This is a genomic window from Aeromonas sp. R2-4 (genome assembly GCF_040908365.1).
GTDB lineage: Bacteria > Pseudomonadota > Gammaproteobacteria > Enterobacterales > Aeromonadaceae > Aeromonas > Aeromonas veronii.
In genome coordinates, this window is the sequence record NZ_JBFODO010000041.1 from 1 (window position 1) to 56,658 (window position 56,658).

48 protein-coding genes, 1 tRNA gene and 1 riboswitch are annotated in these 56,658 nt (G+C 59.1%); of the genes, 28 read left to right on the forward strand and 21 right to left on the reverse strand.

All coding sequences use genetic code 11. From position 1 onward, the window contains the following. Positions 1-133: 133 nt before the first annotated feature. The 12 genes from AB5Z05_RS15920 to hemB all read left to right on the forward strand — a co-directional run bounded on the left by AB5Z05_RS15920 (position 134) and on the right by hemB (position 10,021). Positions 134-209 (forward strand) — tRNA-Thr (locus tag AB5Z05_RS15920). A 252-nt stretch (positions 210-461) separates the two neighbouring features. Further along, on the forward strand, positions 462-1,706 hold the full coding sequence (codB, locus tag AB5Z05_RS15925) for a cytosine permease (RefSeq protein ID WP_005355867.1): 1,245 nt from the start codon (positions 462-464) through the stop codon (positions 1,704-1,706). Then, the gene (locus tag AB5Z05_RS15930) at positions 1,700-2,965 is read left to right on the forward strand and encodes a cytosine deaminase (RefSeq protein ID WP_005355869.1); all 1,266 of its coding nucleotides are present in this window, start codon (positions 1,700-1,702) and stop codon (positions 2,963-2,965) included. The genes codB and AB5Z05_RS15930 overlap by 7 nt, the downstream gene beginning before the upstream one ends. A gap of 95 nt (positions 2,966-3,060) precedes the next feature. Next, positions 3,061-3,438 (forward strand): fluoride efflux transporter CrcB, encoded by a 378-nt coding sequence (crcB, locus tag AB5Z05_RS15935; RefSeq protein ID WP_005339378.1) that lies wholly within the window; start codon positions 3,061-3,063, stop codon positions 3,436-3,438. A gap of 65 nt (positions 3,439-3,503) precedes the next feature. After that, positions 3,504-4,256 (forward strand): bifunctional demethylmenaquinone methyltransferase/2-methoxy-6-polyprenyl-1,4-benzoquinol methylase UbiE, encoded by a 753-nt coding sequence (gene ubiE / locus AB5Z05_RS15940; RefSeq protein ID WP_005342396.1) that lies wholly within the window; start codon positions 3,504-3,506, stop codon positions 4,254-4,256. 8 nt (positions 4,257-4,264) lie between these two features. Beyond that, positions 4,265-4,873, forward strand: coding sequence for an SCP2 domain-containing protein (locus AB5Z05_RS15945; RefSeq protein WP_368152174.1), 609 nt, complete (start codon positions 4,265-4,267; stop codon positions 4,871-4,873). After that, entirely contained in the window at positions 4,873-6,513 is a 1,641-nt protein-coding gene (gene ubiB / locus AB5Z05_RS15950; protein WP_005339383.1) for a ubiquinone biosynthesis regulatory protein kinase UbiB, read from the forward strand. Before AB5Z05_RS15945 ends, ubiB begins: the two co-directional genes overlap by 1 nt. Before the next feature lie 42 nt (positions 6,514-6,555). Then, positions 6,556-6,807: a Sec-independent protein translocase subunit TatA gene (gene tatA / locus AB5Z05_RS15955; protein WP_069528561.1), complete on the forward strand. Its 252-nt coding sequence runs from the start codon at positions 6,556-6,558 to the stop codon at positions 6,805-6,807. Positions 6,808-6,810: 3 nt separating this feature from the next. Continuing rightward, on the forward strand, positions 6,811-7,275 hold the full coding sequence (gene tatB / locus AB5Z05_RS15960) for a Sec-independent protein translocase protein TatB (RefSeq protein ID WP_019446666.1): 465 nt from the start codon (positions 6,811-6,813) through the stop codon (positions 7,273-7,275). Then, positions 7,272-8,027, forward strand: coding sequence for a twin-arginine translocase subunit TatC (gene tatC, locus AB5Z05_RS15965; protein WP_005342401.1), 756 nt, complete (start codon positions 7,272-7,274; stop codon positions 8,025-8,027). The genes tatB and tatC overlap by 4 nt, the downstream gene beginning before the upstream one ends. Before the next feature lie 188 nt (positions 8,028-8,215). Then, positions 8,216-9,001 carry a TatD family hydrolase gene (locus AB5Z05_RS15970; RefSeq protein WP_368152176.1) on the forward strand — a complete coding sequence of 262 codons (786 nt, stop codon included), beginning with the start codon at positions 8,216-8,218 and terminating at the stop codon, positions 8,999-9,001. A gap of 3 nt (positions 9,002-9,004) precedes the next feature. After that, positions 9,005-10,021 carry a porphobilinogen synthase gene (gene hemB, locus AB5Z05_RS15975; protein WP_005357271.1) on the forward strand — a complete coding sequence of 339 codons (1,017 nt, stop codon included), beginning with the start codon at positions 9,005-9,007 and terminating at the stop codon, positions 10,019-10,021. A gap of 83 nt (positions 10,022-10,104) precedes the next feature. Here hemB and AB5Z05_RS15980 read toward each other — a convergent pair whose 3' ends face one another. Continuing rightward, positions 10,105-12,294, reverse strand: coding sequence for an immunoglobulin-like domain-containing protein (locus AB5Z05_RS15980; RefSeq protein WP_368152178.1), 2,190 nt, complete (start codon positions 12,292-12,294; stop codon positions 10,105-10,107). Between the two features lie 54 nt (positions 12,295-12,348). Further along, a riboswitch (cyclic di-GMP riboswitch) is annotated at positions 12,349-12,434 on the reverse strand. A gap of 424 nt (positions 12,435-12,858) precedes the next feature. On the opposite strand from AB5Z05_RS15980, the gene prlC reads away from it, so the two are divergent. From prlC to AB5Z05_RS15995, 3 genes are all read left to right on the forward strand, one after another. Further along, the gene (gene prlC, locus AB5Z05_RS15985; RefSeq protein WP_368152180.1) at positions 12,859-14,901 is read left to right on the forward strand and encodes an oligopeptidase A; all 2,043 of its coding nucleotides are present in this window, start codon (positions 12,859-12,861) and stop codon (positions 14,899-14,901) included. A 207-nt stretch (positions 14,902-15,108) separates the two neighbouring features. Continuing rightward, the gene (locus AB5Z05_RS15990; protein ID WP_368152182.1) at positions 15,109-17,658 is read left to right on the forward strand and encodes a putative bifunctional diguanylate cyclase/phosphodiesterase; all 2,550 of its coding nucleotides are present in this window, start codon (positions 15,109-15,111) and stop codon (positions 17,656-17,658) included. A gap of 63 nt (positions 17,659-17,721) precedes the next feature. Then, positions 17,722-18,474: a class I SAM-dependent methyltransferase gene (locus AB5Z05_RS15995; RefSeq protein ID WP_368152205.1), complete on the forward strand. Its 753-nt coding sequence runs from the start codon at positions 17,722-17,724 to the stop codon at positions 18,472-18,474. A 70-nt stretch (positions 18,475-18,544) separates the two neighbouring features. Here AB5Z05_RS15995 and AB5Z05_RS16000 read toward each other — a convergent pair whose 3' ends face one another. The 3 genes from AB5Z05_RS16000 to rhlB are packed head-to-tail and all read right to left on the reverse strand — an operon-like array spanning position 18,545 to position 21,621. After that, positions 18,545-18,799 (reverse strand): Rho-binding antiterminator, encoded by a 255-nt coding sequence (locus AB5Z05_RS16000; RefSeq protein ID WP_108613501.1) that lies wholly within the window; start codon positions 18,797-18,799, stop codon positions 18,545-18,547. 30 nt (positions 18,800-18,829) lie between these two features. Beyond that, complete coding sequence (gene gppA / locus AB5Z05_RS16005) at positions 18,830-20,320, reverse strand: guanosine-5'-triphosphate,3'-diphosphate diphosphatase (protein ID WP_005355894.1); 1,491 nt, start codon at positions 20,318-20,320, stop codon at positions 18,830-18,832. Between the two features lie 11 nt (positions 20,321-20,331). After that, the gene (rhlB, locus tag AB5Z05_RS16010; RefSeq protein WP_005339414.1) at positions 20,332-21,621 is read right to left on the reverse strand and encodes an ATP-dependent RNA helicase RhlB; all 1,290 of its coding nucleotides are present in this window, start codon (positions 21,619-21,621) and stop codon (positions 20,332-20,334) included. A gap of 113 nt (positions 21,622-21,734) precedes the next feature. Between rhlB and trxA the strand changes: the two genes are divergently transcribed. From trxA to AB5Z05_RS16040, 6 genes are all read left to right on the forward strand, one after another. Beyond that, positions 21,735-22,061, forward strand: a complete 327-nt coding sequence (trxA, locus tag AB5Z05_RS16015; RefSeq protein WP_005339416.1) for a thioredoxin TrxA — start codon at positions 21,735-21,737, stop codon at positions 22,059-22,061. Between the two features lie 204 nt (positions 22,062-22,265). Then, a complete protein-coding gene (gene rho / locus AB5Z05_RS16020; RefSeq protein ID WP_005339417.1) occupies positions 22,266-23,531 on the forward strand; it encodes a transcription termination factor Rho in 1,266 nt (421 codons plus the stop codon). A 108-nt stretch (positions 23,532-23,639) separates the two neighbouring features. Beyond that, a complete protein-coding gene (locus AB5Z05_RS16025) occupies positions 23,640-24,632 on the forward strand; it encodes a hypothetical protein (RefSeq protein WP_368152184.1) in 993 nt (330 codons plus the stop codon). Between the two features lie 33 nt (positions 24,633-24,665). Next, positions 24,666-26,135, forward strand: a complete 1,470-nt coding sequence (ubiD, locus tag AB5Z05_RS16030) for a 4-hydroxy-3-polyprenylbenzoate decarboxylase (protein WP_368152185.1) — start codon at positions 24,666-24,668, stop codon at positions 26,133-26,135. A 146-nt stretch (positions 26,136-26,281) separates the two neighbouring features. Next, positions 26,282-26,980 (forward strand): NAD(P)H-flavin reductase, encoded by a 699-nt coding sequence (fre, locus tag AB5Z05_RS16035; RefSeq protein WP_005339423.1) that lies wholly within the window; start codon positions 26,282-26,284, stop codon positions 26,978-26,980. Positions 26,981-27,199: 219 nt separating this feature from the next. Next, on the forward strand, positions 27,200-28,213 hold the full coding sequence (locus AB5Z05_RS16040; protein ID WP_368152186.1) for a GGDEF domain-containing protein: 1,014 nt from the start codon (positions 27,200-27,202) through the stop codon (positions 28,211-28,213). Between the two features lie 54 nt (positions 28,214-28,267). On the opposite strand, the gene AB5Z05_RS16045 is transcribed toward AB5Z05_RS16040, so the two are convergent. Beyond that, entirely contained in the window at positions 28,268-28,525 is a 258-nt protein-coding gene (locus AB5Z05_RS16045) for an accessory factor UbiK family protein (RefSeq protein ID WP_368152187.1), read from the reverse strand. 300 nt (positions 28,526-28,825) lie between these two features. Between AB5Z05_RS16045 and AB5Z05_RS16050 the strand changes: the two genes are divergently transcribed. Beyond that, the gene (locus tag AB5Z05_RS16050; RefSeq protein ID WP_368152188.1) at positions 28,826-31,270 is read left to right on the forward strand and encodes a VolA/Pla-1 family phospholipase; all 2,445 of its coding nucleotides are present in this window, start codon (positions 28,826-28,828) and stop codon (positions 31,268-31,270) included. Positions 31,271-31,336: 66 nt separating this feature from the next. On the opposite strand, the gene glpG is transcribed toward AB5Z05_RS16050, so the two are convergent. The 7 genes from glpG to AB5Z05_RS16085 form a co-directional block, all read right to left on the reverse strand. Further along, entirely contained in the window at positions 31,337-32,170 is an 834-nt protein-coding gene (glpG, locus tag AB5Z05_RS16055) for a rhomboid family intramembrane serine protease GlpG (RefSeq protein WP_158111266.1), read from the reverse strand. Further along, entirely contained in the window at positions 32,167-32,490 is a 324-nt protein-coding gene (glpE, locus tag AB5Z05_RS16060) for a thiosulfate sulfurtransferase GlpE (protein ID WP_368152190.1), read from the reverse strand. The genes glpG and glpE overlap by 4 nt, the downstream gene beginning before the upstream one ends. Positions 32,491-32,612: 122 nt before the next feature. Next, positions 32,613-33,314 (reverse strand): ABC transporter ATP-binding protein, encoded by a 702-nt coding sequence (locus AB5Z05_RS16065; protein ID WP_368152191.1) that lies wholly within the window; start codon positions 33,312-33,314, stop codon positions 32,613-32,615. Between the two features lie 10 nt (positions 33,315-33,324). Beyond that, on the reverse strand, positions 33,325-34,098 hold the full coding sequence (gene livG / locus AB5Z05_RS16070; protein WP_368152192.1) for a high-affinity branched-chain amino acid ABC transporter ATP-binding protein LivG: 774 nt from the start codon (positions 34,096-34,098) through the stop codon (positions 33,325-33,327). Next, positions 34,095-35,363, reverse strand: a complete 1,269-nt coding sequence (locus tag AB5Z05_RS16075) for a high-affinity branched-chain amino acid ABC transporter permease LivM (protein ID WP_368152194.1) — start codon at positions 35,361-35,363, stop codon at positions 34,095-34,097. The genes livG and AB5Z05_RS16075 overlap by 4 nt, the downstream gene beginning before the upstream one ends. After that, positions 35,363-36,289, reverse strand: coding sequence for a high-affinity branched-chain amino acid ABC transporter permease LivH (gene livH / locus AB5Z05_RS16080; RefSeq protein ID WP_005339439.1), 927 nt, complete (start codon positions 36,287-36,289; stop codon positions 35,363-35,365). The genes AB5Z05_RS16075 and livH overlap by 1 nt, the downstream gene beginning before the upstream one ends. A gap of 66 nt (positions 36,290-36,355) precedes the next feature. After that, on the reverse strand, positions 36,356-37,477 hold the full coding sequence (locus AB5Z05_RS16085) for a branched-chain amino acid ABC transporter substrate-binding protein (protein ID WP_181294885.1): 1,122 nt from the start codon (positions 37,475-37,477) through the stop codon (positions 36,356-36,358). Positions 37,478-37,911: 434 nt separating this feature from the next. On the opposite strand from AB5Z05_RS16085, the gene AB5Z05_RS16090 reads away from it, so the two are divergent. Next, positions 37,912-38,916 (forward strand): substrate-binding domain-containing protein, encoded by a 1,005-nt coding sequence (locus AB5Z05_RS16090; RefSeq protein WP_005355925.1) that lies wholly within the window; start codon positions 37,912-37,914, stop codon positions 38,914-38,916. Between the two features lie 64 nt (positions 38,917-38,980). Here AB5Z05_RS16090 and AB5Z05_RS16095 read toward each other — a convergent pair whose 3' ends face one another. Beyond that, on the reverse strand, positions 38,981-40,306 hold the full coding sequence (locus AB5Z05_RS16095; RefSeq protein WP_368152196.1) for a 6-phospho-alpha-glucosidase: 1,326 nt from the start codon (positions 40,304-40,306) through the stop codon (positions 38,981-38,983). Beyond that, on the reverse strand, positions 40,303-41,892 hold the full coding sequence (locus tag AB5Z05_RS16100; RefSeq protein ID WP_368152206.1) for an alpha-glucoside-specific PTS transporter subunit IIBC: 1,590 nt from the start codon (positions 41,890-41,892) through the stop codon (positions 40,303-40,305). Before AB5Z05_RS16100 ends, AB5Z05_RS16095 begins: the two co-directional genes overlap by 4 nt. Positions 41,893-42,174: 282 nt before the next feature. Here AB5Z05_RS16100 and AB5Z05_RS16105 point away from each other — a divergent pair, with 282 nt between their 5' ends. Both AB5Z05_RS16105 and AB5Z05_RS16110 read left to right on the forward strand, forming a co-directional pair. Further along, positions 42,175-42,879: a GntR family transcriptional regulator gene (locus AB5Z05_RS16105; protein WP_005357335.1), complete on the forward strand. Its 705-nt coding sequence runs from the start codon at positions 42,175-42,177 to the stop codon at positions 42,877-42,879. A 219-nt stretch (positions 42,880-43,098) separates the two neighbouring features. Further along, complete coding sequence (locus AB5Z05_RS16110) at positions 43,099-45,363, forward strand: methyl-accepting chemotaxis protein (protein ID WP_216954710.1); 2,265 nt, start codon at positions 43,099-43,101, stop codon at positions 45,361-45,363. A gap of 74 nt (positions 45,364-45,437) precedes the next feature. On the opposite strand, the gene AB5Z05_RS16115 is transcribed toward AB5Z05_RS16110, so the two are convergent. After that, positions 45,438-45,932 (reverse strand): DM13 domain-containing protein, encoded by a 495-nt coding sequence (locus AB5Z05_RS16115; RefSeq protein ID WP_040069868.1) that lies wholly within the window; start codon positions 45,930-45,932, stop codon positions 45,438-45,440. Between the two features lie 126 nt (positions 45,933-46,058). Next, positions 46,059-46,436 carry a CesT family type III secretion system chaperone gene (locus AB5Z05_RS16120; RefSeq protein ID WP_021229260.1) on the reverse strand — a complete coding sequence of 126 codons (378 nt, stop codon included), beginning with the start codon at positions 46,434-46,436 and terminating at the stop codon, positions 46,059-46,061. 198 nt (positions 46,437-46,634) lie between these two features. On the opposite strand from AB5Z05_RS16120, the gene AB5Z05_RS16125 reads away from it, so the two are divergent. After that, entirely contained in the window at positions 46,635-48,173 is a 1,539-nt protein-coding gene (locus AB5Z05_RS16125; RefSeq protein WP_368152198.1) for an ADP-ribosyltransferase, read from the forward strand. A 117-nt stretch (positions 48,174-48,290) separates the two neighbouring features. On the opposite strand, the gene AB5Z05_RS16130 is transcribed toward AB5Z05_RS16125, so the two are convergent. The 5 genes from AB5Z05_RS16130 to glyQ form a co-directional block, all read right to left on the reverse strand. After that, on the reverse strand, positions 48,291-49,055 hold the full coding sequence (locus AB5Z05_RS16130; protein WP_368152200.1) for an EAL domain-containing protein: 765 nt from the start codon (positions 49,053-49,055) through the stop codon (positions 48,291-48,293). Positions 49,056-49,250: 195 nt separating this feature from the next. Further along, positions 49,251-50,102, reverse strand: a complete 852-nt coding sequence (locus tag AB5Z05_RS16135) for an AbaSI family restriction endonuclease (protein ID WP_323937051.1) — start codon at positions 50,100-50,102, stop codon at positions 49,251-49,253. Between the two features lie 863 nt (positions 50,103-50,965). Then, positions 50,966-51,865 carry a hypothetical protein gene (locus AB5Z05_RS16140; protein ID WP_368152202.1) on the reverse strand — a complete coding sequence of 300 codons (900 nt, stop codon included), beginning with the start codon at positions 51,863-51,865 and terminating at the stop codon, positions 50,966-50,968. An 83-nt stretch (positions 51,866-51,948) separates the two neighbouring features. After that, positions 51,949-54,018 carry a glycine--tRNA ligase subunit beta gene (gene glyS / locus AB5Z05_RS16145; protein ID WP_368152203.1) on the reverse strand — a complete coding sequence of 690 codons (2,070 nt, stop codon included), beginning with the start codon at positions 54,016-54,018 and terminating at the stop codon, positions 51,949-51,951. Positions 54,019-54,027: 9 nt separating this feature from the next. Further along, positions 54,028-54,951, reverse strand: a complete 924-nt coding sequence (gene glyQ, locus AB5Z05_RS16150) for a glycine--tRNA ligase subunit alpha (protein ID WP_005339464.1) — start codon at positions 54,949-54,951, stop codon at positions 54,028-54,030. 222 nt (positions 54,952-55,173) lie between these two features. Between glyQ and AB5Z05_RS16155 the strand changes: the two genes are divergently transcribed. Together AB5Z05_RS16155 and AB5Z05_RS16160 are read left to right on the forward strand one after the other, a co-directional pair. Beyond that, on the forward strand, positions 55,174-55,746 hold the full coding sequence (locus AB5Z05_RS16155) for a DNA-3-methyladenine glycosylase I (protein WP_368152204.1): 573 nt from the start codon (positions 55,174-55,176) through the stop codon (positions 55,744-55,746). Positions 55,747-55,875: 129 nt separating this feature from the next. After that, entirely contained in the window at positions 55,876-56,532 is a 657-nt protein-coding gene (locus AB5Z05_RS16160) for an OmpA family lipoprotein (protein WP_005339468.1), read from the forward strand. The last annotated feature ends 126 nt before the right edge of the window (positions 56,533-56,658 follow it).

The following is a 56,658-nucleotide window of genomic DNA, read 5'->3' on the forward strand; positions in this document are numbered from 1 at the left end:
CTGATCCCATGCCGAACTCAGAAGTGAAACGCGGTAGCGCCGATGGTAGTGTGGCATTCGCCATGCGAGAGTAGGACACTGCCAGGCACCCAATTTCAAGATTACGCCCAGCGTGGTCTTTACCGGTTAGTGTGCTGATATGGCTCAGTCGGTAGAGCGCATCCTTGGTAAGGATGAGGTCCCCAGTTCGATTCTGGGTATCAGCACCATTAAATAGAAAGCCTCCCTGAAAAGGGAGGCTTTTTTGCATCTGTCATTTTTTGATATCCCCTTACATTCCCCATTCCCGCAACCCCCCTCTGCTTGCAGTCGACACTGTTTATCTGCTGGTTTGAGTCCTAATGTGTTACTCATTTGACTGCTATTGATGGTTTTATCCAGAGATTTAACCATGATTGATTGACGTAAAACGTTTTACATGTAAAATCCGGCGCGTTTTGCCTATTACGTGGAGAGAGAGCATGGCGCAGGATAACGAATACTGTTTGGGGGCGGTACCCGCCAAAGGGCGCAAAGGTGTGCTGTCGCTGATGCTGGTGATGCTCGGCCTGACCTTCTTCTCTGCCAGCATGTGGACCGGTGGTGCGCTTGGTACCGGGCTGGTATTCGATGACTTCATCAAGGCGGTACTTATTGGCAACTTGTTGCTGGGTATCTACACCGCTTGTCTCGGTTATATCGGTGCCTCAACCGGCCTCTCTACCCATCTGCTGGCTCGTTACTCCTTTGGGGTGAAAGGTTCCTGGCTACCATCCCTGCTGCTCGGCGGTACTCAGGTCGGCTGGTTTGGCGTTGGCGTGGCGATGTTTGCCCTGCCGGTGCAGAAGGCGACCGGCATAGATGTGAACTGGCTGATCGCCATTTCGGGCATGTTGATGACGGTGACCGTCTACTTCGGCATCTCCGCCCTGATGGTGCTGAGCTTTGTGGCCGTACCGGCCATTGCACTGCTTGGCGGCTACTCGGTCTGGCTGGCGGTGACCTCGACCGGTGGCATGGCTGCACTGCAGCAGGTGCAACCAAGCAATCCCATCGAGTTCACCACGGCGCTGACCATGGTGGTCGGTTCCTTTATCAGTGCAGGAACCCTGACCGCCGACTTTGTCCGCTTTGGTCGCAAACCCTGGGGCGCCGTCATGATTACCATGGTGGCGTTTTTTTTGGGCAACACGCTAATGTTCGTCTTCGGTGCAGCTGGTGCGGCGGTAACGGGGCAGGCCGATATCTCGGAAGTGATGCTGATGCAGGGGCTGTTGATCCCCGCCATTCTGGTGCTGGGCCTCAATATCTGGACCACCAACGACAACGCTCTCTACGCCTCCGGCCTCGGTTTTGCCAATATTACCGGTCTCAAGAGCAAGCCCCTCAGCGTGATCAACGGCCTCATCGGTACGGCTTGCGCCCTCTGGCTTTACAACAACTTTGTCGGCTGGCTGGCCTTTTTGAGTACGGCAATTCCGCCGATCGGTGGCATTATCATCATGGATTTCCTGCTCAATCGTGAGCGTTACCGTCAATTTGCCGATCAGCAGTTCGAGACGGTGCGCTGGCAGGCGCTGGTCGCCACGGCAGTCGGGGTGGCTGTCGGCAAGTGGCTGCCGGGCATAGTGCCACTCAATGCGGTATTGGGCGCCGCCTTCACCTATTTCATTCTGGTTCGCCTCACCCAGCGGCCGGTTCTGGTACAGGAAGCTAACAAATGCTGATTCAACATATTCGTTTGGCCGATCGGGAAGGGTTGTGGCAGATCCGTTGTCAGGATGGGGTCATCACCGCCATCGAACCCCATGACGAGCATGCCGTCGCCGGTCGGGTGCTGGACGGGGAGGGCGGTCTGGCGATTGCCCCCTTTATCGAACCCCACATTCACCTCGATACCACCCAGACGGCGGGCGAGCCGAGCTGGAACCTCTCCGGCACCCTGTTCGAGGGGATCGAGCGCTGGGCCGAGCGCAAGGCGTTGCTGACCCATGAGGATGTGAAACAGCGCGCCATCCAGACGCTGAAGTGGCAGATCGCCAACGGCATCCAGTTTGTCCGTACTCACGTCGATGTCTCCGATCCCAATCTGGTGGCGCTCAAGGCGATGCTGGAGGTGCGGGAAGAGATGAAGGAGTGGGTGGAGCTGCAGATCGTTGCCTTCCCGCAGGAGGGGATTCTCTCCTACCCCAACGGCAAGGCACTGCTGGAGGAGGCGCTCAAGCTGGGGGCCGACGTGATTGGCGCGATCCCCCACTTCGAGTTTACCCGGGAATATGGGGTCGAAAGTCTGCACTACATCTTCGATCTTGCCGAGAAGTATCAGGTTCTGGTCGATGTGCACTGCGACGAGATCGATGACGAGCAGTCCCGTTTCATCGAGACGCTGGCAACTCTCGCCTACGAGCGGGGTATCGGCCATCGGGTGACGGCCAGTCACACCACCGCCATGCACTCCTACAACGGCGCTTATGCTTCCCGCCTGTTTCGGCTGCTGAAGATGGCAGATATCAACTTCGTGGCCAATCCGCTGGTGAACATTCACCTGCAGGGGCGGTTCGATACCTATCCCAAACGCCGCGGCATTACCCGGGTGAAGGAGATGCTGGAGGCGAACATCAACGTCTGCTTCGGTCACGATGACGTGTTCGATCCCTGGTACCCCATGGGCACCGCCAACATGTTGCAGGTGCTGCACATGGGGCTGCATGTCTGCCAGATCATGGGTTACGAGCAGATCAACGACGGTCTGAAGCTGATCAGCAGCCACAGCGCCCGCACCCTGAATGTGCAGGATCGCTATGGTATCGAGGTGGGCAAACCGGCCAACCTGTTGATCCTGCCTGCCGACAACGGCTTCGATGCGGTGCGCCGTCAGGTGCCGGTGCGTTACTCGATCCGCCACGGCAAGGTGATTGCCCAGACCCGCCCGGCCCAGACCGAGATCGTGCTGGGTCAGCCAGAGCCCATCGATTTTCGCCGCTGAGATTTCAATCAGGCTGGATGACGATTAGTTCCGCCTCTGGGCACAAGGGCCGCCATTGCGACATAATGGCGGCCTGACCCTGAGGGAGTGACACCATGCAAACCTGGTTCTATGTTGCTGCAGGGGGCGCCATCGGCGCCTGCCTTCGTTTTGGGATTGCCGAACTGATGGCCTTGCTGCTGGGGCGCCACTTTCCTTACGGGACTCTGGTGGTCAACGTGGTGGGCTCTTTCATCATGGGGGTGGCATTCGCCCTCATCAGTCATGGTCATGTGGTAGAACACCCGATGAAGCCGCTGCTGATGGTGGGGATCCTCGGTGCCCTGACCACGTTTTCTTCCTTTGCCCTCGATACGGTAGTGCTGGCTCAACATGGAGCCTATCTGAAAGCGCTGCTCAATATCGGTCTCAATCTCTTCCTCTGTCTGGCCATGGTGGTACTGGGCATGCAGTTGGTTGCGAGCCGGGTTTAAGGTGTCCGGACGCCAGTGGCTCTGGTAAACTGGCGGCCATTCTTTGCTCTATGGGTGTTTAAGGGATGTCAGAACAAGCAACGACAACGCATTTTGGCTTTAAAACCGTGGCCGCGACCGAGAAGGAAACTCTGGTAGCAGGTGTCTTCCATTCGGTGGCAGCCAAGTATGATCTGATGAACGATCTGATGTCGTTCGGCATCCACCGCCTGTGGAAGCGCTTCACCATCGACTGTTCCGGTGTGCGCAAGGGCCAGAAGGTGCTGGATCTGGCCGGTGGTACCGGTGACTTGACCGCCAAGTTCTCGCGCATCGTCGGCGAGACTGGTCAGGTGGTGCTGGCGGATATCAACGACTCCATGCTGAAAGTGGGCCGCGACAAGCTGCGCAATCTGGGGGTCGCCAACAACGTCTCCTACGTGCAGGCCAATGCCGAGGCGCTCCCCTTCCCGGATAACCACTTCGACGTCATCACCATCGGCTTCGGCCTGCGCAACGTCACCGACAAGGACAAGGCGCTCGCCTCCATGTTCCGGGTGCTCAAGCCGGGTGGCCGTCTGCTGGTGCTGGAGTTCTCCAAGCCGGTCAGTGAAGTGATCGCCAAGCTCTATGACCTCTACTCCTTCAAACTGCTGCCGAAAATGGGCGAAATCGTCGCGAACGACAGTGAAAGCTACAAATATCTGGCAGAGTCCATCCGCATGCACCCGGATCAGCAGACCCTGGCTGGCATGATGGAAAATGTCGGTTTCGAGCAGGTGGAGTACTTCAATCTGACCCAGGGTGTGGTCGCCCTGCACCGCGGTTACAAGTTTTAAGGTTGCCTATGCCGATGGATGCCATGGTCACCGCGGTGATCGAAACCAGCCTCAACCAGTTGCTGGCGCTGGACAAACAGAGCCCGGAGCGGCTGCGCAAACTGGTGGGCAAGGTGCTCAAGCTGGAGCTGCGTGAACTCAAGCCGCTCTGGTTTGTCTTCTCCGAGCGTCGGCTGGATGTGCTGGCCCAGCATGAAGGGGATGCCGATGCGGTGCTCAGCCTGTCGCTGACCGCCCTTGGTCTGCTGAAAGACCCGTCCGCCCTGACCCGTTATATCCGCGAGGAGAAGCTGGATCTGAGCGGTGATCCCCAGCTGGTGCAGGCATTCAGCGTGCTGCTGGGTGAGCTGGATATCGACTGGGAGGAGGAGCTGTCGCGCTATACCGGCGACGTGCTGGCCCACACCCTTTTCAGTGGTGCCCGTCAAGCGCGTCGCCTGGTCGGTCGCGAGCTGTGCCGCACCCGCAGCCAGCTGGCAGAATATCTGACCGAAGAGGCCCGCCTCGCCCCCGGCCCGCTGGAAGTGGCGAGTTTCAACGATGACGTCGAGGTGCTGGCCCAGCAGCTCAAGGCCATCGAACTGCGGCTGGCCCGCTTCGAACAGCAGGTGACCTGATGACCCCGAAGGAGTTCAAACGCCTCTATCGCATCATCACCATCCTGCTGGAGCAGGGCATCGACGAACTGGTGCCCGCCCGCTATCAACCCTGGCCGGGTCGTCTGGCCCGTCGCTCCCTTTTCTGGCTCAAGAACAAGCAACCGGATCTCAGCCGCGGTGCCCGCATCCGCCTCGCCTTCGAGGCTCTTGGCCCCATCTTCATCAAGTTTGGCCAGATGCTCTCGACCCGCCGCGACCTGTTGCCGCCGGATATCGCCGAAGAGCTGGCCCTGCTGCAGGACAGGGTGCCCCCCTTCTGTGGTCAGGCGGCGCGCCAGCAGATCGAGCTGAGCCTGGGTTGTCCCATCGAGACCCTGTTTGACGACTTCGACGAGACGCCGCTGGCGTCGGCCTCCATCGCGCAGGTGCACACCGCCCGCCTGAAGGAGAGTGGCCGCGAGATCGTCATCAAGGTGATCCGTCCCGACATCGAGCCGGTCATCGAGGCTGACTTGCGGCTGATGCAGGCGCTGGCCCGTCTGGTGGCCCGCTTCGTGCCCCAGAGTGCGCGACTGCGCCCCATCGAGGTGGTGGAGGAGTATCGCAAGACCATCCTCGACGAGCTGAATTTGATGCGCGAAGCGGCCAACGCCATCCAGCTGCGCCGCAACTTCACCGGCTCCGAGGCGCTCTATGTGCCTGAAATCATCACCGACCTCTGCCGCGAGCAGGTGCTGGTGATGGAGCGGATCTACGGTATTCCGGTCTCCGACATTCCAGCGCTGGAAGCCAACGGCACCAACATGAAGCTGCTGGCCGAGCGCGGGGTAGAGGTCTTCTTCACCCAGGTGTTCCGCGACAGCTTCTTCCATGCCGACATGCACCCGGGGAACATCTTCGTCTCTTACGAACATCCGGAGAACCCGCTCTGGATCGGCATCGACTGTGGCATCGTCGGTACCCTCAATCGGGAAGACAAACGCTATCTGGCGGAGAACTTCCTCGCCTTCTTCAATCGCGACTATCGTCGGGTGGCGGAGCTGCACGTGGAGTCGGGTTGGGTACCGGCAGACACCAAGGTGGACGAGTTCGAGTTCGCCATCCGCACCGTGCTGGAACCCATCTTCGAGAAGCCGCTCTCCGAGATCTCGTTCGGTCACGTGCTGCTCAACCTGTTCAACACCGCGCGTCGCTTCCATATGACGGTGCAGCCGCAGCTGGTGCTGCTGCAAAAGACCCTGCTCTATGTGGAAGGGTTGGGGCGTCAGCTCTACCCGCAGCTCGATTTGTGGCAGACCGCCAAGCCGTTCCTCGAAAACTGGATGCACGAACAGGTCGGGCCCAAGTCGGTATTGAACGCTATCAAGGAGAAGGCGCCATTCTGGGCGGAGAAGCTGCCGGAGCTGCCGGAGCTGGTCTATGAGACCCTGCGCCAGACCCGTCATCAGCAGCGTCATTTCGACCAGATGTTTGCCGAGTTCCGCCGTCACAGCCGTCGGCAGGGGCAGGCCCGCTACCTCTTAGGGGTTGGAGCCAGCCTGCTATTGGCGGGTGTATTCTTGCTGACCCAAAAACAACACATTGAGTGGGGACAAGCCAGTCTCGCCGGTGCAGCCCTCTGCTGGCTGGTCGGCTGGTTGCGAACCCGTTCCCATTAATCAACAACCGCGCCGTCAGGCGCCTGTTCTGGAGAGAAAATCATGGGTGGTATCAGTATTTGGCAATTGTTGATCATCGCAGTCATCGTCGTGCTGCTGTTCGGTACCAAGAAACTGCGCGGCATTGGCGGTGATCTGGGCGCGGCGGTCAAAGGGTTCAAGAAAGCCCTCTCCGACGAGCCGGCTGATGCCAAGGCCGAGCAGAAAGATGCCGAGTTTCCCCCGAAACAGCTGAACGAAGCGGCCACTCAGAGCAGTGAGCCCGCCAAGCAGAAAGACAAAGACCAGGCCTAAGCCATGTTCGATATCGGTTTTTGGGAGCTGGTCGTTATCGGTGTGGTTGCACTGGTGGTACTGGGGCCCGAGCGGCTGCCGGTTGCCATCCGCACGGCTACCCACTGGATCCGCCTCATTCGTTCGACCGCGAACTCGGTCAAGTCCGAGCTGGAGCAGGAGCTCAAGTTGCAAGAGCTGCATAACGACCTCAAGAAGGCGGAACAGTTGCAGATGAGCAACCTGAGCCCCGAGCTGCAGGAGTCCATCGAACAGCTCAAGGCGGCGGCCCAGTCGGTCAATCGCCCCTATCAGGTGGAGAACGAGATCCGTCCGCCGCGCCCTGAACCGGTCGCCCAGGCTGAGCCTGTCACGCCGGTGGAGCCTGCGGTGCAGCTGAGCCACGACGTGCCACCGGTCAACAGCCAGCGGGAGAGCGAGCCGGTGCCGGTCAGCGACTCCGCAGTAAAAGGGGAGGTGAAGCCATGAGTCAGGCCGAACAACCCCTGATCAGCCATCTGGTTGAGCTGAGAACCCGTTTGCTGCGCTCCATTACCGCCATCCTCGTGGTGTTTCTGGCGCTGATCTACTTCTCCAACAACATCTACGACTTTGTGGCCCAGCCCCTGCTCAGCCAGTTGCCGGAAGGGACCAGCATGATCGCGACGGATGTGGCGACCCCCTTCCTGACGCCGATCAAGCTGACGCTGGTGGTCTCCTTCTTCGTGGCGATCCCCTATCTGCTCTATCAGGCCTGGGCCTTTATCGCCCCCGGTCTGTACCAGCATGAGCGGCGCCTGATCATGCCGTTGGTGGTCTCCAGTGCCCTGCTGTTCTATGCGGGGATGGCGTTTGCCTACTACGTGGTGTTCCCGCTGGTGTTCGGTTTCTTCACCAGTACCGCCCCTGCCGGGGTGACGGTGGCGACCGACATCGCCAGCTATCTGGACTTCGTACTGACCCTGTTCTTCGCGTTCGGGGTGGCGTTCGAAATTCCGGTGGCGACCATACTGCTCTGCTGGACCGGCGTGACCACACCGCAAAACCTGAAGGAGAAACGTCCCTACGTCGTTGTCGGGGTGTTTGTGGTCGGCATGCTGCTGACGCCGCCTGATGTCTTCTCCCAGACCCTGCTCGCCATTCCGATGTGGGCGCTGTGGGAGATAGGTCTGTTCTTCGCCCGCTTCTACGTGAAGAAAGAGGATGAAGAGCAACAGGAACAACCGGATGTGGAGAGCTGAGGCTCTGTTCGTCACCTGTTTGCCGGACGGCGAGAGGATGACGAAGTCCGCAGGAATAGCAGAACGAGGGGAGCTAAGGCTCCCTTCCTCTTTTCATGCTCCCGTTCGAGGCGTATGGTAAGACCCCATTCGGTAGATGGTTTTCAAATACCTGATATGTATTCCTTTTGTTCGGAACGTCTCATTCCATGATCGATATCGGTTTAAACCTGACCAGCAGCCAGTTCGCCGGTGAACAGCCTGAGCTGGTGGCCCGTGCCCGCGCCGCCGGAGTGGAAGCGCTGATCCTCACCGGTACCGATCTGGCTGGCAGCCGCGAGAGCGCTGAGTTGGCCGCCCAATGGCCGGGCTACTGCTTCTCCACCGCCGGGGTACATCCCCACGATGCCAAGAGTGTCGATGAGGCGACCCTGCCCGCCTTGCGCGAGCTGGCGGCGCTGCCGCAGGTGGTGGCTATTGGCGAGTGCGGCCTCGACTACAACCGCGACTTCTCCCCCCGCCCGGTGCAGGATGCGGTATTCGACGCCCAGCTGGCACTGGCTGCCGAACTCGGGATGCCGGTTTTTCTCCACTGCCGCGATGCGCACGCCCGTTTTATCGAGATCCTCCGTCCCTGGTTGCCGAAACTACCGGGAGCCGTGCTGCACTGCTTCACAGGCTGCGATGAGGAGCTGGACGAGTGTCTGGCGTTGGGGCTGCATATCGGGGTGACCGGCTGGCTCTGCGACGAGCGCCGCGGCCAGCTGCTGCGCGAGCAGGTGGCCCGCATTCCGGCCGGCCGCCTGATGATCGAGACCGACGCCCCCTATCTGGTGCCGCGGGATCTGAAACCGCGCCCGAAACGCAACGAACCCGCTTTTTTGCCGCACATCGCCCAGGTGGTGGCGGCCTGTCGTGGTGAAGCGCCCGAGGCCTTGCTGGCCCACACCCGGGCCACCTCCGCCGCGTTCTTCCAACTTCCTCTCCAGGAGTGATTCATGGCTACAACTCTTCCGGGCGCCTTTCCGGGCCGCCGCCTGCGCCGTCTGCGCAAACATGATTTCAGCCGTCGTCTGGTGCGCGAGAACGTACTGACCGTCAACGATCTCATCTATCCGGTGTTCGTGCTGGAGGGGGAGAACCGTCGGGAAGCCGTTCCCTCCATGCCGGGGGTGGAGCGTCTCTCCATCGATCTGCTGCTGGAGGAAGCCGCTGAACTGGTGGAGCTGGGCGTACCTGCTATTGCCCTGTTCCCGGTCACCCCGCTGGAGAGCAAGAGCCTGATGGCGGAAGAGGCCTACAACCCGAACGGGCTGGCCCAGCGCACCGTGCGTGCCCTCAAGGCCCGCTTCCCGGAGCTGGGGGTGATCACCGACGTGGCACTCGATCCGTTCACCACCCACGGGCAGGACGGCATCATCGATGACGAAGGCTATGTACTGAACGACATCACCACCGAGATCCTGATCAAGCAGGCACTCTCCCACGCCGAAGCCGGGGTCGATATAGTCGCGCCGTCCGACATGATGGATGGCCGCATCGGCGCCATCCGCGCGGCGCTGGAAGAGAATGGCTTCATCAACACCCAGATCATGGCCTACTCCGCCAAGTACGCTTCCTGCTACTACGGCCCATTCCGTGATGCGGTTGGCTCTGCCGGCAACCTCGGCAAGAGCAACAAGGCCACCTATCAGATGGATCCGGCCAACAGTAACGAAGCCCTGCACGAAGTGGCGCTGGATATTCAGGAAGGGGCCGACAGCGTGATGGTCAAGCCGGGCATGCCCTATCTGGACGTGGTTCGTCAGGTGAAGGATCAGTTCGGCGTGCCGACCTTCGCCTATCAGGTCAGCGGCGAGTACGCCATGCACATGGCGGCGATCCAGAACGGCTGGCTGAAAGAGAAGGAGACCATCATGGAGTCTCTGCTTTGCTTCAAGCGGGCCGGGGCCGATGGCATCCTCACCTACTTCGCCAAGCGCGTAGCGCAGTGGTTGAAGGAAGATGCCCGTTAAGCCGGGTTGAAGAGAAAAATGAGAGGGGGAGCCGATGGCTCCCCCTCTGTCGTTATGGCTCTCTTTTGGTAACGAGCGGCTGATTACAGCTTGATCCAGGCATCGCTCCAGGCGCTGCCGGTACCCGGCGCATAGTGGCTGGTCGAGCCGCCACACCAGCCGCTGTATGGCCAGGGTTTGCACTCGTAGTTGCCACCGGCATTACTGACCCGATCACCGGCCTGATAGCTGGTGTTGGGGGCGTAGGCCGGGTAGTCACCCTCGCCACCGCTGCTGCTCTCTTCGGTCAGCGCAACCGGGAAGCGCTGTACCACCGGCTGCTGGCCGTCAGCCAGGCCGGTGATGACCACGTCGTAACTGCCATCGGTGACATTGCTGCCCTGCAAAACCAGCGAGCTGGTGCCGTTAACCAGACTGGTGGTGTTGCCATAGCTGCGGCCGTTCTGTTCCAGCGTGGCAGAGATCTGCACCGGGTTGGCGGTGGTCAGGTTGAAACGGATGCTGACCTGACCGTTGACAATGGTGTAGTCGGAGCCCATGGCGCTGACGGTGAAGTCGCTGCTGCCTTCGGCGGGTGGCGTTGTGCCGCCGCAGTCGCTGTCGCCCTGTACGCGCCAGACGCCCCAGTCACCCGTGGTGCCCGGCTCTTCGTTCTGGGTCCACCAGCCTGCCAGCCAGTTCTTGCCGTTGTGGCTGACGATGTCGCCGCCCACGTAGACCTTCTTGGCATCCCAGCTGTTTTCACAGACGGCACCTTGCTCCCTGACGGTCACGTTGCGCTGCTGGGTTACCTGCTGACCGGCGCTGTCGCTCACCTGATAGGTGAGGGTGTAGCGGCCGACCTTGCTGCTGTCGACGTTGCCGCTGACCTTGATTTGGGCGGTCAGGTCGCCATCTTCTTCATCATGGGCGCTGACGCCGGTCATCGGATCGAAAGCGGTACCCAGTTCCAGCGTGGTGTCGGTGACACCGCTGAACACCGGCTTCATGCTGTAGACCTCGATGGTACGTACCTGCTCGGTGACGTTGTTGTCGCGATCGCTCACCTTGTAGGTGAGGGGGTAGAGGCCGATGCGCTGGCTGTCTACCGAGCCTTCTACCTGGATCTGGCCAGTCAGGTCACCATCTTCCTTGTCGTTGGCGCTGACACCGGCCAGCGGATCAAAGGCGGTACCCTGCTTGATGCGGGTATCGCTCAGGCCGCTGAACACCGGCTTGCCGTTGTCGACCGGGGGCGTGATCTCCTGATCGTGGATGAAGGGGCCGTAGCTCTTGATGAAGGATTCGTTGTAGGACTGACCGGCGGCGTTGCGGCCCATGTCCCAGTTGATGGACCAAGTCATCACGCCACGCAGCGGTTGCCCCTCGCTCTTCAGGCGGTTGAAGGCGTTGTAGAGCTTCTGCGGATCCAGCACATAGCCGGTGGCGGCGGCGTCGATGTTGGTCGGAATGCCGAACACCAGCTTGTCATGGGGGATTTTGTAGAAGCCGCGGGTTCCGTTGCTCAGCGAATCCGCCATGTAGTAGATGAACTCTTCTTTCAGGGCATCGTTGTTCTGGGCAATCCAGCCGATCCCATCGATGTAGATACCGTCACCACCCTGGTTGTAGAACTGGGGGTTGATCCAGTCGTAGTAGCCTTCCAGATTGCGGATATAGGGGATGTAGGCGCCAGTCTGGGTCAGATAGGGGAACTCCGGCGCCATGGTGATGAGGAAGTTTTTCCCCTGGGCGCGGTAGTGATCCTTGACCAGACGCAGGGCTGCCGGGATCACGGTCTGGTTGTCGGCGGCGGTGATGGCGGCCTGCTCCAGATCGATATCCAGCCCGTCGAAGCCATAGGTCTCCACCAGACGGATGATCTCGTCGGCAAAGGCCTGCTCCTGACCTTTGCGCAGCTCGATGTGCGCATCGGCACCGCCCAGCGCCAGCAGCACGGAACGGCCCTGACGGTTCAGCTCGGCAATCTGCTCGATAAACTGGCTTTCGCTCATGCCGATAGCCGGGTCGAGTTTGAAGGTGGGGATGGGATCGCTGCCATACACCTTCATGAAGGAGACATCGACCACGTTGTATTGCGGGTTGACCTGGTCGAGCTTGACGCAGGGGGCGATACCGCCCTTGTAGCCCGAACCGTCACACCAGTTGTGCCAGTAGCCGACCACTACGCCGGACTGGGGGTTAACCATCGCCTGACCGGCACTGGCGGCATATGCCATAGGGGCGCCCATGCCGAGCAGACAGCCCAGCAGGGATAACTTCAATTTGTTCATCTTGATATCTCCATACAGTACAAACGGAGCGTACAGCTATGGCCGAACGCTCCCGGGGGCAGCCCCGCTGTCATAGGTGTTTTCCCTTAGACCGGTGGCTTTGCGTCGCGCCCTTTCGGGTCACTTTGCCTTTTTCACCCGATTTCTGTGCAGCACAGAGAATCAAGTGACCTGAGTAACAGGCTGCTTATGATATGCACTTAAAAATAAATTAATCAACGTATGTGCATGATTTGTTTTGGTTATTAACTTGTTGATTGGTTATTTTCCAAGCATGGAAAGGGCCGGTGATAGGCCGCTGTAACCTACTCTTTTGTCGAGTGGATTTGGTCTGCTCCCTTGTGGTTCGAGAGTTGAAAAAGCCGCAAAAAGAGCAAAAAAGTACCGATTATTCATGCTGTTGCCGTCCAGTATCTGGCAGAGAGGTGTTTGAGCTCACAAAGAGGGGAAAACAGTGCCGAGAGGTGGATTCCCGCTTGATTATTGCGTGGCTTGGCCACATGTTAGAAAGCCATACAGAGCTGCTAAAGCGGTCTGTTCAAGACCAAACAAGAGGTAACCGGGATGAATAACCCTTTGCTGACAATGGATTCTCTGCCCCCTTTCAGCCAGATCAAGCCGGAGCAGGTTCAGCCTGCCGTGATTCAGGCGATTGCTGACTGCAAGCAGAAGATCAGCGATGTGCTGGCCCAGCGTGATCCCCATACCTGGGATAGCCTGATTGCCCCGCTGGAAGAGGTAAATGACCGCCTGTCACGGATCTGGTCACCGGTCAGCCACCTCAACTCCGTACTCAATAGCGAAGCGCTACGCGAGGCCCATGACGCCTGCCTGCCGCTGCTCTCCGAATTCCAGACCTATGTCGGTCAGCATGAAGGGCTCTATCAGGCCTATCTGGCCCTCTCCCAGAGCGATGATTTCCCGCTGCTCAGCGGCGCCCAGCGCAAGGAGATCCAGAATACCCTGCGTGACTTCCGCCTCTCCGGCATCGGTCTGCCTGCCGAGGCGCAGCAGCGTTACGGCGAGATTCAGGCCCGCCTCTCCGAGCTGGCCTCCCGTTTCAGCAACAACGTGCTGGACGCAACCCAGGGCTGGCACAAGCTGGTGGCCGATGAAGCCGCGCTGGCCGGTCTGCCCGACAGTGTGCGTGCCGCTGCCCGTCAGATGGCTGAACTTAAAGGCAAAGAGGGGTGGCTGTTCACTCTGGATATCCCTTCCTACCTGCCGGTGATGATGTATGCCGACAACCGCGAGCTGCGCGCCGAGATGTACGAAGCCTTCACCACTCGCGCCTCCGATCAGGGCCCCAATGCGGGCAAGTGGGACAACTCCGCCATCATGAGCGAGCTGCTCACCCTGCGCCGCGAACTGGCCCAACTGCTGGGCTTTGCCAACTATGCCGAGCTCTCCCTGGCCACCAAGATGGCGGACAAGACCGAACAGGTGGTGAGCTTCCTCACCGATCTGGCGGCCAAATCCCTGCCGCAAGGCAAGGCCGAGCTGGAGGAGATCCGCGCCTTCGCCGCCGAGCAGCATAGTCAGAGCGAGCTGGCCGCCTGGGATCTCGCCTACTACGCCGAGAAGCTCAAACAGCACAAGTTCTCCATCTCCGACGAGCAGCTGCGCCCCTACTTCCCCGCCAGCAAGGTGGTGAAGGGGTTGTTCGAAGTGGTGAAGCGGGTGTTCGGCATGAAGGTGCGCGAGCGCCTCGGCATCGACACCTGGCACCCTGACGTGCGCTTCTACGACATCTTCGATGCCGACGACGAGCTGCGCGGCAGCTTCTACCTCGACCTCTATGCCCGCGAGCACAAGCAGGGCGGCGCCTGGATGGATGTCTGCCTAGGTCGTCGCTACCGTCAGGATGGCTCGCTGCAAAAACCGGTGGCCTACCTGACCTGCAACTTCAACGGCCCGGTGGATGGCAAACCGGCGCTGTTCACCCACAACGAAGTGGTCACCCTGTTCCATGAGTTTGGCCACGGCATCCACCACATGCTGACCCGCATCGACGTGGCCGGCGTGGCCGGTATCAACGGCGTGGCCTGGGATGCGGTGGAGCTGCCGAGCCAGTTCCTCGAGAACTGGTGCTGGGAGTCCGAGGCGCTGGCCTTTATCTCCGGCCACTACGAGACCGGCGAGCCGCTGCCTGCCGATCTGCTGGAGAAGATGCTGACCGCCCGCAACTTCCAGGCGGCGATGCAGATGCTGCGCCAGCTGGAGTTCGCCCTGTTCGATTTCCGTCTCCATCAGGAGTTTGACCCGGCCAATCCGGCACAGCTCCCGGCGCTGCTGGATGAGGTGCGTAGTCAGGTCGCAGTGATGACACCTCCGGCGTTCAACCGCTTCCAGCACAGCTTCTCCCACATCTTCGCTGGCGGCTATGCGGCGGGCTACTACAGCTACAAGTGGGCCGAGGTGCTCTCTGCCGATGCCTTCTCCCGCTTCGAGGAGGAGGGGATCTTCAACCCGGCCACCGGCCAATCCTTCCTGAAGAATATTCTGGAGAAGGGGGGCTCGAAGGAGCCGATGGAGCTGTTCCGAGCCTTCCGAGGCCGTGAGCCCAAGGTGGATGCACTGCTGCGACACAGCGGGATCGCCGCCTGAGATTCCTGACCCGCCGCCTGTGTGAGCTTCAACCAGGTACACTGTTTTGCGGCATAGTGGGATCGAGTCGTGATTTCTGCGACAAAAAGGGACCTTTTGGTCCCTTTTTTCAAGGCTTTTTAATATCTTGCTGATTGCATATTTGCACTGCTCACAGCTCTTCAGTAGAGTCGTGTTCTAACCTTCAAGGAGAGAAAGCCACTTGCCATGAGGCGAGCACTCGATTCCGTCTATCAAATCATCTCCAGTCTGGCTCATTCGAGCGGCCAGGGATATTTCGATACCTTTGTGAGTGAAATCGCCGCTGCTGTGATGGCTGATGTCGTCCTGATCGCCAGCAGGGAATCAAATGCTTCCCATCTTACGGTTCAGGCTGCCCATCCCTCCTCTCTTGACCCCGATACCCTGACGCTGCCAATCACTGACTCTCCCGATGCCATTACTTGGCAGGAGGGGGAAGCATGGTTCAGCGATCGCCTATTGCAGCTGTTCCCCGCGATGCCGCTTGCCGATGCGTGGCAAGCCCAGGCCTACGCCGGGATCGCCCTCAAGGATGCGGATGGCGAGACCATAGGCATCTGCTGCCTGGTCTATCGTCAGCCGCAGGCCAATATGACCAAGGTGATGGGGCTGCTCCGGTTGCTGGGGCCGCTGGCCGGTCGCGAACTGGCGCTGATGCTGCAACGCCAGCTGCCACAGCTCTTGCCTGATACCCCTCATGTGCTGCAGAGCATGCTGTTTCAGGCCCCGGTGGGGATCGGCAAGCTCGATCTCACTGGCCACATTCTCTGGGCCAATCCGGCTATCGAGAAGATGCTGGGTTATCCTCTCGATGAGCTGCTTCATCGCTCCATCTCCGACATCAATCACCCGGAGGATTGGCAGCGCAGCCTTGAGTGCTACGAAGAGATCCGGCGCGGCGAGCGCAGCAGTTTCACCCAGGAGAAGCGCTACTTCTGCAAGGGGGGCGAGATCCTGTGGGGGCGGGTGACTGTCACCCTGATCCGCGACGAGCAGCAGCAGCCGGACTACCTGATGGTGCTGCTGGAGAATATCGATCCTCTCAAGCGTCATGCGGAGCAGCTCAAGCTCTCTCACCGGGTCTACGACAATCTCTCCGAAGCGATTCTGGTATGCGATGCCGACAGCCGCATCATCTCGGTCAATCCGGCCTTCGAGCAGATCACCGGCTACAGCAGCGACGAGGTGCGGGGCCAGCGTCCCAGCATGCTCAAGTCCGGGCTGCACGATCAGACCTTCTATGCCGACATGTACCACGCGCTGGAGCGGGTGGGGGTGTGGCGTGGCGAGGTGTGGAACAAGCGCAAGAACGGCAAGCTCTATCCGCAGCAGCTGATGATCAGCACCCTGCGTGAAGCAGGCAAAATACAGCAATATATCGCCATTTTCAGCGATCTTTCCCAGACCAAGGTGGCAGAGCAGAAGATCGCGACCCAGGCCAACTACGACAACCTCACCAGCCTGCCCAACCGCTGGCTGTTTGGCCGCTGCCTCACACGCTTCTGCGAGCGGGGCGAGCGCTTCGCGCTCATGGTGCTCGACCTCAACAACTTCAAGGCGGTCAACAACAGCATGGATCACCATGCTGGCGATGCCCTGTTGCGGGAGGTGTCGGATCGACTGGTGAGCCGGGTGCGCACCGAAGATTTGGTGGCCCGCATCGGCGGTGACGAGTTCGCGTTCCTGGTGCCCGGCATCGTCACCCGCCGTCAGGCCGAGGTGTTTGCCAAGCAGGTGATCGGCAGCTTCGCCCGCCCCTTTATGCTGGCCAACCAGCATCTCTATGTGACCGCGACCATCGGCATGACTCTCTGTCCGGTCGATGGCAGCGAGAGCGACGAGCTGCTGCGCAATGCCGAACAGGCGCTGTTTGCGGCCAAGCGGCAGGGACGGTTGCTCGGTGCCTACTGCTCATCCATGCGAGAAGAGGTGCGCCAGCGCCACCAGATGCAGCAGGATTTGGCCGAAGCGATCAAGCTGGAGCAGCTGACCATGGCCTACCAGCCGATCTGGGACAATCGCAGCGGGCGGGTCGCCAAGCTGGAGGCGCTGGTGCGCTGGTATCACCCCCACTGGGGGCAGGTCTCCCCTGCCGAGTTTATTCCGCTGGCGGAAGAGGCGGGGTTGATTCAGGGGCTGGGTGCGCTGGTATTGTGGCAGTCTTGCCGGGATCTGGCGCGATTGCAGCAGTCCGGCTTCCCTGATCTGCAGATGTCGATCAACCGTTCCACCATGGAGTTCCAGACCATCGACCCCGAGGCGAGTGAGTGGCTCAAGGTGATCCAGCACTTCGGGCTCGATCCTGCCGACATCGTCATCGAAATCACCGAATCTCTGCTGATGGAGAGCAGCGATCAGCACAGGGTGCGGATCGATGCCCTGCGCGAGGCGGGCTGCAAGCTGGCCATCGACGATTTCGGTACCGGCTACTCGGCCCTCAACTATCTGCGTACTTTCCCGGTCGATCTGGTCAAGATCGACCGCTCCTTCGTGCGCCATATCCCCTTCAACGAGCAGGATAGGATGCTGCTCGACGGCATCATCAACATAGTGCACAACCTCGGCATGCAGGTGGTGATCGAGGGGGTTGAGACCCGCGAGCAGCTCAACTTCCTCTGCCAGAAAGGGTGCGCCTTCACCCAGGGTTATCTGCTCAGCCGCCCGCTGGCCTATGACGATCTTATTGATTACCTCGCTCTCAACCGTCAGGGGATGAACCTCACTGTCGTGAGCTGATCCACCGCTTCTGTTATCATGGCCGCTTCTGTACGTGCCATGAGTCTGTCTCCTATGCCCCATATTCAGGTTTTCAGTGAAGTCCCCGCCCGTGATGGCGAGCTCGACGCCCTGCGTTTACGCCTTGCCGACGTGGAGTTTCCGGCTCCGTTTGCGCTGGTACTGACTGAAGAGAGACTGGAGCTGCGCAAGCTGGATGAGCCCAAGCTGGGTGCTGTCTATGTGGACTTCGTGGAAGGGGCGGTGGCACATCGCCGCAAATTTGGCGGTGGTCGCGGCCAGTCCATCGCCAAGGCGGTGGGGCTCAAGGCCGGTGCCACTCCGACCGTGGTGGATGCCACCGCCGGGCTGGGACGCGATGCCTTCGTGCTCGCCTCCCTCGGTTGCAAGGTGACCCTCATCGAACGCAGCCCTGTGGTGGCCGCTCTGTTGCAGGACGGGCTGGCGCGGGCGGCACAGGATCCCGAGATTGGCCCCTGGGTCAGCGAGCGGATGCACCTGCTGCAAGGCCCGGCGGTGGACAACTTGCTGGCGCTGCCGGAGCGGCCAGAGGTGATCTATCTCGACCCCATGTTCCCCCACAAGCAGAAGTCGGCGCTGGTGAAAAAAGAGATGCGGGTATTCCAGTCGCTGGTGGGGCCGGATCTCGATGCGGATGCCTTGTTGCCGGCTGCCCTCAAGATGGCGAACAAGCGGGTGGTGGTGAAGCGGCCGGACTACGCCAGCTGGCTCAACGAACAGAAGCCCAGCATGGCCATTGAGACCAAGAGCAACCGCTTCGATGTCTATGTGATGGCGGCGCTGGCGGCGAGTTAACGGCCGGTGTGAGGCGCAGATGCAAAAAGGAGGGCCAACGTCATGTTGGCCCTCCTTTTTCGTATTGGATTCAGTTGGTTGGCGCGAAGCGGATCAGCTTCTCTTCCCCTTGCCAGTTCAGGCGCAGGGTCGCCAGTTCTGCCAGACTGAGCCGCTCGCCACTGTGCAGCAGCAGATACTCGACTCCTTCGCTGGCTTCGATGGTGCGGATCTTGTCATCCCGCTGGCGACCATCGCGGCTGGTGAGGGTCACCGGCAGTTGCCAGCTGGCAGCAATTTCGAGCCAGTCGTAGAGATCGCAGCTGATGGGTTGATAATCCGGCATGATCGGCTCCAAAACAGGCAGGTTGCTGAGTCAGGCTTCCTGTACGCGGGTCGGCCAGCCCATCTTCTGCTGGCGTTCCACTTCAAAGCGCAGCTCGCTGGCGCGCAGGTAGTGTTCATCCATCCAGCCCTTGGGCAGGGTCAGGGTCAGTGACTCCTCTTCTGCCTGCAGGGTGAAGCTGGGCACTGTGCCCTGGGTACGGCGCATGCAGAGGATCAGCGCGATGCGCAGGATACGGGCCAGCCGGATCGCCTGACGACCGGTGACTGCACCCTGTTTCTCCAGCGGTTCCAGCTTGAATTCGTCCCGCTGGTTGAACAGCAGGGCCGACAACAGCTTCTTTTGCGCAGGGGTAAAGCCCGGCATGTCTATGTTGTCGATGATGTAGGCGGCGTGTTGCGGCGCCTTCTTGTATTCGATACAGAGGCCGATCTCGTGCAGCAGGGCGGCATAACGCAAGATCGGGCGACCGTAGCGTTTGGAGAGTCGCCAGGCCGGTTGCAGCTGGTTGAACGCCTCGACGGCGGTATCACGCACCCGTTCGGCGTGCTCTTTATCCAGCTGATAGCGGCTGATCAGGCTGTCGGCGGTGCGATCCCGGGCATCACAGTCGTGATTGTTGCCAAGCAGACCGTAGATCAGTCCTTCACGCAGGGCGCCACCCGCGAGGGTCATGCTCTCGATATCGAGGGTTTCGAAGATGGCAATCAGGATGGCGAGGCCGGAGGGGAACACGGTCAGCCGCTCGGCCGCCAGCCCTTCCAGTTGCAGCCGGTCGAGCTTGCCGCAGGCGATGGCCTGACCCATCAGCTCCTGCAGTTTCGGCAGGGTGACCCGCTCGCTCTTCCCTTGCGCCAGCATGATCTCTTGCAGCGCCTGTACCGTGCCGGAGGCGCCAACGCAGGTGCGCCAGCCGAGGGCGCGGTAATCTTCCGCCACCTTCTCCAGCACCGCCTTGGCGGCAGCAATCGCCTGCTCGAAACGGGCTTCAGAGAGCTCGCCATCACCAAAGTGATTGTTGAGCCAGGTGACGCAGCCCATGTGCAGGCTGTTGAGCAGTTTTGCTTCGCTATGTTCGCCGATCACCAGTTCGGTGCTGGCACCGCCGATGTCGATCACCAGCCGGTTGCCTTCCCCGGCAGAGGTCCAGGAGACCCCTTCATAGATGGTCTTGGCCTCTTCCTCGCCCGAGATGATCTCGATGCTGTGGTTGAGTACCCGTTCCGCTTCGCTGAGGAACTCATCGACGTTGGTAGCCAACCGCAGGGTGGCGGTACCCACCACCCGGATGTTGTCTGCCGGAATGTCCTGCAACTGTTCGGAGAAGAGACGCAAACAGTCCCAGCCCCGCTCCATGGCGGCACGGCTGAGACGAAATTCCGGATCGAGCCCGGCTGCGAGGCGAACCTTGCGCTTGACCTTGGCGACGGTGCGCAGGGCACCGGCGACCTCGCGCACCACCAGCATATGAAAGCTGTTGGAGCCGAGGTCGATAGCGGCATAGAGAGGCGAGTTGTGCAACGGGCCTGTCCTTAGCTCTTGCGCGGCGGACGACGACGGTTGTTGCTGTTGCCACCGCCCTGACGATCCCGCATGTTGCGGTTCACTGGCTGACGGTTGCGGAACACCCGTTTCGGCGGGGTCACATCATCCAGCAGCGCTTCGCGATCATATTTGCTGACCGGAATGGCGTGGTGGATGTACTCCTCGATGGCCGGCAGGTTGAAGGCATAGTCTTCACAGGCCAGGCTGATGGAGTGACCGCTCTTGCCGGCACGACCGGTACGACCGATGCGGTGTACATAGTCTTCGGCGTCGTCGGGCAGGTCATAGTTGAAGACGTGGGTCACGTCAGGGATGTGTAGACCACGGGCGGCCACGTCGGTGGCGACCAGAATATCGAGCGCACCCTTGGTGAAATCCTCGAGGATCTTCATCCGCTTCTTCTGTGGCACGTCACCGGTCAGCAGACCAACGCGGTGGCCGTCATTCTCCAGCCAGGCATGGACGTCTTCACAGACATGCTTGGTGTTGGCGAAGACGATCGCTTTTTCCGGCCACTCCTCTTCCATCAGGGAGAGCAGCAGCAACATCTTGTCTTCATTGGAGGGGTAAAACAGCTCCTCCTTGATCCGCACGCCGGTCATCTGCTCCGGCTCTACCTGCACATGTTCCGGATGGTTCATGTGTTCGTAGGCCAGCTCCTGCACGCGCAGGGAGAGGGTGGCTGAGAACAGCATGCTCAGACGCTCGGTCGCGGGCGGCATGCGGCGGAACAGGAAGCGGATGTCCTTGATGAAGCCCAGATCGAACATGCGATCCGCTTCGTCCAGTACCACGACCTGAATATTGCTCAGATCGATCACCTTGGACTTGAAGTAGTCGATGATGCGGCCAGTAGTGCCGATCAGGATGTCGACGCCCTGCTCCAGCACGGCCAGCTGCTTGTCGTAACCTTCGCCACCGTAGGCGAGGCCGAGTTTCAGGCCGGTAGAAGCAGCGATGCTGTCGGCATCGTTATAGATCTGTACTGCCAGTTCCCGGGTGGGTGCCATGATGATGGCTCTGGGTTGGTTAACCAGACGGGGCTTGGTCAGCGGGTGAGTCAGCAAATAGTTGAATGTCGCGGCCAGGAAGGCAATGGTCTTGCCGGTTCCTGTCTGGGCCTGACCGGCGAGGTCATGACCTTCTACCAGCAGTGGCAGAGACAGTGCCTGGATGGGCGTGCAATAGTGAAATCCCTTTGATTCCAGACCAGCCAGAACTTCGGGTTCGAGGCCCATTTGGGCGAATTTGTCGGTCGTTAAGTGTGTTTTGCTCATGGCGGTAGGTTATCAGGTTAGGCTTGCAATAATAAACAGGATCATTTCAAATAGGGCAACTATTGCCTTTGTTGATATGTCAATAAAGCCTTAATTACTGACTGGAGTTGGAGATGAGTGACAAGATTGTTCAGCTGAGCGATGCCAGCTTCGAGGCAGATGTAATCAAAGCCGATGGCGCCGTTCTGGTCGACTTCTGGGCCGAGTGGTGTGGTCCGTGCAAGATGATTGCCCCGATCCTGGAAGAAGTTGCCCAAGAGTACGAAGGTCGCGTGACCGTAGCCAAACTGAACATCGACCATAACTCTGATACTCCGCCCAAGTACGGCATTCGTGGTATCCCGACCCTCTTGCTGTTCAAGAATGGCGAAGTGGCAGCGACCAAGGTCGGTGCACTGTCCAAGACTCAGCTGAAAGAGTTCCTGGACGGCAACCTGTAATAATTAAAGAGGAGCGCATTGCAATAATGCGCTCCTTGTGTTTTATCACCTAGACGCTCATCCCGATTGGTGCTAGTTTATCGCTCGTTTGCTAACCTTTTTGCCTGACTCTTTGCTAACCACAGCCTGGCAATCAAATCCGATCAGCATCAATCCAGCAGACTGTCTCCTCATTTCAATCCTTGCTTACAGACTTTCACCACTATGAATCTGACTGAATTAAAGAACACTCCTGTGTCCGAGCTGGTCAAGCTTGGCGAATCCATGGGGTTGGAAAATCTGGCTCGGGCGCACAAGAAAGATATTATTTTTGCAATCCTCAAGGCGCACGCCAAGGGTGGTGAAGATATCTTTGGCGACGGTGTGCTGGAAATCCTGACCGATGGTTTCGGCTTCCTGCGCAGTGCAGACGGCTCCTATCTGGCAGGCCCTGACGATATCTACGTCTCCCCGAGCCAGATCCGCCGCTTCAACCTGCGTACCGGCGATACCATCTCCGGCAAGATCCGGCCACCGAAAGAGGGCGAACGCTACTTCGCACTGCTCAAGGTCAATGAGGTCAACTACGACCGTCCGGAAAACTCCCGCAACAAGATCCTGTTTGAAAACCTTACCCCCCTGCATGCCAACGAACGTCTGCGTATGGAACGGGGTAATGGCTCTACCGAAGATATCACCGCCCGTGTACTGGACCTGGCTTCCCCCATCGGTAAAGGTCAGCGTGGCCTGATCGTGGCGCCGCCCAAGGCCGGTAAGACCATGCTGCTGCAGAACATCGCCCAGAGCATCGCCTACAACCACCCGGACTGTGAACTGATCGTTCTGCTGATCGATGAGCGTCCGGAAGAAGTGACCGAGATGCAGCGGATGGTGAAAGGTGAAGTGATCGCTTCCACCTTTGACGAACCTGCTTCCCGTCACGTTCAGGTTGCCGAGATGGTGATCGAGAAGGCCAAACGCCTGGTCGAGCACAAGAAAGATGTGGTGATCCTGCTGGACTCCATCACCCGTCTTGCTCGCGCCTACAACACCGTTATCCCGTCATCCGGCAAGGTACTGACCGGTGGTGTGGACGCCAACGCCCTGCACCGTCCGAAGCGCTTCTTCGGCGCCGCGCGTAATGTTGAGGAGGGCGGCAGCCTGACCATCATCGCCACCGCGCTGATCGATACCGGTTCCAAAATGGACGAGGTTATCTACGAAGAGTTCAAGGGTACCGGCAACATGGAACTGCACCTCTCGCGCAAGATTGCCGAGAAGCGTGTCTACCCGGCTATCGACATCACCCGCTCAGGCACCCGTAAAGAAGAGCTGCTCACCTCCGGTGACGAGCTGCAGAAGATGTGGATCCTGCGCAAGATTGTCCACCCGATGGGCGAGATCGACGGTATCGAATTCCTCATCGACAAGCTGGCGATGACCAAGACCAACGACGAGTTCTTCGACGCCATGCGGCGCCAGCAGAAGTAAGTCCGGTCAGAAAATGACGAAACCGCGGCCATGGTCGCGGTTTTTGTTTATCTGTTTTCCGGTCGCCCTAGTAGTATGAGATCCCGATGTCACATGGATGGAGACGTCATGAAGCCTGTTTTCTGGTTATTGCTGGGGTTGCTGAGTGCAATGCCAGTCTGTGCGCAGAGTGCTCCGGTCGCGGTGACAGCCGAGACGTTGCAGACGCACCAGCGCTATCTGGCGGGCCGTCTGCAGGAGGGGCAATTTGCAGCCATCGACTCTCTGCTGGCGACCCTGAGCCGCGAGCGGCGGGAGTTCCTGCTGTTGCAGCTGCTGCGGGATATTCCCGCTACCACCCCTGCCTCCCCTGCGTTGCAACAGTGGGTCGAGGCTCAGGCCGACAAGGCCCCCGAGTGGCTCATGGAGCAGCAGGTCGACGGTTTTCTGGTGCAGCAACCAGTCTATGATTTTGCCGCGCAGGCCCGTCAGTTGCTGGGGGAGTGGCAGCTGCAATCACTGATGCAGCGCTATCGGCAGCAGCTTGCCCAGGGCAGCTTCCAGCTAAAGTCCATCTACTACAGCAGTAACCCAGATCTCGCCATGCAGCAGCAAGCCCTGTTGCTGGCCCTCGATACCTTGCCGCAACCGATCTGGATGCGGGAGGCGCAAGTGCTGGCCAGCCAGAATATCTATCTGCCGGACAATCATCTGTTGTTCCATCTGTTGCAGCGCACCGGGGAACCTGCGCTCTATAGCATGTTGTGGCGGCGGCCGGCAGATCAGGATGCGCTGCGTGCACTCTCTACCATCAACCGCTTCCATCACGGCAGCGCTGCCAGCGATCTGCTGATTGCCGCCAGTGGCAACGAAGGGTTGAAGGGGGCCGCCCTGCGTCAGCTGAGCGCGCTCTCGCCCTTGCCACCGCAAGCCCAGAAATACCTGCTGGCGGAACTCTCCAACCGCCAATACGGAGCGCTGGTGGCCGGTCTGTTGATGGAGGTGGACGAGCCCCAGCTGCTCTCTGCGCTGGCCAGGCGCCTTGGCCAGCGTGACATGCCACCCATTGCACCGAGTCTGCTGTCCGATTCGGGTACACCCGATGGGCAGCCAGGGTTATAATGCGTGACCTCCTGAACCCGGTTGGGAACTTGCATGAAATACAAGGATTTGCGTGATTTCATCGCGCAGCTGGAACAAAACGGACAACTCAAGCGCATTACCCGCGAGATAGATCCCTATCTGGAGATGACCGAGATCAGCGACCGCACCCTGCGTGCGGGTGGCCCGGCTCTGCTGTTCGAAAATCCCAAAGGCTACACCATGCCGGTGCTGACCAACCTGTTCGGTACCCCGGATCGGGTTGCCATGGGCATGGGGCAGCCCGATGTGGGCGCCCTGCGTCAGGTCGGGGTCTGGCTCTCCTATCTCAAGGAGCCCGAGCCGCCCAAGGGATTCAAGGAGCTGATGGAGAAGCTGCCGATCTTCAAGCAGGTGCTCAACATGCCGACCAAGCGCCTCTCTTCTGCCCCCTGCCAGCAGGTGGTACAGGAGGGCGATGCGGTCGATCTCGACCAGATCCCGATCCAGCACTGCTGGCCCGGCGATGTGGCGCCGCTGGTCACCTGGGGCCTCACCATCACCCGCGGCCCCTACAAGAAGCGGCAGAACCTCGGCATCTATCGCCAGCAGAAGATCGCCAAAAACAAGCTGATCATGCGCTGGCTGGATCACCGTGGCGGTGCCATCGATTTTCGCGAGTGGCAGGAGGCCCATCCCGGTGAGCGATTCCCGGTGGTGGTGGCGCTCGGTGCCGATCCGGCGACCATTCTCGGCGCGGTGACGCCGGTGCCGGATACTCTCTCCGAATATGCCTTTGCCGGTCTGCTGCGCGGCAGCCGTACCGAGGTGATCAAGGCCATCAGCTGCGATTTGGAGGTGCCCGCCAGCGCCGAGATTGTGCTGGAAGGCTATCTTGCGCCGGGCGAGATGGCGCCGGAAGGGCCCTATGGCGATCACACCGGTTACTACAACGAGGTGGACGAGTTCCCGGTCTTCACCATCACCCATATCACCAAGCGGCGCGATGCCATCTATCACAGCACCTACACCGGCCGTCCGCCCGATGAACCTGCGGTGCTGGGTCTGGCGCTGAACGAGGTGTTCGTGCCGCTGCTGCAGAAGCAGTTCCCCGAGATTGTGGACTTCTATCTGCCGCCGGAGGGGTGCTCCTACCGGATGGCGGTGGTGACCATCAAGAAGCGTTACCCGGGCCACGCCAAGCGGGTGATGCTGGGGGTCTGGTCCTTCCTGCGCCAGTTCATGTACACCAAGTTCGTGGTGGTGTGTGACGATGATGTCAACGCCCGCGACTGGAAGGATGTGATCTGGGCCATCACCACCCGGATGGACCCGGCACGGGACACCACCTTGATCGAGCACACCCCGATCGACTATCTGGACTTCGCCTCGCCGGTCTCCGGCCTCGGCTCCAAGATGGGGCTGGATGCCACCAACAAGTGGCTGGGCGAGACCAATCGGGAGTGGGGTCAGCCCATAGTGCAGGATGAGGCGGTGAAGCAGAAGGTCGATGCCATCTGGGATGAGCTCAATATCCTCGGATGAGGCAAACATGACAGCTTTGCTGCAAAAAGTGATGCGATCCGCACTGATTTGAGTATTCTCGACTGACGGGGCCAGGGCTGCTGGTCGTCACTCCATAGTGAAACAATGAGCGAAGCGGGCCGAGCGAGCCCGCCACAAGGACAAGAATGCAACGTATCAAATGCCGCGTAGAGGAACTGCGCGAATATGTCGACACCATCTGGCATGTGGCCCTGACGCCGCAGCAAGCGATCAGCTTCAAGCCGGGCCAGTATCTGCTGGTGGTGATGAGCGATTCGGACAAGCGCCCCTTCTCCATCGCCAACTCGCCGACCCGCCCGGGCGTGCTGGAGCTGCAAATCGGTGCTACTCCCGAGAACGCCTACGCCGGTCAGGTGCTGGCCCGCATGCGCGAGCAGGGGGAGATCGAGGTCGAATTGCCGGCTGGCAAGGCGTTCCTGCGCGATGAATCCCCCCGTCCGCTGATCCTGATGGCGGGCGGCACCGGTTTCTCTTACGCCCGCTCCATTCTGGAGTACCTGATCGACACGGGCAGCAAGCGTCCGGTGTTCTTCTACTGGGGTGTGCGTCAGGCTCACTGGCTCTATGAGTTGGAGCAGATGCAGCAGTGGGAGCGTGACTATGCGCCGCTCACCTTCATTCCGGTGGTGCAGGAGCCGGAGGCTGACTGGACCGGCAAGAGCGGGCTGGTGCACAAGGCGATCATGGATGACTTCGTCAGTCTCCACGACTACGACATCTATGTCGCCGGCCGTTTCGAGATGGCGGGGGCCGCGCGGGAGGAGTTCAAGATCCTCGGCGCCGAGCCTGAGCGCATCTTCGGTGACGCCTACGAATTTATCTGACGGGATCCCCGTCTGGATGACGCAGCCCCCGGTTTTGCCGGGGGCTTTTGTTTTTAGGGCTGCCGCAGTACCGGATCATCCCGAATGAGCGGATTATCGCGGCGTTATCCCATTATTTTTCAATATTTTGGCTATGAGTGGCTACTAATCGAGCCTAGCTGATGGCATCTTTGTGGGGGATTGACAAGAGCATCCATAGAGCAAGCACAAGGAGGCGCCGTGTTGAGTGAAGAGGGCAGGGCATCTGCGGAGGATGACAGGGGAGAGACCGGCTCTGTCGAGCGGGTCGCAACGCTGAGCCCGTCCCCTCATGGCGGTGAAATGGCCCGTTTGCAGGCAGAGATCGCCGCTTTGCAGCATGAAAATGGCCTGTTGCAGGAGAAGCTCAATGCCGCCCTCGATGGCACCGGCATCTGTCTCTGGCAGGGCACTATTCCCACTGGCGAGCTGCGGGTCTTCAATCTGCAGAACTTTCAGGCCGGTGATATGGCCCCTCATTTCGATCAGTGGAGCGCCAAGCTCCATCCCGACGATCGCGCCCATGCCATGGGCAGCTACTTTGCCCACCTTGAGGGTAAAACCCCCTTCTATGAAGCCGAATATCGCACCATCAATCCGCAAGGCGAGGTCACCTGGCTGTGGGATCGGGGCCGGGTCGTCGATCGGGATGGCGATGGCAAGCCGCTGCGGATCATGGGCTCCCATATCGATATCACCCAGCGCAAGGCTTATGAGCAGCGACTGGCGGAGCGTGCCAACAGCGACGCGCTGACCGGCTTGCTCAACCGGCAGGGGTTTGGCAAGGCGTTCGCCCAGCTGCAGCCGCAAGGAGCGGGGGCGCTGCTCTTTATCGATCTGGATGATTTCAAGGGGATCAACGACCAGCTGGGGCACGCCTGCGGCGATCTGGTGTTGCAGCAGATGGCGGACTGGCTGCGCCTTATTATGCCTGGCTCGGCGCTATGTGGCCGTTACGGCGGCGACGAGTTTGTGGTGCATCTGCACCGAGATGTGTCGAGCCATGGCCTGGCGCAACTGGCTGACGCCCTGATCAGCCGGATGCACGGCTATGTGCCCAAACCCGGTTGCCCACAACGGGTGGGGCTGAGTATCGGCATCGCCCTGTGGGAGAAGGAGCCATTGAGCTTCCGGCAGGCATTGGAGGTGGCCGACCGTGCCATGTATGAGGCCAAGGCCCGCGGCAAGCGAGCCTGGTATCTGCTTCAGGTGTGATGGTTTTTACAGGTTCAATACAAAGCAAAAACCCCAGCCGAGCTGGGGTTTTCGTTATTCGCCTTTGGCGCCGAGCTGCTGCTCGAGCTGAGCCAGCTTGCTTTCGAGGGTGGCCAGTTTTTCACGGGTACGCAGCAGCACCTTGGTCTGTACGTCGAACTCTTCGCGGCTGACCAGATCCAGCTTGCCCAGCTGGGCTTGCAGTACCTGACGCATCTTCTTCTCGGCCTCTTCACCCATGCTGCGAATGCCGGGCGGCAGGGAGTTGTGCACCTGCTTGGCGATCTCTTCCAGTTTCTTCGGGTCGATCATGATGTCCTCCTTAAGCGTTGGCGGACATTCTACCGACAATTCCCTCACTTTGCCGAGATCGCGGCGGCTTTTTAGTCGTGATGGTGCCCGCTGGCTGGTCGGGTCTGGTGATGGGGCTACAACTGCTACCCTTGCGCCCCTTTGTTAACCTGAAACCATGACATACACCACAAAGCTGAGCCAGAACTGTCCGGCATGAGTCTTATTTGGTGTTGGTTTTATGTTAACGTTTTGCAGTCGAGGTCGTGATGACCCCGTTGGCTTGTGATGGATAACAACCTTATAAAAAGAGAATAAAAAATGAAGAAGAAGCTAATTTATGCAGCTGTTGTCAGCGCCCTGCTGGCCGGATGTGGTGGAGATGACAACAAGGGAGACACCACCAGCTCCCTCGACTACGTCCTGAGTGGCGCCAACGGGGTGCGCCCGAGCGTGCTGGCCCCCCGAGCCAGCGACGGTACCCTGAAGTTTTCGACAGAAACTGCTGATCTGTCGAACCCGGTATCTGCCCTCTCCACCCTGGATGGCTGGTCAACCACTCAACCTGTCCAGCTGGTACCAGCGACCGTGACCGGTGTCTCTGTGCCGGCACCGGCGGCCAGCGAGTATGCCTCTGCCGTTGCGCCCCTCTACCTGCTCGAGCTCACGCTGGATCCAGTCACTCTGCAACCCAACGGAGTTAAGGGCGGCAAGCCACTGGTTTATGGGACCGACTTTGTGGTCACCGGTGGGGACGGCAAGCTCAATCTGGTTCCGCTCAAGCCGCTCAATCCCTCTTCTTACTACATGATCGTGGCGACCGATGCCCTCAAGGACAGTCGCGGCACACCGCTCAAGGCGGGCGGCGATTACAGCAGCTTCAAATCGACAGCTGGCGCAACCACTCAGGAGCAGACCATCAATGGCCTGATCTCGCTGCAGGAAGGTCTGTTCAAAGCGGCCACCGGGATAACCAGCGATCGGGTGATCTTCTCCGACTGGTTTGCCACCCAATCTGGTGCCGATGTGCTGCTGGCGGTGAAGAGTGCCGCCGCTTCCGTGCTGAAGAGCCCGAGCCTGGACGCCGCGGCGCTGTGGAAACAGGATGCCAAGGGCAACACCAGCCTGCCTGCAACCTATACCATCAACGGTCTTAATGGCGGGGTGGATTTTCTGACCCAGCTGGCGAATGAGCCATTCTTGCCGCAGAAAGATCGTGATGCGATTGCTGCCGCTGTGGCGGCTAATGCCACCCTAAACGGAGTTGCAGCGGTGACCAAGGTGTATACCGGCACCGTCAAGCTCCCTTACTTCCTCTCTACACCCGCGCTGGCTGGTTCTTGGGACAAGGCCAAGACCCAATCCTGGCACGGCGCCATTCCCAGCCTCTATGCCATCGCCAACGCGCTGAAAGCGGGCGATACCGAGGTGATCGGTGGACTGGTCGGGGCGGGCGTGGACCCGGCATTGCTGGGTGAGCTAATCGCCGACCCGAGCCGTCAGAGTGAACTGCTGACCGAGGCAAGCAAGCTGATCGGGGTGACCCTCACCTCCGGTGGCAAGCCGCTGGATGCCGAGCGCAATATCGGCCGTTTCAACCCGTTGCCGACCCTGAGCGAAGTACAATCGGTACCGCTGCGGATCTTCGCCGCTGCACCGCTCAATACCATTACCGATGTGATCATCTATCAACACGGGGTTACCTCCATCAAGGAGAACGCCTATGCGCTGGCGCTGGGCCAGATTGGTGCTGGTCTGCAAGTCACACCAACAGCCAAAAATGTCGCTGTGGTAGTGATCGATCATCCGCTGCACGGCGAGCGTGGTTATGCCCTGAGCAACAGCATGGCGACGGTGACAACATCGGAGAACCCGCTCCCCTATCTGAACCTCAACTATCTGACGGTGGCGCGGGACAACCTGAAACAGAGCGTGGCGGATCTGCTGGGGCTGCGACTGGCTGTCGGTCTGGCCAACACCCAGGGATTGGGTGGCCAATTGGGTGGTGCCGGTCTGAAAGTTCACTTCCTCGGTCACTCACTCGGTGCCATTACCGGGGCCAATCTGCTGGCTGTCGCCAACCAGACCACCGGCAGTGCTCAGGCTGATGCCCTGTTCAAGTTCGATACCGGTGGTCTGGCGATGCCGGGTGGCGGCATCGCGCCGTTGTTGCTCAACTCGCCGAGCTTCGGGCCGACCATCAAGATGAGCGTGCTTACCTCGGGCAGTCCGGCGCTGAAAGCGGGTTTTACCGCCTATGCACCGAATTGCAAAACGGCTGCCGCCACTTGCTTCGTCAACGAGTTCCTGCCCAGTCTGGATGCGGCCACGCAGGCGGGTGCAGCGAGCACCTTGCAGAGCTATACCTTTGCCGCCCAGTCAGTGCTGGACTCTGCGGACCCGATCAATCTGGGCAGTGGCGTCGCCAAGAGCTTCCCGCTGTTCGCCACCGAAATTGTTGGCGATGGTGCGCTCAGCTTGCCGGATCAGGTGATCCCCAACAGCATCGCCTCTGCGCCGCTGGGTGGCACCGAGCCGCTGTTCCGGGTGCTGGGTTTGCAAGAGCTGAAGGGTTCCGGCGTGCTCCCGGCGGGTCACCATGCTGCGCGCTTCCTGAAAGGGGGCCATAGCTCGCTGCTGGCTCCTGACGAGAACTTCGATCAGGCTGGTGCGGTCACCACCGAGATCCAGACCCAGTTCGCCAGCTTCTTTATGAGTGGCGGTGCGGCGGTCAAGGTAACTGACGACACCCTGATCAAGCAGTAACTGCCTATAGCGTAAAAAAACGCCGCCCTTCGGGGCGGCGTTCTCGTTTCTGCGGCTGCTGAAAAATCAGGTCGGCTGGTGGTTGCGATCCAGCCAGCCTTGCAGCAGGCCGACCAGCAGGCCGGTCAGGTGGGCGATATTGGCGGTGCTGGTGCCGAGCATGTCGAAGAAGCCGAGCACCATCCAGAACAGCATAAAGCCCATCAGCGCCGGTGGCAGAGTGAGGCCACAGGCGGGTTGCAGCTTGCTGCGCAGCCAGCAGTAGCCGAGCAGGGCATAGACCACGCCGGAGAGGCCGCCAAACAGCGGGCCGCTGGCAAAAAACTCGGCGATATTGGGCAGGGCGGCGCCCACCAGCAGCAGGATCAGCAACTTGCCGCTGCCGAGGCGCTGTTCGATCTGGCCGCCGAGATACCACCACCACAGCAAGTTGAACACCAGATGGAGCACGGAGAAGTGGATCAGGGCGGGGGTGAAATAGCGCCACGCCTGCCAGTCGGTGAACTGGGCAAGCGTCGGGTGGAATGCCAGTTCATCGTAGATGGGCAGGCCGATGGCCTCGATCCCGTAGATGGCGAGACAGGCGATGATGACCACCAGCGTCAGTGGCCCCGCCTGATGAAGGAAATCGGTGATGGGATCCGTCATCCCCTTGCTGTAGTCGATGCGGGCATCGGCGCTACCAGATTGCCAGGAGGCTTCCATATAGCGCGGGTGGCCAGGCTCGGCCAGAAAGCGCTTCACCTCCAGCTGGGCCTGCGCGAGGCGTTGCTCGTCCGCCAGCCAGATGGTGACCCCTAGCTCGGACTGGGTCAGCTCGCAGGAGATGCCCAGGGTCGCCAGATAGTCCACCAGCGCCTGCGCCATGCGGGCGTTGTCGAGCACCAGCAGCTGGATCATGCCTCGCATGCCTCGATGGGAAACTCCCGGCGCCACGCCTCGAAGCCGCCATCCAGACTGTAGACCTCGTCATAACCCTGTTGCAGCAGGTATTGGGCCGCCCCCTGGCTGCTGTTGCCGTGATAGCACATCACGATGACAGGGGTATCGAAATCCACTTCGTTCATAAAGCGCACCAGGGTGCCGTTGGTGAGGTGGAAGGCGCCGACCGCGTGGGCCGCTTCAAAGGATTGCGGGTCGCGAATATCCACCAGACGGGCTTCACCCGCGCTCAGTTTCTGGTGGGCATCATGGGCATTGATATGGGCAAACTGGTCCATCGGGATGTCCTGCGAATAGGTTGATTACGGGCCAGTGTACCGCAAGCTTGGGCGCAAACTAACCCCACAAAAGATAAGGGAGCCTGCGGCTCCCTTGTTGATATGGCATGTGGGTCAGTGGGTTAACCGCCCAGATAGGCCTGCCGCACTGCCGGGTTGGCCAGCAGGGCGGCGCCCGTGTCTTGCAGCACCACGTGGCCGTTCTCCAGCACATAGCCGCGGTCGGCCAGCTTGAGCGCCTGGTTGGCGTTCTGCTCCACCAGAAAGATGGTCATCCCCTTCTGCCGCAACTGTTCGATGGTGTCGAAGATCTGCTGGATGACGATGGGGGCCAGCCCCAGCGAGGGTTCATCCAGCAGCAGCAGGCGTGGTTTGCTCATCAGGGCGCGGCCGATGGCCAGCATCTGCTGCTCGCCGCCGGACATGGTGCCCGCCCGTTGTTGCAGGCGCTCGTGCAGGCGCGGGAACAGGGTAAACACCTGATCCAGCAGGCCATGCTGCTCGGCCTTGTCGATGAAGAAGGCGCCCATCAGCAGGTTCTCCTCCACAGTCAGGCGGGCGAAGATGCGGCGCCCCTCCGGCACTACGGCGATATCTTTGCGCATGATGCGGGCGGTGGTGAGGGAGCTGATCTGTTCCCCCTCAAACCAGATGGAGCCGCTGCTGGGCTTGGGTTCGCCGCAGAGGGTCATCAGCAGGGTGGTCTTGCCTGCGCCGTTGGCGCCGATCAGGGTGACGATTTCCCCCTCTTTCACCTCGACGCTGACATCGTGCAGTGCCTGAATTTTGCCGTAGTGGGTCGATACGTTGCGAAGTTCTAACATCTTTTTGTCCTTACGACTCGCCCAGATAGGCCTTGATCACTGCCGGATTATTGCGGATCTCATCCGGCTTGCCATGGGCCAGCGGGGTGCCTTGGCTGACCACGAAGATACGGTTGGAGATGCCCATTACCAGCTTCATATCGTGTTCGATCAGCAGCACCGAGACCCCGAATTCGTCCCGCAGGCTCATGATGAGCTCGTCCAGCTCGTCGGTCTCCTTCGGGTTGAGGCCGGCAGCCGGTTCGTCCAGCATCAGCAGCTCGGGACGGGTCGCCATGCAGCGGGCGATCTCGAGGCGGCGCTGCTGACCGTAGGCCAGATTACCGGCGGCGCGGTTGGCAAGATCCTTGAGGCCCACTTTATCCAGCCAGAAGGCGGCCCGCTCCAGCCCCTCCTGCTCGGCACGGCGGAAGGCCGGGGTCTTGAACAGACCGGCGATAAAGCTGGTGTTGAGGTGCTGGTGCTGGGCGACCAGCAGGTTCTCCACCGCTGTCATCTCCTTGAACAGCCGCACGTGCTGGAAGGTACGCACAATCCCCTTGCGGGCGATGAGGTGGCCGGGCTGCCCCTGGATCTCCTCACCCTTGTAGCGGATGGTGCCGCCGCTCGGGCAGTAGAAGCCGGTCAGGCAGTTGAAGATGGTGGTCTTGCCTGCGCCGTTGGGGCCGATGATGGAGATCACCTCGCCCTTGTCGATATCCAGTTTTACCCCGTTGACGGCCAACAGGCCCCCGAAGCGCATCGACAAATCAGAGACTTCCATTAACTTCTGATGTGTACTCATTTCTTCAACTCCAGATGCGGACGGGTCATAGGCAGCAATCCTTGTGGCCGCCAGATCATCATGAACACCATCAAGAGGCCGAACATCAGCATGCGGTACTCGTTGAACTCGCGGGCCAGCTCCGGCAGCACCGTCATCACGATGGCAGCCAGCACCACCCCGATCTGGGAGCCCATGCCACCCAGCACCACAATCGCCAGCACTATGGCCGACTCGATAAAGACGAAGGATTCCGGGCTGATAAAGCCCTGCCGCGAGGCAAAGAAGCTGCCTGCGAAACCGGCAAAGGTGGCGCCTATGGTGAAGGCGGTCAGCTTGATGATGGTGGGGTTGAGCCCCAGCGATTTGCAGGCGATCTCGTCTTCCCGCAGCGCTTCCCAGGCGCGGCCCAGTGGCATCCGCAGCAGGCGGTTGATGACGAACAGGGTCACCACCACCAGCACCAGCGCCATCAGGTAGAGGAAGATCACCTTGTGGTTGGCGTTGTAGGTAATGCCGAAGAAGTCGTGGAAGGTATCAAAGCCCCCATCCTTGACGGTGCGGTTGAATTCCAAACCAGCGAGCGTCGGTTTGGGAATGCCGGATATGCCGTTCGGGCCGCCGGTCAGGGTGGTCATATTGTTGAGCAGGATACGGATGATCTCGCCAAACCCCAGGGTGACGATGGCCAGATAGTCCCCCCGCAGCCGCAGCACCGGGAAACCGAGCAGGAAGCCGAAGGTAGCGGCCATCAGCCCGGCGATGGGCAGGCACTCCCAGAAGCTCAGTCCGAAGTAGGTGTTGAGCAGGGCATAGCTATAGGCGCCGACCGCGTAGAAGCCGACATAGCCGAGATCGAGCAGACCGGCGAGGCCGACCACCACGTTCAGCCCCAGCCCCAGCATGATGTAAATCAGGGTGAGGGTGGCGAGATCGATGGCGCCGCGAGAGGCCATAAAGGGCCAGCTCACCGCAAACAGCAGCACCAGCACGGCGGTGAGGTTATAGAGCTTGGGCGCCTCTTCCGGGCTCGGCAGCACCAGCTTGGTGAAGCCGACCGAGAAGCCGCTGATGGAGGCCTGAAACAGCTTGGCAATCTGGCCGCGCAGCATCTGGAACCAGAAAACGAGGGTGGCGCCCCCCAGTAGCCAGGCCAGCGACACATCGAGGCGGCTCACTACCTGCAGGCTGGAGCCGTCGGTCTCCAGCTTGAAGCCGAGCAGCCAGAAAGAGAGCACCAGCAGCACCAGGCTGGCGATACAGGCGTGGATAAATTGATGTTTCATCACACTTTCTCCACTTCCGGACGACCCAGGATGCCAGTGGGCATAAAGAGCAGCACAAAAATGAGCAGGGCAAACGCCATCACATCTTTGTACTCGGTGCTGAGATAACCGGCGGTGAGCGCTTCAACCACGCCGAGCAGCAGGCCGCCCAGTACGGCGCCCGGAATGCTGCCGATACCGCCCAGCACTGCGGCAGTGAAGGCCTTCAGACCGGCCATAAAGCCGAGGTAGGGGTTGATGACGCCGTAATACATGCCGAGCAGCACCCCGGCGACGGCGGCCAGCGCGGCCCCCAGCACGAAGGTGATGGAGATGACCACGTGGGTGTCGATGCCCAGCAGGTTGGCCATCTTGATATCTTCCGAACAGGCGCGGCAGGCGCGGCCCATGCGGGAGCGGCCGATGAACTGGGTCAGCGCCAGCATGGTGATGAAAGTCACCACGAAGATGATCAGCTGCATATAGGAGAGGCTGGCCTGAAAACCATCCTCACCCCCGAGGGTCCAGCCACCTGAGATCAGGCTGGGCATGGCGATATCCCGTGAGCCCTGAGCCATCCGCATCATGTTTTGCAGGAAGATCGACATGCCGATGGCGGAGATGAGGGGGATCAGCCGGTTGCCACCGCGCAGTGGCCGGTAGGCGACCCGCTCGATGCTCCAGCCATAGGTGCCGGTGATGATGATACTGACCAGGAAGGCGCCTCCCAGCAGTAGAAAGGTGCTGTCGATGCCCATCATCATGAGCCCCGCCATCACCATAAAAGCGACATAGGAGCCGATCATGTACACCTCGCCGTGGGCGAAGTTGATCATGCCGATGATGCCATAGACCATGGTGTAGCCAATAGCGATCAACGCATAGGTGCTGCCTATGGTTAATCCGTTCAGCAGTTGCTGAACCAGATAGAGGAGGTGTTCGGACATACTGCGTTCCCTGTACTTGCCCGCAAAGAGAGGAGGGGGTGAGCGTACTCACCCCCGATCGGCAGATTATTTGACTTGGCTGGAAGTACCGTCAGCGTGCCACTGGAACACACCGAATTCGAAGCCTTTCAGGTCACCGTTCGGTGCCCAGGTCAGGGGGCCCATCACGGTATCGATCGGCGCAGCCTTGATGGCGGCGGCAACGGCAGCCGGGTCATCTTCACCCGCCTTGGCGATACCGGCTGCCAGGGTTTGCACCGCGGCATAGGTAGTCCAGACGAACGGGCCGGAGGAGTCCTGACCCTTGGCCTTGAACGCCGCTACCAGCGGGGCGTTGGCAGGTACCAGATCGTATTTGTTCGGCAGGGTCACCAGCAGGCCTTCGGAAGCCGGGCCACCGATGGCGGAGATATCCTTGTTACCCACCCCTTCCGGACCCATGAACTTGGCTTTCAGCCCCTTCTCGCCAGCCTGACGCAGGATCAGACCCAGCTCAGGGTGATAGCCGCCGTAGTAGACGAAATCGACGTTCTCTTTCTGCAGCTTGGCGATCAGGGCGGAGAAGTCCTTGTCACCGGCGGTGATCCCTTCAAAGGCCACCACTTTCACGCCAGCCTTGTCGAGCGCGGCTTTGACGCTGGAGGCTATGCCTTCGCCATACTGCTTCTTGTCGTGGATAACGGCCACGCGCTGGGGTTTGACCTGCTCGATGATGTATTTGGCGGCAGTCGGGCCCTGATCGCTATCCAGGCCGATGGTGCGCAGGGTCAGCTGGTAACCGCGCTCGGTGATCTTGGGGTTGGTGGAGGCGGGGGTGACCATCAGGATCCCCTCGTCTTCATAGATGTCGGAGGCGGGCAGGGTGTTGTCGGAGCAGAGGTGACCGACCACGAACTTGACGCCGTCGTTCACCACCTTGTTGGCAACGGCCACCGCCTGCTTGGGATCGCAGGCATCGTCATAGACGACCGCTTCGATCTGTTTGCCATTGATGCCGCCAGCCTTGTTGATCTGCTCGACCGCCATCTTGCCGCCGGTGAACTGCATGTCCCCGTACTGGGCGACCGGGCCGGTGACCGGGCCTGCGATACCGATCTTGATGGTGTCTGCCGCGTGAGCGATGGAGATCGATCCAAACAGAGCCAAAGAAACCGCTGTGCCAACTGTGATTTTGCTCAACTTATGCATTGATTCGTCCCTTAATCAGTGGATTGTTTCATTTCCGTGTGCCATTCCGGATCTACATCCCGTGCATCCGGCTATAGGTATGGTTCTATCATTCCTCACGGGGCAATAACAAGCTGTTAAAGATACTAACCAGAGGGGGTTGGATGGGTGGATTTTGAAATAAATGACCTGTTATTTTCGGCCAATTAGAGCTTAATTTTGATTTGTTGACTTAACATCTTGGTAACGAGAGGCGATTCTGACAAACGCCAGAGGATTAATCTGGCGATATTTTACTCTGACAGCGCTCCCATTTTGACCACAATCCATTTGCGCAAACAGAAATGAGCGCCTAAATTAGCCGGCATTGACAATTCCGTGGCAGAGCTCGTTAAAACCAAGCCTTTATTCGGGAAATCTGCTAATGTTCCGCCTTTGACAGTCAGGAGACAGAGATGGCCACTATCAAGGATGTCGCCTCGCGCGCAGGCGTATCCATCTCCACCGTCTCACATGTGCTCAACCACACTCGGCGGGTCAGCGAAGACGCGACCCAGAAAGTGATTGAGGCGGTGGCAGAACTCAACTACGCGCCCAACTCGGTAGCGCGCAGTCTTAAAATAAATTCGACCAAGACCATTGGTATGCTGGTGACCACCAGCGTAAACCCCTTCTTCGCAGAAGTGGTGCAAGGGGTTGAAGCGTACTGCTTCGAACAGGGCTACAGCCTGATCCTCTGCAACACCGAAAACCAGCCGCCTCGCCAACAGCATTACCTGAGAATGCTGATGGAAAAACGGGTGGATGGACTGCTGGTATTGGGTACCGATATCGACACCCCGTTGCGTGACATGCTGCGCATCCACAAGAACGTGCCGCAGGTGGTACTGGATTGGGGAACGGAGTGCGATTTCGCCAACGTTATCAACGACAACGCCCGCATCGGCGCCCGCATGGCCGTTCGCCATCTGCTGGAGCTGGGGCACCGCGACATCGTCTGCATCACTGGCCAGCTCTCCAAGCCGACCACCCAGCAGCGACTGGACGGGGTACGTGATGCGCTGGGCGAACATGGTCTGACCCTTAAAGATGAACAGGTCTTTGAAGGGGACTACGAGAGCCAGAGCGGCTTCGATGCCATGCAGCGCATCCTGGCCCTGCAGCCTCGTCCGACCGCGGTCTTTGCCTTCGACGACCCCATGGCGATCGGCGCGATTTGCGCTGCCTGGGAAGCGGGAGTCAAGGTGCCGGACGATATCTCCATCATCGGCTACGACGATGTGGAGATGGCGCGCTTCTCCAGCCCGCCGCTGACCACCATCCGTCACCCGAAGGCCGAACTGGGCCAGCTGGCGGTGAAGCATCTGGTCAGCCGGATCCGCAACAAGGAGTTGGAAGTGGAATCGATGACGGTACAGCCCGAGCTGATTGTCCGTCGCTCGGTCAAACCATTGCGTTAATCCGCACCCGTTGCCAACACGAAAAACCCCCTCTGTCACGAGGGGGTTTTTGTTTATGGGCGGTTTATTTCAGTTCCGGCCAGTAGGCTTTGTTGGCCTCTATCAAGTCATCGAGAATGGACTTGGCCACCGATGCACTGGGCACTGTCTTGGAGAGGGTGATGGCTTGCCACAGTTTCTGGTAAGAGTGCTCAACCCAGGCTTCGACCACCAGTTTCTCGACCGCGACCTGCTGGCCCATCATGCCCTGCTGGAACAGCGGGATGCTGCCCACTTGCAACGGCTCTGGCCCGCTGCTGCCGACCAGGCAGGGGATCTCGACCATGGCTTCCGGGTCAAAGTTGGGGATGGCGCCGCGATTGGGAACGATCAGCAGCATCCGCTCCTGGGTGTTGAAGGCAATGGCGGTTGCCAGGTCAACGATATAGGAGGCGTGTTCATCGATCTCCAGCTCGCCTGCTGCTGAATTACCTGCCTTGACGATGTCGGTACAGGCGGTGAAGACCTGCTTCTCGCGGTGCTCCATCACCTCGTTGGCACGGGTGTGTTCCGGGTTGGAGTGGGCCACCACATAGTCCGGGTAGAGGTAGTACTTCAGATAGGTGTTAGGCAGGGTATCCGGGTCGAGCGCCCACACATCCTTTGCCTTGGCGAAGGTATCGTTCCAGCTTGCTTCGGCATGGCTGGTGCTATTGGGCACATAGCCGTGGCGGGCGACGTGCTCCTTGATCTTCGGCATCAGGTCGTTGCCTTCCAGATCTTCGATGCGGGTCCACCAACCAAAGTGGTTGAGGCCGTAATAGCGCACCCGCATCTCTTTGCGGGATTTGAGACCGGCAATCTGGGCCATGCGCCCCTCGATCCCGATCGGCATGTCGCAGATGTTGAGGATTTTGGCGTTGGGACGCAGGCGACGGGTCGCTTCGGCCACAATGGCGGCCGGGTTGGAGTAGTTGAGCATCCAGGCATTGGGTGAGTACTGCTCCATATAGTCGACCAGCTCCAGCACTCCGCCGATGGAGCGCATACCGTAGGCGATACCGCCCGGGCCGCAGGTCTCCTGACCGACCACGCCATGACGCAGCGGGATCTTCTCGTCCAGCTCGCGCATCGGATATTTGCCAACCCGGATATGGGCCATGACGAAATCTACATCGCTAAACGCTGCTTTGGGGTCGGTGCCATAGCTGAAGGCGATCTCGGGAGCCTTCTCTTTCAGTAAGATTTTGCAGGCTTCGGCGATGATCTCCTGACGGGCACTATCGTTGTCGTAGAATTTGATCTCCTTGAGCGGGAAGCGATGTTGATTTTCCAGCAACATCAGAACGATACCAGGAGTAAAAGTGCTGCCACCACCGGCAATGACTACAGAGAATTTTTTCATGATCATGACTCCATTACTAAAGACGATTGTTGATGACTGTTGTTCATAATCGATTCCATATTTTCACGTACCTGAGGTACATGCAGACCGATAATTACCTGGATACTATCGCCATGGCGGACGACACCATGGGCCCCTAATTTAATAAACGCCTCATCTGCAGCGGCTAGCTTGCTGTTAACCAGCGATATTCTTAAGCGCGTGGCACAATTATTCAGACTGCGTATATTTTTGACTCCACCAAGCGCGTCGATAATTTGTGTTGCACTATCACTGCCACGCTGGTTTTTGGCTGCCTGATAATCTGACTTGGAATAAAGCTTTATTTCACTGTCTTCCCGCCCCGGTGTTTTAAGATTGAGCCTGATAATCAGCGCGCGGAATATCAGGAACCAGATGCCGGTAAAGACCAATCCGATGGCGATCTGGGTGAACATCATTCCCGCATGGTTGTGGAACATGGGTATCCAGTTCTGCGGCAGGAACTGGTCGAGCAGACCTCCACCCATGTTGCCGACCACACCAAACAGGTACATCACAGTCGACATGGTGGCTGCCAGCAGAGCGTGGATGGCAAACAGCAGCGGCGAGATGAAGAGGAAGGTGAACTCCAGCGGCTCGGTGATACCGACCAGAATGGCGGTCAGGGTGGCCGGGATCAGCAGGCCTGCCACCTTGGCCTTGTTCTCTTTGGCTGCCGTGGCATAGATGGCCAGAGCAATCCCCATGGCACCGAAAATCTTCGAGTTGCCGTGCAGGGCAAAGCCACCCTGAGGGAACTGTTCAATCAGCGGGCGAGAGCTCTGGCTGAACTCCAGCATGTGCTGCGCCCAGTAGAGTTGAATGCCCCCCTCTACTGCCGCTGGGCCGAAGATGAAGGGGCCGTAGATAAAGTGATGCAGGCCGGTCGGGATCAAAATCCGCTCGAGGAAGGTGTATACCCATACCCCGACCGGACCCGAGACCAGCATGAAATTCTGCAGGGAGGCGATGCCCATCTGTACTTTTGGCCAGCCGATCAGGGTCAGCCAGGCGCAGGGGATCATCACGAAGAAGGCGACAATGGTGACAAAAGAGCTGCCCTGAAAGATGCCGAGAAAGACCGGCAGTTGGCGATCAAACAGGCGGTTGTGCAGTGCCGTCACGATGCCGGAGATGACGATGGCCCCTATGATGCTGGTATCCAGGGTCTTGATCCCCGCTACCATGGCGAGGCCACTTTCCCCCCCCACATCCTGACTGAAGTCGACCCCGAAATAACTGCCCCAGGTCATGCCCATGGCGTTGATAAAATAGTTCCAGGTCATGAAACTGACCAATACAGCCAGACAAGCTCTGGCTTGTGCCTTATTTGCCAGACCGATTGGCAGGCCAATCGCAAATATAAGCGGCATATTCCTGAATACTGTCCAGCCACCTTCTTCAATAATATGGATGATCTGGAAGAATAATCCTTGTGGGTTTGCCAGTGATTCCCCGACAAACATCGGGTTTTTCAGCATAATTGCAATGCCTACTACCATACCTGCAAAAGGAAAAAGCAGTACAGGAGTGAACATTGCTCCGCCAAAACGTTGAATTTGACTGAGCATATATTGTCCCTTGGTTGAAATAGCTAATCGAATCCTTGCCGGTGTTGCCAGATGCAAATTAGCAACGATAAAAAGAGACCTCATGAAATATCTTGGAATAATGTGATCTGACGCATGCAGTTATTTAGACAAAGATGTCTAACTTTTGCGATATTGTTGTACCTCTTGGTTTTGTGATGTTCTTGCAGCTTTAGTTGAAAGTTAAGTTATTGTTTTTAAGCAATTTAGCCACTTCATTGAGAATAAGATGGTTGGCGTTGTGACCACAGGAGATGTCTAGCAGTGATCTATAAATCGGTGGCTGATCGACTCAGGATCAGGGTAAACGGTGCCGAGTGCCGGGTGGGAGATGTGTTGCCGGGCGAAAAAGCGCTGGCAGAACAGTATGGTGTCTCCCGCATGACCATTCGCAAAGCGGTAGACATGTTGATCGAGTGGGGATTGGTCGAGCGGCGCCACGGCAGCGGCACCTATGTGACGAAAAAGGATGTCCAGCATGAGACCAAAGGGCTGAGCGGGTTTACCGAACTGATGCGCGAGCAGGGGCGCACGTTGACCAGCCAGGTGTTGGAATTTCGCACCATGCCTGCGCCACCGGCCATCGCCAGTCAGCTGAGGGTGAAGGTGAATGAGCCCGTCTATTACTCCAGCCGGATCCGCTCGGTGGATGGTCGGGCTCTGCTGCTGGAAGAGAGCTATATGCCGGTCAGACTGTTTCGCAATCTGTCGGTCGCCCATCTGGAAGGGTCCAAATTCGACTACATCGAACGGGAGTGCGGCATCGCGATTGCGGGTAACTATGAGTGCTTCAGTGCCGTGCTGGCGGATCGGGTTACTGCCGAGCTGCTCCATATCGAGCAGGGGGCCCCTATCCTGCGGCTCACCTCGCTCTCATACAGCGAGAGCGGAGAGTTCCTCAACTACTCCATCATGTTCCGCAATGGTAACGACTACCATGTCGACTACCACCTGCACCGTTTTCGTTAATCCGCTCGCCAGCCTGCGGGTTGGTTATTGGCTGGATGCAGGGCCTCTCACGAAGCATGGAATGGCCCTCTATCTGGTGGATATTCCCCCCGTTTGACCCACCTCGCATTTTGCCTGTTAATCGTTTGATCAATATCAACAAAGGGTTAAGTTCTGATGGACTCCCGACTTAACCGTTCCATCCTGTAGGTTGGGTATGACTGTCAAGGATGGTGTCTTATGTTCCCCCCTCGCAAGCTGGGTCACCAGATCACGCTGCTGGCAATCGGCGGCATCGTATTGCTCGCCGTGGTGCTGCTTACCTTTAATCTGTTTGAAAATCGCCAGCGGGCGCTCGCGGCCGAGCAGGCTGCACTGCGGAGCCAGCTCCAGAATGTGGAAGCGGTGATCAAAAACACCAGCCATGAAACCGTGCTGGCGGCGACTCTGATCGCCCAGCGGCCGGATGCAGCAAAGGCGGTGGCCGACAAGGATTGGCAGACCCTCGCCAATCTGTTTGATCCGCTCTGGCCCGCTATCAAGGCGCAGGGGATCCAGCAGTTTCACTTTCACATTCCCCCGGCTACTTCCCTTTATCGGGTACACAAGCCCGCAAATCATGGCGACGACCTCTCTACTACACGGTTGGCAGTGGTCGAGGTGAACCGCAATCATCAACCGGTCGGCGGGTTGGAGACCGGTCAGGGGGGCACCGGGATCCGCGGCGTAGTGCCGGTCACTTTCAATGGTCAGTCGGTCGGCTCGGTGGAGTTTGGCCGCGCCCTCGACACCTCGCTGTTTGCCGATCTGCTGGGCAAGGACAGTCGCTTTGCCATCTATCTGTTTGAACAGGGTAAGCCCGTTATGCTGACTGGTACCTCCATGCTTGGTGAGTCGGTGGACTGGTATCAGGAGGTATTGGCGGGAGAGAGCCGCTTCACCACCATCAAGCAGCAGGGGAGCGATTTTCTGGTGATGGCGGCACCGTTGCGCGACTTCTCCGGCAAGGCGGTCGGGGTGATCGAGTTGGCGCGTGATCACAGTGAGGTTGCAGCCGCGCTGGTACGCCAGAGCTGGCAGATGGTAATGATCGCGCTACTTGGCACCGCTCTGATTGCGGTGGCGCTGGTGCTGCTGCTGGCGCGTCTTAGCCGTCCGCTGCTCGACAGCGTCAAGGCGCTGGAGGCGCTGGCCAATGGCTCCGGCGATCTCGGCAGCAAGCTGCCGGTGGCAGGGCCGGAGGAGATCCGCCGCCTCGGGTCGGCGTTCAATGCCTTTGTTGCCAAGATCCGCGACACCATCAGCCAGCTCACCGCTACTCTGGGCGAACTGGCTGGCGAGAGCGAGCGGCTGTCGCGCAGTGCGGCGGGTAACCTTGGCAGCATGACGCGCCAGCAGGAGCAGACCACCCAGCTCGCCACCGCCATGACCGAGATGACCAGCACGGTACACGAGGTGGCCAACAACACGGCGCAGGCGGCCGAAGCGGCCAACGAAGCGGACAATCAGGCGGTCACCGGCGATGAGGTGGTGCAGCAGAGCGTCAACATGATCGAACAGCTGGCCGAGGAGATCGCCAGCGCGGGCAACACGGTGAAAGAGGTCGCCAAGGCCAGCGAGCAGATTGGCTCGGTGCTGGCGGTGATCCAGTCCATCGCCGAGCAGACCAACCTGCTGGCCCTCAACGCCGCCATAGAGGCGGCCCGGGCCGGGGAACAGGGGCGTGGTTTTGCGGTGGTGGCCGACGAGGTGCGCTCGCTGGCTGGGCGCACCCAGCACTCCACCGCCGAGATCCGCGGTACCATCGAGCAGTTGCAACGGGCGGTGGGCACCACGGTGACCATGATCGAACACAGCGTCTCGCGGGCGGGAGAGTCGGTGGAGCGGGCCAATCAGGCGGGAGAAGCCCTCGGCCGGATCAAGGGAGCGGTCAACAGCATTCGCGACATGAACACCCAGATCGCCGCTGCCTCGGAGGAGCAATCCTCGGTGAGCGACGAGATCACCCGCAATATCGTCAGCGTCCACGAGATCTCCCAGGCCACCACGCTGGTGGCGCGGGATACCGCCCATATCGCCAGCCATGTGGCGACCCTGGTGGACAAGCTGGGGGATCTGGCCGGGCAGTTTCAGGATGGTTCCAACGTGCGGATGGTGCTGAGTCGCGCCCGCGCCGCTCACATGGGCTGGAAGACTCGGGTGCGCGCCTATCTGGATGGGCAGGAGGGGCTGTCGCGCAGCGAGGCGGTCAGTGACAAGGAGTGCCGCCTTGGTCACTGGTACTTCAGCGAAGGGCAGGCATGCTGTGGCGATCAACCCGCCTTCAGGGCGATCGCCGCCCCGCACGCCAGACTGCATCAGGTTATCCAGCAGATTATCGAGCTGAAAAACCAGCACAAGCATGAAGAGGCGGAGGCTCTCTACCGCGAGATCGAGCAGAACTCAGAGCAGGTAGTGGGCTGCATCGATCAGCTGCTGCGGGAGATGACCAAGCCGGAGCGTTAATGACGAGCGGATCGGATAACCAAAGGGCTGACAGCGATGTCAGCCCTTTTTCATGGTGCGGGTCTGGGGCGAGGTTACTGCTCCGGACGCAGATCCTGATAACGGGCGGCGGTGATGAACTGGCCGAAGGTTTCACACCAGACGATCACGCTGCTGTAGCGGGCCGGATCGATCGTGGCGGGCAGCGGCACGATAAAGTTGTCGAAGGTCTTCACCGGCCCGACTCGCACCATCTGATCCTTGAGGCGGGCAAAATCGGCTTCGGTCTCGACAAACTCGGGGGAGAGGTAGAGCTGGTAGTCCGGCCCGGGGGCCAGCTTGCCCATCAGGCTGACGGCATCCGGCCCTATGCTCACCTTGCCTTCCCCCCAGTGCAGCCGATCGCTGTCTTTCAGATCCCGGCGAAAGGTGCCGTGGAATCTCGCTTGCTGCTGGCTGGCCGCTACCTGCTCGGTATCAGGTGCGGGTGGCGCGATCAGGATCGGCAGGGTATAGACACCGGCGGCAAAGCCTGCCGCCGCGACCAGCAGATGGGTGCCCAGCAGCAGGGCCATGGTTTTGCGTTTCATGATATCTCGGTCGTTGATGAATTGATGGCAAAACCATACCAGTCCGGGGGCCCGCTGCCCAGTTTGCTCAGGCCAGAGGTGTAGTTACCCCTCTATGGTGACGTGGGGTGTGGTCACACCAATGGCTCAAGGCCGGATAGTGCCGTCCTGGCCTTTGTTGATCTCGCTGGCGGCGTGTACCAGCTGTTCCAGCTGGTGGTGGATCTGGGTGCGATCCAGTTGCTGCAAGGGCTGGCGACTCCACAGTACCGGTGTCAGGCTCTCGGTATCGAAACCCAGTACCGGTTTGCACGGGTCCTGACTGAACAGGTTCTGGGCCGCGGCTTGGGCGCTGGTGGCCGCGTCGAGGCGGGTAAACATCAGCAGATAGTCGGTCGGGTGCTCGGTCAGGTGACAGGTCAGTTCGCCGATCTGCAGGCTGGTGACGCTCTCCTCCTGTTGCGGCGCAGGCAGGGAGAGGGAGAGAAACAGCTGGTGGATGGCGGCGTGATAAAGAGAGTTCATTGATGGCTCCAGATTGATGATGGCGCCATTAGAGCAGGTCACCGCCAGCGGCACTGTTAATGGTGGCTCTCTTTTTTTAGCTTTTCGGTCAGCGAGATAGCACGCCGCGCTCAGTACAAAAATCGCGACCAATCCCGATAGTCCCTGTTGATGGCCTCTCCTAGACTGGCGGCGAAACATCACAAGAAGACAATCATCATGCAGATTCAAGCAAACACCGTCGGCACACAGGCCGTCGCTCACCACAGTGATGCAACCACAGGGGTTGGCCGGATGGGCCAGCTGGAGGCGCGTCAGGTCGCCACCGGACAAGATGCGATCTTGCTGGGCAACCGTAGCGAACCGCAGAAAGGGCAGGGGCTGCTCTCGCGATTGGGGGCCCAACTGGCCCGCCCGTTCGTGGCCATCAAAGAGTGGATTGGCAACCTGCTGGGGAGCGGCAAGAGTGCCGCTGCGCCGAAGGCGCAAACCGCCACGTCCCCCGAGGATCTTCAGCGTCTGATGAAGCAGGCTGCATTTGGTAGCTCGCTGGGTGGCTTTGCCAAGGCGGACGTGTTGAACAACATCGCCGCCGAACAACTGGGCAAGGAGCACGCCACTCTGGCGACCGGCAACGGCCCACTGCGCTCGCTCTGCACCGCGTTGCAGGCCGTTGTCATCGGCTCCGAGCAGCCGCAACTTCGTGAGTTGGCTGCCGGGCTGCTGGCTCGCCCCATCGCCGGTATCCCGCTCCAGCAGTGGGGCACTGTCGGGGGCAAGGTGACCGAGCTGCTCGCCAGCGCCACCCCCGAACTGCTGCAGGAGGCGATGAGCCAGCTGCACACCGCGATGGGTGAAGTGACCGACCTGCAGCGGGCCGTCAAGGCTGAAATCGCTGGCGAACCGGCGCAAAGTGCGACCACCACTGCGGATGCGACGCCCATCCAAAGCGGTGAGAGCAAAGGGGCTGCCCGCGAACAGGTCACCATGGGCCGCCAGACTCCGGCCACCGGTTACAAGCTGGCGCTGGATCTTATCAGCTATCAGGCCAGCTACCTGCTGCGGGATCAAACCTCGACCGAGGTGACCCTGAGCAGCAGCGATCTCAATGCCCTGCATCAACACATTGCCGATGGCTCCATCAACAGTTCCCACATGGCCAAGTTGCAGACCCGTGGCGATCTGCAAACCCTGCGTACTCTGGCGCTCTCGCTGGCCAGCGGCAGCGATGCCAAGGGCTCTTCCCTTGGTCATGCCCTCGACAGCCTCGCCTCGGCGCGTCCCAACCAGCGGCTGGTGCTGGGCGGACTGATGCAGTTTGCCGGTCAGACCGAGCAGGCGTGGGTGGACCATACCGCGCTCAAGCCGCGAGAGGAACGGCTAGATGCCGGGGCGCGACTGCGCTTTGACACCGGCCATATGCAGGCGGAGCTGTGGCGTCTCGGCGACAGCGAGGCACGGCAGGTGCTGCAACAGCTGGAAGGGGCTTTTGGTGATCGGGCCAGGGCTATCTGCGACTTCGCGGTGGCTCAGGTCTCCGGCTTTGCCGATAGCGAAAGCAGCCCTGAGGCTGTGCTGGTCTCCCGCCTGACCCGCATGGGCAATCTGGTGGGCAGCCTGACCGATGCGCTCAAGGAGCGGCTGCAACTGCCCGGGTCCGCCCGTGGCGAGCCGACCATGATCGACTCCGCCAGCCAGCTGACGCCGCTCGAACTGGCTGCGCTGGCTCATATCGGCGTCGATGAGAGCTATCTGTAAACCGTCAGCACACAGCCCCTCGGGGCAAGGTGATATGACATAAAAACGGACACCCTCGGGTGTCCGTTTTCTTATTCGGGCGGGAGTGGGCTGAGGGGTCAGTGCAGACCGATTTGCTTACAAGCTGGCGAAATCTACTTCCGGCAGGGTTTCGAAGCCGGGGCGGGCGAACAGATAGCCCTGCATCAGGTTGACGCCCATCTCCCGCAGGCAGGCCATCTCTTCGCGGGTCTCGACCCCCTCCGCCAGTGGGGTGATCTGCAACTCGGCAAGCAGGGCCAGAGAGTGGCGCACTATGGCTTGCCGGGTCGGGTCATGGTCGATGCCGCGCAGCAGGTGCATATCGAGTTTGACGATGTCGGGACGAAAATCGGCCAGCAGGCTGAGGCCCGAGTAACCGGCACCAAAGTCATCGATCGCCGTCTTGAAGCCGAGCGCCTGATAGTGATCGACGATGCCGCGAATATGGCGGTTATCCAGCACCTGCTCCACCTCGGTGAACTCGAACATGATCTGCTCGATGGGAAAGAGATGCTCGCGGGCCGCCTGCAGGGTGGTGCGGATGCAGCGCTCCGGGCGGTAGACCGCATTGGGCAGAAAGTTGATGCTCAGCATGCCCCGCATATCGAGCCGGGCGGCCAGCGCGATGGCCTTGATCCGGCACAGCTGATCGAAGCGGTAGCGATTACCGTCGTTGACCCGGGCAATCACGCTCTGCGCTGGCTCATTGTTGAGCCCCCGCACCAGCGCCTCGTAGCCGAAGATGGTGCGCTTGCTGCAATCGACGATGGGCTGAAAGGCCATGGTGAAGTCGAAGTCGAGATCGGCTTTCTCCTGACACAGCTGGCAGATGGCGGGGGACGGGGCGGCAGGTATATCCATGACTCTCCTCTCGGGGCGTGGCGGCGCTGGGAACTGACTCAAATGATAACAGCTCATCGATTCCGGCAGGGTAATTCCTGCTATCAGGGAGAGGGGGGGCATCTTTCGCTGGATCGGGCGGTGCCCGACCCAACGTGGGGCTCAGGGGAAAAGGATGGCTTCACTCAACCTGCAAGCGTATGACCTGAATTGACCTCAGTCTTTGGGTTTATATGTCTTGACCCTGCTTGCGATACGTTCCCAGACCAAGCCCGTTGTGAAGTTGGTCTGTTCAATATTAAGAACGTATTTTCCTTTGAATCTATATTTTGTCTTGCCAAAATTATCTTTTACTTTCGCAAATACAATTCTGGTGTGGATCCCATCGTCTATTGTTTTTAATATGTGGGCTTTAGCTTTTTCATTATCGATATTCCTCTCGTAAATAGTGGTTTCATCATCAGATATATTATTTTCCCACTCCCCGTTTGGAAATAACTTGGGAAACCAAATGATAGTATTTTCTTCTATCCCGTGCGAGGCACCCCCTCGTTGCCACCCCGCATAGTTATGACCGAAGCAGTTTACTGCACTCACTATTTTATCGAAGGCCACATCATCACTTAAGTCAATATAACCGCGTTCTATATATGTCTTGGATGATTGTTCCATTTCCATATCCCATTTAATAAAGTTGGATTTCTGCTGTTTCATTTTCCTGATTAGAAGAACAGCTTGATCTATGTCCTCGTGGAGTTTGTCAATTCCTCTTGAGGTGTCAATTCTGATAATCTGATGTCCAGTGGCATTGATAATGTCATTTTCTCTTAGCCGATCCTGTTCAACTTGTGTCAAATGGTGAGGCTCATCGACTTCAATATGTAGTGATAATTGAGGAAAGTATAGGTCTGTCAACGCTCTACCATATGGCCTTGCTACATATTGTTGAGTGATGATTTTGATTTCCAAATCATTCAGCAGATGCCAAATTCGAGTTATGACATAATTCTCGAATCGTTTTCCTCTCGTTCGTTCCAGTTGCCAGGAGATAAAATCCAGTTTTTCCATACTGCAGCCTAATTGCATTTAATGTAATTAATATATATCTATAGATTTTGGTTCAACTAGATAATAGGGTGAGCCAAGTAATATGGGATGTTTTAGCTTAAAAAGAAAGCGATTTGTAACAACGGTAGATATATCTATCAACAAAAACTCAACCTGCATACCAGCAGGTTGAGAGTGATGCTCGATAAATGTTGAGTTTCGTGACGCTCGGTGCCCATTTGCATACACCGCATCTCACCGTCTGATGCAGGTTTGATGAGCGAAGCCCAATCGGACACACGAGACGCAGTTGTCCCTGTGGCCAGTCAGAGGTGGGATAGGGCTTGCCGTTATCATGGAAGAGTCGATTTACGCGAATGTTCGATTACGCCTCGTGGCGAATCAAACCTGCGAGTTTACGTACCGGCATTTACCCGGCTTCTTGCAAGATTGGTGGCAATGGCAGGTGAGGATGACTCCGCTCGTTTGCCAGAGATCGGGCGATACCCCGCTGGCACCCGTTATCGTCGCGGGTGGCCGCCAACTCAGCCAAGGTAGTTGGTATAAACGGAATTTATGGGTTTTCGAAGAGTGGCCAAACTTTTACTTATGCATGCTTGCAGTGTGCCCTGATGCCGCTGATTGGCCCGTTCACGGCCCGCAAAGGGCAATGGCCGATCTTTGGCAACCGGTATACAGCGCCAGCCAATGCCCTGTAGGTTCGATTGGCGCAGCGTAATCGGACGGACGAGAGGCTTTGATTGCGGTTGTTGCCGTGAAACAGGATCAGCCAGCCGGAGGGGGAAATTCGGCTGGCTGTTATGGCGGGAGGAGAGATTTACGCGAACGTCCGATTACGCCTGACGGCTAATCGAATCTACCAGCTAGGTAGGTGTCCCAGCGTAGTCGTATTCAACTTTTTTTAAGCCCTTTTTTTCATCTACGACAAAGAAAATTGCATTCATCCATGTTTTTTCCATTAAACGTGAATATATGGTCATGTCGTATTCGTTCTTTTTCAGTAGAAGATGTCTTACATGGTTTAAATTATTAAAACCATTTCTTATTTGTGAGTCACAAAACTTTATTATAATTACAGCTGGTAATGAACCTCCTGCTCGGAAAATAATAAATCCATTATCTTCCATTCCCATTTTGTTGTAAAGTTTGGGGTCGCCAGGAGTTCCATCTATATCCATCATGACTGCTCTGAGGCGAGTAAATAGTTCCACCCCAATATTAAACTTACTATGATCAGAGAAACGCTGATGGACTTTATTTAGGTCTTCGCAATATTCCACTGGAGAATAAGACTTTAGTGGATACCTCGCTTCTTCAACAATGAATTTTTCTAACTCCACTAAAAGTGACCGTTCTTCTTTAGATAAGCTTAGCCTTAAGTCATTGGTAATGTTGATTAACCCATGACTATAACTTTTCATCTTCTTATCAAGGATTTTTTTGGGTGCTGAAATGAGCAAAGATACAATACTGGACTTCAGCAGAAGTTCAATTGCATAACCAAGTAATAGAAAACTTGCCTTATTAGCCGCATCTTTTTCATCAAGAAGTTCAAATGTCTCTTTTGAGCTGTCTCTAATGATGTTGCCATTACTATCTCTTGTGAGATTTTCGAATTTAAGTTGTGCGTTTTTGGCGCAATTCCGTAGAAGCTTGGCACTAATTATTTTCCCATCTGCTTCTTTTATCCAATCCTGTTTTTTGAAAATTCCATGTTCACCAGTAGATTTTATAGGCTGCTCCCATAAGTCCTGTTTACTCATGTTAACTCCTTATTAAAGAGGATTGGTTTATATAAAAACGGCGCCTTAACGGCGCCGTTTTTATATCACTTACCCAACCGGAATCACTGCAACAGGGAGATATCCGCGACTTGCAGGAACAGGTTGCGCAGGTTGTTCAGCAGCGCCAGACGGTTGGCCTTGAGGGCCTCGTCGTCGGCCATCACCATGACTTCGTTGAAGAAGGTATCGACCGGCTCGCGCAGGGCGGCCAGACGGGTGAGGGCAGCCTGATAGTCACCGGCAGCGAACAGCGGGGCCAGTTCGGTTTGCAGTTCGGCAACCTGGGTGGCCAGCGCCTTCTCGGCGGCATCGACCAGCAGTTCCGGTTTGACGGCAGTCGGCAACTCGCCTTCGACCTTGGCCAGAATGTTGCTCACGCGCTTGTTGGCGGCAGCCAGTGCCAGGGCGGCATCCAGGGTGCGGAAGTGGCTGACGGCCTTGACGCGACGATCGAAGTCGAGCGGACGGGTCGGGCGGCGGGCCAGTACGGCCAGCACCACGTCGGCACCGATGCCTTCGTCCTGATAGGCGGCGCGGAAGCGGCCCAGCATAAAGTCGACCACGTCGGTGACGACGGTTTTGTTGGTCAGCTTGTCGCCGTAGACGCGTACCGCTTCTTCAACCAGTTCAACCAGATCCAGATCCAGCTGCTTCTCGGTCATGATGCGCAGGGCACCGATGGCGGCGCGACGCAGGGCGAACGGGTCCTTGTCACCCTTCGGCAGCATGCCGATGCCGAAGATACCGGCCAGAGTGTCGAACTTGTCGGCCAGCGCGACGGCGCAGGCAACCAGACCGGACGGCAGGGCATCACCGGCAAAGCGCGGCATGTACTGCTCGTTGAGGGCCACGGCAACCGCTTCGTCTTCGCCATCGTGACGGGCGTAGTGCATCCCCATGACACCCTGGGTGTCGGTGAACTCGCCGACCATGTTGGTCATCAGGTCACACTTGGAGAGCAGACCGGCACGCTTGGCCTGAGCCACGTCGGCGCCGATACGCTCGGCGATAAAGCCGGCAACGGTCTCGATGCGCTCGACCTTGGCCTTGACGGTGCCCAGCTGTTGCTGGAACAGCACGGTTTCAAGGCGCGGCAGGCGGGAGGCCAGAGTCTGCTTGAGGTCGGTCTTGAAGAAGAACTCGGCGTCAGAGAGACGGGGGCGAACCACCTTCTCGTTGCCGCTGATGATCTGGCTCGGGTCTTTGGATTCGATGTTGGTGACGAAGATGAACTTCGGCAGCAGCTTGCCGTTCTTGTCGTAGACCGGGAAGTACTTCTGGTCACCCTTCATGGTGTGAACCAGCGCTTCAGCCGGCACGGCCAGGAACTTCTCTTCGAAGTTGGCGGTCAGCACCACCGGCCACTCGACCAGTGCGGTCACTTCTTCCAGCAGGGCGTCGTCCAGATCGGCTACGCCACCGAAGGCGGCAGCGGCCGCTTCGACGTCAGACTTGATCTTGGCCTTGCGCGCCATGAAATCGGCAATCACCATGCCGCGCTCCTGCAGGATCTGCGGGTACTGACTGGCGTTGTCGATGGTGAACTCGCTCTCGCCCATAAAGCGGTGGCCGCGGATGGTGCGGGCAGAGTCGATACCCAGAATGTGGGCAGGAACCAGCTCGCCATCCAGCAGCAGGGTCACGGTGAAGACCGGACGCACGAACTGGATGGTCTTGTCGCCCCAGCGCATCATCTTCGGGATCGGCAGCTTGGCCAGCGCAGAGGCGACCAGTTCACCCAGCAGATCGACGGCCGGACGGCCTTCGACCTTTGCGGTGTGAACCAGCCACTCACCCTTGTCGGTGACCAGACGCTCGGCCTGTTCAACGGTGATGCCGTTGCCACGGGCCCAGCCTTCGGCTGCCTTGGTCGGCTTGCCTTCGGCATCGAACGCCTGCGCTACGGCCGGACCGCGCTTCTCGACGCTCTTGCTCGGCTGTTCGCCGGCCAGCTCGCTCACCTTCAGCGCCAGACGGCGCGGTGAGGCAAACCACTCGACGTCGCCAAAGGCCAGATCGGCCTTGGTCAGTTCGGCTTTGAAGTTGTCGGCAAAGGCTTCGGCCAGGGAGCGCAGGGCTTTGGGCGGCAGCTCAGCAGTACCGATCTCTACCAGAAATGTATGTTGTGCCATGTCCGTTCCTTAACCTTGCTTGTTCTCACTGCGCTGACACATAGGGAAGCCCAGCGCTTCGCGGGAGGCGTAGTATGCCTCTGCCACGGCCTTGGTCAGGGTGCGAATGCGCAGGATGTAGCGCTGACGCTCGGTGACCGAGATGGCCTTGCGGGCATCCAGCAGGTTGAAGGAGTGAGCGGCTTTGAGGATGCGCTCGTAGGCAGGCAGCGGCAGCGGTTTTTCCAGTGCCAGCAGATTCTGGGCTTCCTTCTCGTACTGCTCGAAGCAGTGGAACAGGAACTCCACATCGGCGTGTTCGAAGTTGTAGGTGGATTGCTCCACTTCGTTCTGGTGGAACACGTCGCCGTAGGTGGTCTTGCCCAGCGGGCCGTCAGACCAGACCAGATCGTAGACGCTGTCCACGCCCTGGATGTACATGGCCAGACGCTCGAGACCGTAGGTGATCTCGCCGGTGACCGGCTTGCACTCGAGGCCGCCAACCTGCTGGAAGTAGGTGAACTGGGTCACTTCCATGCCGTTCAGCCACACTTCCCAACCCAGACCCCAGGCACCCAGTGTCGGGTTTTCCCAGTTGTCTTCGACGAAGCGGATGTCATGGATTTCAGGATCCATGCCCAGCTCTTTCAGGGAGCCCAGATAGAGTTCCTGAATGTTGTCGGGGGAAGGCTTGATGATCACCTGGAACTGGTAGTAGTGCTGCAGGCGGTTCGGGTTTTCACCGTAGCGGCCGTCGGTCGGACGGCGGGACGGTTGCACGTAAGCGCAGGCGATGGGCTCCGGGCCCAGGGCACGCAGACAGGTCATGGGGTGGGAAGTACCGGCACCCACTTCCATATCCAGCGGCTGAATGATGGTACAGCCCTGGCGGGACCAATAGTCCTGCAGCTGCAGGATCAGGCCCTGAAAGGTTTTGACATCGAATTTTTGCATAATTTTTTTCGCGCGAAGTGAAAATCAGAGCAAGATTTGCTGAATGTGAACCGAGGGAGTATACCGTCTGGCATGGTCGGATAATAGGCGAAATTGCAGCGGATTCGCGGGATGGTGCTGCGCCCTGGCTGGTCGGGCGGGATGTCCGGTATATGATGTGAGCAGTGCCGCCTGCAGAGTGGGCAGGGTCGGGCAAACCGCTGAAATAACGAGGGAGAGGAAATGGAACTGCGCTGCGCCTGGGTGACCAAGGACCCGGAATACATTGAATACCATGACAAACAGTGGGGCAGGCCGGTCTATGACGCCCGCGAGCTGTTTGCCAAGCTCTGCCTCGACGGCCAGCAGGCGGGGCTGTCGTGGATCACCATCCTCAAGCGCACCGAGAGCTACTACCGCGCCTATGCGGACTTTGATCCGGTGCAGATTGCCCGCTTCGACGAGCAGGATGTGGAGCGGCTGATGCAGGACAGCGGCATTATCCGCAACCGGCTCAAGGTGCAGTCGATCATCAGAAATGCCCGCGCTTATCTGGCGTTGCAGGAGCAGGGGATCGACTTCGCCGACTACCTGTGGGGCTTTGTTGGCGGCGCCCCCATCGTCAACCAGCGGCAGGGCAACGGCGATATTCCTGCGACCTCGCCGGAGTCGGATGCCATGTCGAAAGCGCTCAAGAAGCTCGGCTTCAACTTCGTCGGCAGCACCATCTGTTACGCCTTTATGCAGGCAGTGGGGATGGTGAACGATCATCTGGTCAGCTGTCCTTGCCACGCCGAGTGTCAATTATCGCGCTGACGGCCCGCCGGTTGGCCAAAAAAACACCACTCTCGCCGTCGATTCAGGCTTGCGTCAGACAATGGCGTGCCAGCGCGTTACAATCCGGCCCCCGGCATGGTGCCGGATTGTTTTCACAGAGGTTTTTTCATGCGAGCCAAGATCCTGGTGCCTGCTCTGGCACTGACCGTTGCCCTGAGCGGCTGTACCACCAACCCCTACACAGGTGAATCCCAGACCTCCAAAGGTGCCTGGGGCGCGCTGGCTGGCGCCGCTGCCGGTGCGGCCGTAGGTGCGCTCTCCTCCAGCAAGGGTGACCGCAAGAAGGGTATCCTGACCGGCGTTGCTGCTGGCGCGGCGCTGGGTGGCGGTATCGGCTACTACATGGACGTGCAGGAAGCCAAGCTGCGCGAGAAGCTGCAGGGCACCGGCGTCAGCGTGACCCGCAATGGCAATGAGCTGATCCTCAACATGCCGAACAACGTCACCTTCGACAGCTCCAGCTCCCAGCTGAAAGCGGCCGGAGCCAACACCCTCTCCGGTGTGGCCATGGTGGTTGCCGAGTTCGACAAGACCCGCCTGAACGTGGTCGGTCACACCGACAGCACAGGTTCCCGCGACCTGAACATGAAGCTCTCCCGCGATCGTGCCGATGCCGTTGCCGCCCAGCTGATTGGTCAGGGCGTAGCAGGTAGCCGCATCTCCACCACCGGCGTGGGCCCGGATCAGCCGGTTGCTACCAACAGCACCGCCGCTGGCAAAGCCCAGAACCGCCGCGTGACCATTACCCTGACCCCGACCGCCTAAGTCGCTCAGGTTTCGGTAACGAAAAGGCCCCGCCAGTAATGGCGGGGCCTTTCTATTGGAGCCGTTGCGAGCAATGGCCCCTTGTTGCTTGCTCCCTTCTCCCCTCGTGGGAGAAGGGGCGGGGAT

What these genes read in the sequence shown, in the direction of transcription:
- codB (WP_005355867.1), top strand. Translation starts at nt 462, where the DNA reads ATGGCGCAGGATAACGAATACTGTTTGGGGGCGGTACCCGCCAAAGGG.
- AB5Z05_RS15930 (WP_005355869.1), top strand. Translation starts at nt 1,700, where the DNA reads ATGCTGATTCAACATATTCGTTTGGCCGATCGGGAAGGGTTGTGGCAG.
- crcB (WP_005339378.1), top strand. Translation starts at nt 3,061, where the DNA reads ATGCAAACCTGGTTCTATGTTGCTGCAGGGGGCGCCATCGGCGCCTGC.
- ubiE (WP_005342396.1), top strand. Translation starts at nt 3,504, where the DNA reads ATGTCAGAACAAGCAACGACAACGCATTTTGGCTTTAAAACCGTGGCC.
- AB5Z05_RS15945 (WP_368152174.1), top strand. Translation starts at nt 4,265, where the DNA reads ATGCCGATGGATGCCATGGTCACCGCGGTGATCGAAACCAGCCTCAAC.
- ubiB (WP_005339383.1), top strand. Translation starts at nt 4,873, where the DNA reads ATGACCCCGAAGGAGTTCAAACGCCTCTATCGCATCATCACCATCCTG.
- tatA (WP_069528561.1), top strand. Translation starts at nt 6,556, where the DNA reads ATGGGTGGTATCAGTATTTGGCAATTGTTGATCATCGCAGTCATCGTC.
- tatB (WP_019446666.1), top strand. Translation starts at nt 6,811, where the DNA reads ATGTTCGATATCGGTTTTTGGGAGCTGGTCGTTATCGGTGTGGTTGCA.
- tatC (WP_005342401.1), top strand. Translation starts at nt 7,272, where the DNA reads ATGAGTCAGGCCGAACAACCCCTGATCAGCCATCTGGTTGAGCTGAGA.
- AB5Z05_RS15970 (WP_368152176.1), top strand. Translation starts at nt 8,216, where the DNA reads ATGATCGATATCGGTTTAAACCTGACCAGCAGCCAGTTCGCCGGTGAA.
- hemB (WP_005357271.1), top strand. Translation starts at nt 9,005, where the DNA reads ATGGCTACAACTCTTCCGGGCGCCTTTCCGGGCCGCCGCCTGCGCCGT.
- AB5Z05_RS15980 (WP_368152178.1), bottom strand. Translation starts at nt 12,294, where the DNA reads ATGAACAAATTGAAGTTATCCCTGCTGGGCTGTCTGCTCGGCATGGGC.
- prlC (WP_368152180.1), top strand. Translation starts at nt 12,859, where the DNA reads ATGAATAACCCTTTGCTGACAATGGATTCTCTGCCCCCTTTCAGCCAG.
- AB5Z05_RS15990 (WP_368152182.1), top strand. Translation starts at nt 15,109, where the DNA reads ATGAGGCGAGCACTCGATTCCGTCTATCAAATCATCTCCAGTCTGGCT.
- AB5Z05_RS16000 (WP_108613501.1), bottom strand. Translation starts at nt 18,799, where the DNA reads ATGCCGGATTATCAACCCATCAGCTGCGATCTCTACGACTGGCTCGAA.
- rhlB (WP_005339414.1), bottom strand. Translation starts at nt 21,621, where the DNA reads ATGAGCAAAACACACTTAACGACCGACAAATTCGCCCAAATGGGCCTC.
- trxA (WP_005339416.1), top strand. Translation starts at nt 21,735, where the DNA reads ATGAGTGACAAGATTGTTCAGCTGAGCGATGCCAGCTTCGAGGCAGAT.
- rho (WP_005339417.1), top strand. Translation starts at nt 22,266, where the DNA reads ATGAATCTGACTGAATTAAAGAACACTCCTGTGTCCGAGCTGGTCAAG.
- AB5Z05_RS16025 (WP_368152184.1), top strand. Translation starts at nt 23,640, where the DNA reads ATGAAGCCTGTTTTCTGGTTATTGCTGGGGTTGCTGAGTGCAATGCCA.
- ubiD (WP_368152185.1), top strand. Translation starts at nt 24,666, where the DNA reads ATGAAATACAAGGATTTGCGTGATTTCATCGCGCAGCTGGAACAAAAC.
- fre (WP_005339423.1), top strand. Translation starts at nt 26,282, where the DNA reads ATGCAACGTATCAAATGCCGCGTAGAGGAACTGCGCGAATATGTCGAC.
- AB5Z05_RS16045 (WP_368152187.1), bottom strand. Translation starts at nt 28,525, where the DNA reads ATGATCGACCCGAAGAAACTGGAAGAGATCGCCAAGCAGGTGCACAAC.
- AB5Z05_RS16050 (WP_368152188.1), top strand. Translation starts at nt 28,826, where the DNA reads ATGAAGAAGAAGCTAATTTATGCAGCTGTTGTCAGCGCCCTGCTGGCC.
- glpG (WP_158111266.1), bottom strand. Translation starts at nt 32,170, where the DNA reads ATGATCCAGCTGCTGGTGCTCGACAACGCCCGCATGGCGCAGGCGCTG.
- glpE (WP_368152190.1), bottom strand. Translation starts at nt 32,490, where the DNA reads ATGGACCAGTTTGCCCATATCAATGCCCATGATGCCCACCAGAAACTG.
- AB5Z05_RS16065 (WP_368152191.1), bottom strand. Translation starts at nt 33,314, where the DNA reads ATGTTAGAACTTCGCAACGTATCGACCCACTACGGCAAAATTCAGGCA.
- livG (WP_368152192.1), bottom strand. Translation starts at nt 34,098, where the DNA reads ATGAGTACACATCAGAAGTTAATGGAAGTCTCTGATTTGTCGATGCGC.
- AB5Z05_RS16075 (WP_368152194.1), bottom strand. Translation starts at nt 35,363, where the DNA reads ATGAAACATCAATTTATCCACGCCTGTATCGCCAGCCTGGTGCTGCTG.
- livH (WP_005339439.1), bottom strand. Translation starts at nt 36,289, where the DNA reads ATGTCCGAACACCTCCTCTATCTGGTTCAGCAACTGCTGAACGGATTA.
- AB5Z05_RS16085 (WP_181294885.1), bottom strand. Translation starts at nt 37,477, where the DNA reads ATGCATAAGTTGAGCAAAATCACAGTTGGCACAGCGGTTTCTTTGGCT.
- AB5Z05_RS16090 (WP_005355925.1), top strand. Translation starts at nt 37,912, where the DNA reads ATGGCCACTATCAAGGATGTCGCCTCGCGCGCAGGCGTATCCATCTCC.
- AB5Z05_RS16095 (WP_368152196.1), bottom strand. Translation starts at nt 40,306, where the DNA reads ATGATCATGAAAAAATTCTCTGTAGTCATTGCCGGTGGTGGCAGCACT.
- AB5Z05_RS16100 (WP_368152206.1), bottom strand. Translation starts at nt 41,892, where the DNA reads ATGCTCAGTCAAATTCAACGTTTTGGCGGAGCAATGTTCACTCCTGTA.
- AB5Z05_RS16110 (WP_216954710.1), top strand. Translation starts at nt 43,099, where the DNA reads ATGTTCCCCCCTCGCAAGCTGGGTCACCAGATCACGCTGCTGGCAATC.
- AB5Z05_RS16115 (WP_040069868.1), bottom strand. Translation starts at nt 45,932, where the DNA reads ATGAAACGCAAAACCATGGCCCTGCTGCTGGGCACCCATCTGCTGGTC.
- AB5Z05_RS16120 (WP_021229260.1), bottom strand. Translation starts at nt 46,436, where the DNA reads ATGAACTCTCTTTATCACGCCGCCATCCACCAGCTGTTTCTCTCCCTC.
- AB5Z05_RS16125 (WP_368152198.1), top strand. Translation starts at nt 46,635, where the DNA reads ATGCAGATTCAAGCAAACACCGTCGGCACACAGGCCGTCGCTCACCAC.
- AB5Z05_RS16130 (WP_368152200.1), bottom strand. Translation starts at nt 49,055, where the DNA reads ATGGATATACCTGCCGCCCCGTCCCCCGCCATCTGCCAGCTGTGTCAG.
- AB5Z05_RS16135 (WP_323937051.1), bottom strand. Translation starts at nt 50,102, where the DNA reads ATGGAAAAACTGGATTTTATCTCCTGGCAACTGGAACGAACGAGAGGA.
- AB5Z05_RS16140 (WP_368152202.1), bottom strand. Translation starts at nt 51,865, where the DNA reads ATGAGTAAACAGGACTTATGGGAGCAGCCTATAAAATCTACTGGTGAA.
- glyS (WP_368152203.1), bottom strand. Translation starts at nt 54,018, where the DNA reads ATGGCACAACATACATTTCTGGTAGAGATCGGTACTGCTGAGCTGCCG.
- glyQ (WP_005339464.1), bottom strand. Translation starts at nt 54,951, where the DNA reads ATGCAAAAATTCGATGTCAAAACCTTTCAGGGCCTGATCCTGCAGCTG.
- AB5Z05_RS16155 (WP_368152204.1), top strand. Translation starts at nt 55,174, where the DNA reads ATGGAACTGCGCTGCGCCTGGGTGACCAAGGACCCGGAATACATTGAA.
- AB5Z05_RS16160 (WP_005339468.1), top strand. Translation starts at nt 55,876, where the DNA reads ATGCGAGCCAAGATCCTGGTGCCTGCTCTGGCACTGACCGTTGCCCTG.